This is a genomic window from Bradyrhizobium sp. HKCCYLS1011 (assembly GCF_051167795.1).
GTDB lineage: Bacteria > Pseudomonadota > Alphaproteobacteria > Rhizobiales > Xanthobacteraceae > Bradyrhizobium.
Genome location: NZ_JBNPTT010000006.1, coordinates 569,725 through 615,547, shown reverse-complemented (window position 1 = coordinate 615,547; position 45,823 = coordinate 569,725). Strand labels below are relative to the sequence as shown.

The 45,823-nt window shown below is 63.7% G+C and carries 43 protein-coding genes, 1 tRNA gene and 3 pseudogenes (1 of these 47 cut by a window edge); 13 read left to right on the top strand and 34 right to left on the bottom strand.

Annotation, left to right across the window (positions count from 1 at the left end; translation table 11 throughout):
* Positions 1–556: 556 nt before the first annotated feature.
* From ACQR1W_RS23310 to ACQR1W_RS23260, 11 genes are all read right to left on the bottom strand, one after another.
* On the bottom strand, positions 557–784 hold the full coding sequence (locus ACQR1W_RS23310; protein WP_434852966.1) for a hypothetical protein: 228 nt from the start codon (positions 782–784) through the stop codon (positions 557–559).
* A gap of 445 nt (positions 785–1,229) precedes the next feature.
* Positions 1,230–1,871, bottom strand: a complete 642-nt coding sequence (locus ACQR1W_RS23305) for an urea amidolyase associated protein UAAP2 (protein ID WP_434852965.1) — start codon at positions 1,869–1,871, stop codon at positions 1,230–1,232.
* A gap of 11 nt (positions 1,872–1,882) precedes the next feature.
* On the bottom strand, positions 1,883–2,692 hold the full coding sequence (locus tag ACQR1W_RS23300; protein WP_434852964.1) for an urea amidolyase associated protein UAAP1: 810 nt from the start codon (positions 2,690–2,692) through the stop codon (positions 1,883–1,885).
* The gene (locus ACQR1W_RS23295; RefSeq protein ID WP_434852963.1) at positions 2,689–3,291 is read right to left on the bottom strand and encodes a DUF1989 domain-containing protein; all 603 of its coding nucleotides are present in this window, start codon (positions 3,289–3,291) and stop codon (positions 2,689–2,691) included. The genes ACQR1W_RS23300 and ACQR1W_RS23295 overlap by 4 nt, the downstream gene beginning before the upstream one ends.
* An 11-nt stretch (positions 3,292–3,302) precedes the next feature.
* On the bottom strand, positions 3,303–3,695 hold the full coding sequence (locus ACQR1W_RS23290) for a RidA family protein (protein ID WP_434852962.1): 393 nt from the start codon (positions 3,693–3,695) through the stop codon (positions 3,303–3,305).
* Between the two features lie 25 nt (positions 3,696–3,720).
* Complete coding sequence (locus ACQR1W_RS23285; protein ID WP_434852961.1) at positions 3,721–4,488, bottom strand: amino acid ABC transporter ATP-binding protein; 768 nt, start codon at positions 4,486–4,488, stop codon at positions 3,721–3,723.
* 12 nt (positions 4,489–4,500) lie between these two features.
* The gene (locus tag ACQR1W_RS23280) at positions 4,501–5,157 is read right to left on the bottom strand and encodes an amino acid ABC transporter permease (protein WP_434852960.1); all 657 of its coding nucleotides are present in this window, start codon (positions 5,155–5,157) and stop codon (positions 4,501–4,503) included.
* Positions 5,154–5,798, bottom strand: coding sequence for an amino acid ABC transporter permease (locus ACQR1W_RS23275; RefSeq protein ID WP_434852959.1), 645 nt, complete (start codon positions 5,796–5,798; stop codon positions 5,154–5,156). Before ACQR1W_RS23275 ends, ACQR1W_RS23280 begins: the two co-directional genes overlap by 4 nt.
* 111 nt (positions 5,799–5,909) lie before the next feature.
* Positions 5,910–6,764 carry a transporter substrate-binding domain-containing protein gene (locus ACQR1W_RS23270; RefSeq protein WP_434852958.1) on the bottom strand — a complete coding sequence of 285 codons (855 nt, stop codon included), beginning with the start codon at positions 6,762–6,764 and terminating at the stop codon, positions 5,910–5,912.
* A 24-nt stretch (positions 6,765–6,788) separates the two neighbouring features.
* A complete protein-coding gene (locus ACQR1W_RS23265) occupies positions 6,789–7,622 on the bottom strand; it encodes a nitroreductase family protein (protein ID WP_434852957.1) in 834 nt (277 codons plus the stop codon).
* A 456-nt stretch (positions 7,623–8,078) separates the two neighbouring features.
* Positions 8,079–8,564 (bottom strand): MarR family winged helix-turn-helix transcriptional regulator, encoded by a 486-nt coding sequence (locus ACQR1W_RS23260; protein ID WP_434852956.1) that lies wholly within the window; start codon positions 8,562–8,564, stop codon positions 8,079–8,081.
* Positions 8,565–8,737: 173 nt separating this feature from the next.
* Between ACQR1W_RS23260 and ACQR1W_RS23255 the strand changes: the two are divergent.
* A pseudogene (locus tag ACQR1W_RS23255) lies at positions 8,738–9,186 on the top strand (amidohydrolase/deacetylase family metallohydrolase); the annotation flags it as partial.
* A 2-nt stretch (positions 9,187–9,188) separates the two neighbouring features.
* Here ACQR1W_RS23255 and ACQR1W_RS23250 read toward each other — a convergent pair.
* A pseudogene (locus ACQR1W_RS23250) lies at positions 9,189–9,464 on the bottom strand (TIGR00366 family protein); the annotation flags it as partial.
* Here ACQR1W_RS23250 and dinB point away from each other — a divergent pair.
* Positions 9,461–10,363, top strand: a pseudogene (dinB, locus tag ACQR1W_RS23245) (DNA polymerase IV); the annotation flags it as partial. The pseudogenes ACQR1W_RS23250 and dinB sit on opposite strands and share 4 nt — an antisense overlap.
* A gap of 44 nt (positions 10,364–10,407) precedes the next feature.
* On the opposite strand, the gene rnz reads toward dinB, so the two are convergent.
* Both rnz and ACQR1W_RS23235 read right to left on the bottom strand, forming a co-directional pair.
* Positions 10,408–11,313, bottom strand: coding sequence for a ribonuclease Z (rnz, locus tag ACQR1W_RS23240; RefSeq protein WP_434852955.1), 906 nt, complete (start codon positions 11,311–11,313; stop codon positions 10,408–10,410).
* Between the two features lie 16 nt (positions 11,314–11,329).
* Positions 11,330–11,608 (bottom strand): hypothetical protein, encoded by a 279-nt coding sequence (locus tag ACQR1W_RS23235; protein WP_434852954.1) that lies wholly within the window; start codon positions 11,606–11,608, stop codon positions 11,330–11,332.
* 173 nt (positions 11,609–11,781) lie between these two features.
* On the opposite strand from ACQR1W_RS23235, the gene ACQR1W_RS23230 reads away from it, so the two are divergent.
* Entirely contained in the window at positions 11,782–12,375 is a 594-nt protein-coding gene (locus ACQR1W_RS23230; protein WP_434852953.1) for a BadF/BadG/BcrA/BcrD ATPase family protein, read from the top strand.
* Between the two features lie 2 nt (positions 12,376–12,377).
* Positions 12,378–13,358 (top strand): N-acetylmuramic acid 6-phosphate etherase, encoded by a 981-nt coding sequence (locus ACQR1W_RS23225; RefSeq protein ID WP_434852952.1) that lies wholly within the window; start codon positions 12,378–12,380, stop codon positions 13,356–13,358.
* 518 nt (positions 13,359–13,876) lie between these two features.
* On the opposite strand, the gene ACQR1W_RS23220 is transcribed toward ACQR1W_RS23225, so the two are convergent.
* The 7 genes from ACQR1W_RS23220 to ACQR1W_RS23190 form a co-directional block, all read right to left on the bottom strand.
* Complete coding sequence (locus ACQR1W_RS23220; protein ID WP_434852951.1) at positions 13,877–14,296, bottom strand: hypothetical protein; 420 nt, start codon at positions 14,294–14,296, stop codon at positions 13,877–13,879.
* Positions 14,297–14,376: 80 nt separating this feature from the next.
* Positions 14,377–15,651 carry a Zn-dependent hydrolase gene (locus tag ACQR1W_RS23215; RefSeq protein WP_434852950.1) on the bottom strand — a complete coding sequence of 425 codons (1,275 nt, stop codon included), beginning with the start codon at positions 15,649–15,651 and terminating at the stop codon, positions 14,377–14,379.
* Positions 15,648–17,105, bottom strand: coding sequence for a dihydropyrimidinase (gene hydA, locus ACQR1W_RS23210; protein WP_434852949.1), 1,458 nt, complete (start codon positions 17,103–17,105; stop codon positions 15,648–15,650). Before hydA ends, ACQR1W_RS23215 begins: the two co-directional genes overlap by 4 nt.
* A gap of 109 nt (positions 17,106–17,214) precedes the next feature.
* Complete coding sequence (locus ACQR1W_RS23205) at positions 17,215–18,204, bottom strand: ABC transporter substrate-binding protein (RefSeq protein ID WP_434852948.1); 990 nt, start codon at positions 18,202–18,204, stop codon at positions 17,215–17,217.
* 44 nt (positions 18,205–18,248) lie between these two features.
* Positions 18,249–19,130 carry an ABC transporter permease gene (locus ACQR1W_RS23200; RefSeq protein ID WP_434852994.1) on the bottom strand — a complete coding sequence of 294 codons (882 nt, stop codon included), beginning with the start codon at positions 19,128–19,130 and terminating at the stop codon, positions 18,249–18,251.
* Positions 19,131–19,222: 92 nt separating this feature from the next.
* Positions 19,223–20,167 (bottom strand): ABC transporter permease, encoded by a 945-nt coding sequence (locus ACQR1W_RS23195; protein ID WP_434852947.1) that lies wholly within the window; start codon positions 20,165–20,167, stop codon positions 19,223–19,225.
* On the bottom strand, positions 20,160–20,945 hold the full coding sequence (locus ACQR1W_RS23190) for an ABC transporter ATP-binding protein (RefSeq protein ID WP_434852946.1): 786 nt from the start codon (positions 20,943–20,945) through the stop codon (positions 20,160–20,162). Before ACQR1W_RS23190 ends, ACQR1W_RS23195 begins: the two co-directional genes overlap by 8 nt.
* A gap of 197 nt (positions 20,946–21,142) precedes the next feature.
* Between ACQR1W_RS23190 and ACQR1W_RS23185 the strand changes: the two genes are divergently transcribed.
* Entirely contained in the window at positions 21,143–21,814 is a 672-nt protein-coding gene (locus ACQR1W_RS23185; protein WP_434852945.1) for a TetR family transcriptional regulator C-terminal domain-containing protein, read from the top strand.
* A gap of 6 nt (positions 21,815–21,820) precedes the next feature.
* Here ACQR1W_RS23185 and preA read toward each other — a convergent pair whose 3' ends face one another.
* The 9 genes from preA to ACQR1W_RS23140 all read right to left on the bottom strand — a co-directional run bounded on the left by preA (position 21,821) and on the right by ACQR1W_RS23140 (position 33,061).
* Positions 21,821–23,146 (bottom strand): NAD-dependent dihydropyrimidine dehydrogenase subunit PreA, encoded by a 1,326-nt coding sequence (gene preA / locus ACQR1W_RS23180; protein ID WP_434852944.1) that lies wholly within the window; start codon positions 23,144–23,146, stop codon positions 21,821–21,823.
* Positions 23,147–23,149: 3 nt separating this feature from the next.
* Positions 23,150–24,517: an NAD(P)-dependent oxidoreductase gene (locus tag ACQR1W_RS23175; RefSeq protein WP_434852943.1), complete on the bottom strand. Its 1,368-nt coding sequence runs from the start codon at positions 24,515–24,517 to the stop codon at positions 23,150–23,152.
* 1,463 nt (positions 24,518–25,980) lie between these two features.
* Entirely contained in the window at positions 25,981–26,637 is a 657-nt protein-coding gene (locus tag ACQR1W_RS23170; protein ID WP_434852942.1) for a L,D-transpeptidase, read from the bottom strand.
* Between the two features lie 502 nt (positions 26,638–27,139).
* Positions 27,140–27,215: transfer RNA gene (locus ACQR1W_RS23165), tRNA-Lys, on the bottom strand.
* 183 nt (positions 27,216–27,398) lie between these two features.
* Positions 27,399–28,040 carry a Spy/CpxP family protein refolding chaperone gene (locus ACQR1W_RS23160; RefSeq protein ID WP_434852941.1) on the bottom strand — a complete coding sequence of 214 codons (642 nt, stop codon included), beginning with the start codon at positions 28,038–28,040 and terminating at the stop codon, positions 27,399–27,401.
* A gap of 153 nt (positions 28,041–28,193) precedes the next feature.
* Complete coding sequence (locus tag ACQR1W_RS23155) at positions 28,194–29,477, bottom strand: TRAP transporter large permease (RefSeq protein WP_008970521.1); 1,284 nt, start codon at positions 29,475–29,477, stop codon at positions 28,194–28,196.
* The gene (locus ACQR1W_RS23150) at positions 29,477–30,049 is read right to left on the bottom strand and encodes a TRAP transporter small permease (protein WP_008970520.1); all 573 of its coding nucleotides are present in this window, start codon (positions 30,047–30,049) and stop codon (positions 29,477–29,479) included. Before ACQR1W_RS23150 ends, ACQR1W_RS23155 begins: the two co-directional genes overlap by 1 nt.
* A 113-nt stretch (positions 30,050–30,162) precedes the next feature.
* On the bottom strand, positions 30,163–31,155 hold the full coding sequence (locus ACQR1W_RS23145) for a TRAP transporter substrate-binding protein (RefSeq protein WP_434852993.1): 993 nt from the start codon (positions 31,153–31,155) through the stop codon (positions 30,163–30,165).
* 331 nt (positions 31,156–31,486) lie between these two features.
* Positions 31,487–33,061, bottom strand: coding sequence for a 2-isopropylmalate synthase (locus ACQR1W_RS23140; protein ID WP_008970518.1), 1,575 nt, complete (start codon positions 33,059–33,061; stop codon positions 31,487–31,489).
* A gap of 1,149 nt (positions 33,062–34,210) precedes the next feature.
* On the opposite strand from ACQR1W_RS23140, the gene ACQR1W_RS23135 reads away from it, so the two are divergent.
* Entirely contained in the window at positions 34,211–34,603 is a 393-nt protein-coding gene (locus ACQR1W_RS23135) for a hypothetical protein (protein ID WP_434852940.1), read from the top strand.
* Positions 34,604–34,712: 109 nt separating this feature from the next.
* Complete coding sequence (locus tag ACQR1W_RS23130) at positions 34,713–37,052, top strand: DUF4132 domain-containing protein (RefSeq protein WP_434852939.1); 2,340 nt, start codon at positions 34,713–34,715, stop codon at positions 37,050–37,052.
* 288 nt (positions 37,053–37,340) lie between these two features.
* Here ACQR1W_RS23130 and ACQR1W_RS23125 read toward each other — a convergent pair whose 3' ends face one another.
* Positions 37,341–38,942, bottom strand: a complete 1,602-nt coding sequence (locus ACQR1W_RS23125) for a serine hydrolase (RefSeq protein ID WP_434852938.1) — start codon at positions 38,940–38,942, stop codon at positions 37,341–37,343.
* Positions 38,943–39,325: 383 nt separating this feature from the next.
* Between ACQR1W_RS23125 and ACQR1W_RS23120 the strand changes: the two genes are divergently transcribed.
* A complete protein-coding gene (locus ACQR1W_RS23120; protein WP_434852937.1) occupies positions 39,326–40,804 on the top strand; it encodes a hypothetical protein in 1,479 nt (492 codons plus the stop codon).
* 3 nt (positions 40,805–40,807) lie between these two features.
* Here ACQR1W_RS23120 and ACQR1W_RS23115 read toward each other — a convergent pair whose 3' ends face one another.
* Positions 40,808–41,008, bottom strand: coding sequence for a DUF2905 domain-containing protein (locus tag ACQR1W_RS23115; protein WP_008970511.1), 201 nt, complete (start codon positions 41,006–41,008; stop codon positions 40,808–40,810).
* 280 nt (positions 41,009–41,288) lie between these two features.
* Here ACQR1W_RS23115 and ACQR1W_RS23110 point away from each other — a divergent pair, with 280 nt between their 5' ends.
* The 4 genes from ACQR1W_RS23110 (at position 41,289) to ACQR1W_RS23095 (ending at position 44,207) form a co-directional block, all read left to right on the top strand.
* Positions 41,289–42,851, top strand: a complete 1,563-nt coding sequence (locus tag ACQR1W_RS23110) for a serine hydrolase domain-containing protein (RefSeq protein WP_434852936.1) — start codon at positions 41,289–41,291, stop codon at positions 42,849–42,851.
* Between the two features lie 144 nt (positions 42,852–42,995).
* Positions 42,996–43,223, top strand: a complete 228-nt coding sequence (locus ACQR1W_RS23105) for a hypothetical protein (RefSeq protein WP_434852935.1) — start codon at positions 42,996–42,998, stop codon at positions 43,221–43,223.
* On the top strand, positions 43,220–43,813 hold the full coding sequence (locus ACQR1W_RS23100; protein WP_434852934.1) for a hypothetical protein: 594 nt from the start codon (positions 43,220–43,222) through the stop codon (positions 43,811–43,813). Before ACQR1W_RS23105 ends, ACQR1W_RS23100 begins: the two co-directional genes overlap by 4 nt.
* Before the next feature lie 79 nt (positions 43,814–43,892).
* Positions 43,893–44,207, top strand: a complete 315-nt coding sequence (locus ACQR1W_RS23095) for a hypothetical protein (RefSeq protein WP_434852933.1) — start codon at positions 43,893–43,895, stop codon at positions 44,205–44,207.
* Between the two features lie 169 nt (positions 44,208–44,376).
* On the opposite strand, the gene ACQR1W_RS23090 is transcribed toward ACQR1W_RS23095, so the two are convergent.
* Entirely contained in the window at positions 44,377–44,610 is a 234-nt protein-coding gene (locus ACQR1W_RS23090) for a hypothetical protein (protein ID WP_434852932.1), read from the bottom strand.
* A gap of 125 nt (positions 44,611–44,735) precedes the next feature.
* Between ACQR1W_RS23090 and ACQR1W_RS23085 the strand changes: the two genes are divergently transcribed.
* Positions 44,736–45,464, top strand: coding sequence for a Crp/Fnr family transcriptional regulator (locus ACQR1W_RS23085; protein ID WP_434852931.1), 729 nt, complete (start codon positions 44,736–44,738; stop codon positions 45,462–45,464).
* Positions 45,465–45,498: 34 nt separating this feature from the next.
* Here ACQR1W_RS23085 and ACQR1W_RS23080 read toward each other — a convergent pair whose 3' ends face one another.
* Positions 45,499–45,823 carry the 3' portion of a CAP domain-containing protein gene (locus ACQR1W_RS23080; RefSeq protein ID WP_434852992.1) on the bottom strand. It continues 308 nt past the right edge of the window, so the window shows 325 of its 633 coding nt (coding positions 309–633); its start codon lies beyond the right edge, outside the window; its stop codon occupies positions 45,499–45,501.

The following is a 45,823-nucleotide window of genomic DNA, read 5'->3' as shown; positions in this document are numbered from 1 at the left end:
CGCTTCCGCTTCATCTGTCCGTCCTTCGTCAGGGCGGACTCTAAATCCTTCTGGAGGAAATTCTTAGGGGCAGGTCAGCGTCAACCGCGAATCGGCAGTCGTTGTTGGGTGCCATGATGTTTGGAATGGTGCCGCAAGCAGGCTTGGACCGGCGGGGCCAATACTGTCCTGACCTCGCTGGTTAGAGCTGGCCGGCCATAACAGTCTGATTACAGGTTCCAGGCCTGCCGGGATCGCCAGCTGCAAAATCGACTGTGCGGACACTTTGAAAACGACTCGATTTGCGGTTTAAGAACGACTCGTTTTCGTTTTGAAAACGACTCGATCTCAAATCCCACTGACACTGCTAACGAATTTCGGCTCCATTTTTTCGTCGATTTTTGAGCTCGAAAGAACCGAGGGGGTCTTTCGCCCGCCAGCATCCGCCCGTGGCGTTTCCGGCAATCAGGCGATCGCGGAAGTCCGGGACATCCTGAATTCGATCGGCGACACCTGTCCGGAGCGCCCGCCGGAGGATTGAAGCCCTCGGGCGAGGCACCGGAGCGGTTGCCGTTTTTCACTTCTGCTTCGAAGTATCCTGCGCGTTCGCGTTGTTCGGATCCTTCTTATTCGCTTCGTTATGGCCGACAGCGCAGCCGGCCGCCGCGCCCAACTTGCCGTGTCCCGCCATGTGGCCGGCGACGCCGCCGACGATAGCACCCTTGATGCATCCTTTGGCGTCCGCCGCGGGCGCGAAAGCAAGCGAAATCGCGGCCGCGCAGGCCGCCGTCATCATCCATTTCATGTCCGTACCTCCGTTGCTGAAGATTGGGGACCAACGCGATCCGGACCAACTCCGTTCCGGCAGACGGGGAGCCTCCCCGCGCTACTCCCGCGAGCGCCGAAGCGCCGCGTGCAGACGCTCTCTTTCCTTTTCCCAGCGTTCGTCCTCGCCCGGGTGCGGTTCTCGAACCGCGAAGCCTTCGAGGAAGCCCGCACATCGCCACCCTTAAACTAGGCCAAAGGGGGAAGACTCATAGACCTTACCTCTTGGCGCGTGCCGGATCGGCTGTTCGACGAGGCCGACGAATTTCTCAACTGGGCACGTTTGGCTCTGGCTGCGGCCCAGAGGGTTGCCGTCAAGAGGAAGCCCTGAATGCATCGGACTTCGGACCTAGCAACGGCCGCGACGACTCCTGTTGGCTTGTAGCGGATATTGCGGCGGCGCTGGCTGATGTCTGAAGGCAGAATTAATGGCTCGCTGCCGCAAACATCTCCCTGATCTCCACGCGGATCGGAGTCGGATCGAAACCGTTGCAGGGGTTGTTGACCTGGGGACAATTCGAGATCACGAAGAGCACCTCCATCTCGGCGGTCACGTCGACGTAGTTGCCCGGCGCCGACGGGCCGTCCAGTACCGTGAAATTGCCGGTGGGCTGGATCGGCACGTTCATGAAGAAGTTCAAATTGGAGACGATGTCGCGTTTGGTCAGACCGTGGCGCGACAGCTCCAGGATGAAGTTCTCCCGGCAGGCATGCAGGTAGCGCGTGGCCTCGCCGAAGCGCACGGCATTGCTCTCGCAGGAGCAGCAACCTGCCGAGGTATCGTGGCGGCCACAGGTGTCGGCGGTGATCCGCGCCATCACCCGGCCGCGATTGGAGATCAGCCGCGTGCCGAGCTCGATATAGGCGGAGCCCTGGACGCGGAGCGTGTCCTGCGCGCTGTAGCGCTCGGCGGTGTCAGCGGCGACGTATATCAGCGCGTCCACCGCCTGCTCGCCTTCGCTGTCGATGATGCGCAGGGTCTGGCCCCTCTTCAGCACCCGCGACCAGGGCTGCTCGGCGGGAATGTCGAAGGCACAAACGATATGGCCCGGATCGCCTGATGACATGATCACGCTCCTCAGGCGAACAGCTCATCGGTGAATGTGTAGGCCCGCCTCGCTTCCGGGGACGCCGTGCGGCAGACGTCGCCGGCCGCGGGCGGCGGCAGCCGGTGCCGGATCAGCGTGATCGGCGAGGTCGCCGCGGGCCGCGCCGGATCGAGCGGATGGGCGCAGTTGGAGACCGCCACGATCAGGTTCATCTCGGCACGAAGATCGACGAAATCGCCGGGGCGCTTGCGCGCGGCGTGCCAGATGAAGCGCCCGCTCGCGTCCGTCGTGACGGGAGCAAAGAAGGTCACGCAGGGCGGGATGTCGCGCAGGCCCAGTCCGATCTTGGCGGCGGCCGAAATGAAGTTCGCCTGCGTGTTACGCGTCACCTCGCCATAGGCCTCCAGCGTCGAATCGGCAGTGGAGCCGCCGACCAGCAGATCATGCGCGCCGGAGGTATCCTCGATCACCGACAGCAGCACCCGCCCCATGTCCGAGAGGATCATTCGGCCCTTCGACAGTGCTGCGCTCCACTGCACCTTCACGGTGTCGGCGCAGTTGATGCGCTCGCTCGGATCCTCCGTGCGCCACGCCAGCAGCGACACGCTGGAGCGGCCAAGATCATCGCGGAGTCGCAGCGCCTCGCCGCGCGACAGCCGCACCGTCGCGTGCCAGCCGGGCGGCACCTGCTCCGTCTGGACGATCGCGTCCGTTGCTATCGGAGCGTCGTCGAGCGCCGTCGGCGGTGGCAGTTGCTTGAGCTCCTGCCCCGCTGCACGCAGCTCCTCATAGCGGCGGCGATTGGCGGCGGCCCGCTCCGCCTTGCTCTCTCCCATCATGCGTCGGTCACCGTGAAATGCGCCTCGACCGGCTTCCCGGACTTACCGTTGATCGGCAGGATGTCCTGCGGACAGGCGGAGAATGCGATCACCAGATCCATCTCCGCGCGCAATCGCACATGGCCGCCGGGAACCGGGCGCGGCGGCGCGGCGAAGCCGAGCGTACCGTCGCCGTCCCACGGAATATTCATGAACAGATTGAGCGGGCTCGGCACCTCCGGCGGAGTCAGGCCGAGCTCAGCCATGCCGGCAGACAGATTGTCGGTGCAATTGTCGTGATGGCCCTCGTGCCCGAGAAACGCGTAGCGATAGCGGTCGCAGGCGGCAATCAGAGTGTCGTGAATGCCACCCGAAGTATCCTCGACCATCGTCAGGATCGGACGGCGCATGTTGGTCCGGAGCACGTCGCCCGGCCGCGGAACCAGATGCAGCGAATGCGCTCGTGTGTGCTCGTTCGACATGAACTCGGACAGGTCGGCGCGATTGAAGGCCCAGGTGTCGACCACCTGCTCGCCATGGGTGTTGATGACGGTGACCACCTGGCCGGCCGTGACGAACGCCGCCTTGCCGCGCCGCGCCGGAATCTCGATCAGAGACATTGCACTCTCCCTCAGGGCTTGTAGGCAACCATGTCGATCTCGACGATGCCGCCGCGTGCCAGATCGCAGACTCCGATCGTGGTCCGGCCCGGCCGGCGCGCATCGTCGAAATGGCTGGAGAAGATCGCATTCACGGCCGCGTAGTCGCGCTTGAAATCGGTCAGGAAGATGCGGGCGAACACCACGTTCGCGAAGCTCATGCCGCAGCCCTTCAGCACGCGCGCGAGGTTGTCCATCACCTTTCGGGTCTGCGCCTCAATACCCTCGGGAAGCGGCAGCGCAACGTCATCGGGATCGGTTGCGAGCTGACCGGTGACGAACAGAAACGGACCGGCCTGCACCGCATGGCTGTAAGGCGTGACCGGCTTCGGCGCATCCGGGAGAAGATGATAAATCGGATCCATGGCCTATGCTCTCTGCTTTTTCTGGCTATCCGGCGGCGTAGCGCTGGATGAATTGGCGCGCGCGCTCGGTGTCCGGGCTGACGAAGAAGCGAGCCGGCGGCCCCGTCTCGACGACGCGACCGCGATCGAGAAACAGGATGCGGGTGGCGGCGTCGCGCGCAAAGCCCATCTCGTGGGTCACGATCACCATCGTGCGGCCCTCGCGGGCAAGCTCGCGCATCACCAGCAGTACCTCGCCGACCAGCTCCGGGTCGAGCGCGCTGGTCGGCTCGTCGAACAAGAGAACCTCCGGCTTCATCGCCAGCGCGCGCGCAATGCCGACGCGCTGCTTCTGCCCGCCGGACAGCCGCGCCGGAAACGCATCGGATTTGTCGGAAAGGCCGACCTTGGCGAGCAGCGCCATCGCCTCCTCGCGCACCTCGGCCACGGGGCGCTTCTGCACTTGCACTGGCGCCTCCATGAGATTCTGAAGTACCGTCAGATGTGGCCATAGCGCGAAGTGCTGGAACACCATGCCAATCCGGGTGCGGACCCGCGACAGCTCGCGGTCGGACATCACAACGCCGCCATTGTTGACGCCGATGCGGTCGCCGTTGAGATAGATCTTGCCGGCGTCGGGCTGCTCCAGCCAGTTGATGCAGCGAAGCAGTGTCGACTTGCCGGAGCCGGACGGGCCGAGCACGCAGACCGTCTCGCCGCGCGTCACTGTGAAGCTGATATCCGATAGCACCTCCAGGTCGCCGAAGCGCTTGGAGATGCCGGCGACGTCGAGCACGGCCATGTCGTCGGTCATCCCAGGCTCCTTTCAGCGCCGCGCCGCCGCCAGCCGGTCGATGCCGCTGACACCCGCCTCGATCACCAGGCAGAGTCCCCAATAGAGGACCACGGCGGTGATGAAGGCGGCGAACGGCACGTAGTGACGCGACTGGATCGAACTTGCGGCATGCGTCAGCTCGGGCAGCGCGATGATGGTGAGGAAGGCGCTGTCCTTGACGATCTGGATCATCTGGTTGCCGATGACGGGACCTGCGGCGAGCAGCAGCGGCGGCAGGATGATGCGACGGAACAATCGCGGCCTGGAGAAGCCGAAGGCCACACCAGCCTCGATCGGCTCGCGCGGCTGCGCCGCCCAGGCGCCGCGCAGGATCTCGGCGAGATAGGCGGCGTGATAGACGGTCAGCGCGACCAGCCCCGAGCTCCAATTGTCGAGCCTGATGCCGAACGAGGGCAAGCCGTAGTAGACGATGTAGGCAAACAGCAGGAACGGCACGCAGCGCATGCCGTCGACGAAAACTCGCACCGTGAGCGCAAGCCAGCGCCGCTTCGACATCAGGGCCGGCGTCAGTACGAAGGCGATCACGAGCCCGGCGATGGCCGACAGCACCGAGAGGATCGTGGTGTTGCCGAGCCCGCCCAGGAGCAGATCCCGCTCGCTCCAGACGATGGCGAAATCCCGGATCATGCGGCCTCGGCTGCAAGCTGGCGCCGCTCGATGAAGCGTTGCAGCGAGACCAGCGCGAACACGATCGGCGCGTACATCGCGATGGCCACCAAGAACGGCGGCAGCGGCTCATAGGTCTCGGCGCCGATCCGCACCGCCGCGCGGGTGATGTCGACGACGCCGACGACCGCCAGCACCGGCGTGACCTTGATCAGCAGCGACATCTCGTTGATGAGGCCGGGCAGACTGACCCGAAGAATCTGCGGCAGCACGATGCGGCGGAAGCGCAGGCTCGCATGCATGCCGACGGACTGCGCGGCCTCGTACTGCTCTTTCGGGAAGTTCATCAGCGCGGCGCGCCAGACCTCGCAGTTGAAGGCCGAGGTGTTCATGACCAGCGCCAGGATCGCCGCCGACACCGGGCCGATCGCGATCCCGACATTGGGCAACGCGAAGAACAACAGCAGCAGCAGGGTCACGAGCGGCGTCGCGCGCAACACCGAGACATACGCGGCGACCATGCGGGCGACGATGGGAACGTCGGCCCAGCGCAGCAGAGCAAGCCCAAGGCCGATCGGCAGGCCGATCAGGATGCCGACGAAGGACAGCGTCACCGTCACGACGGCGCCTTGCAGAATGGCGAGCACGTCGGCCGCACTCATCGGCATCCATCCGTGCCGGCCATCCCAGCGCCCTGACGGGTCACGTCACCGTCGAGCGCACCGGCACGCCGGGATCGGCACCCGCCCATGGGCTGCACCTCGATCGCGACCTCAGAATTCCGGCTCGAACGTGACCGGAAGATCCGGAAAGGCCTCGCCGAACCACTTCTTCTGCAACTCGGCGAATCGGCCGGTTTCCTTCTCCTTGGCGATGAAGCCGTTCAGGAACTCCACCAGCTCGGCATTACCCTTGGCGACCGCCCAGGCCGGATAGGATTTGCCGGAGACGGGCTCGCCGACCGCGAATACGTTCGGCTTCTCGGCGACCAGCGCCTTGATGTTGATGATTGTGTTCACGACGTAGTCGACGCGACCGAGCGCGAGATCCTGATAGGCTTCGGGATAGGAGGTGTATTCGACCACCTTGCCGAGCTTGCCGCCCTCCTTCTCCAGCATGGCCTGGAGCTCGGGCAGACGGCCGAGCAGCGCGCTGCCGGCCTGCACGCCGACGGTCTTGCCGCTGAGATCCTTGATGGCGGAGATGCTCTTGTCGTCCTTGCGCTTGACGTAATAGTGCGTCGCGTCGGCGATCGGGCTGGTGAAATCGAGCGACTTCTTGCGCTCCTTGGTGATGATCGCCGCAGTAATGGCGACATCGTACTTGCCGGTGGAGACGCCGGCCAGGATGCCGGTCCAGGGGAGGATTTGCTGCTTGATCTCGAACGGCGCATATTTGCGCAGATCCTCGATCAGCTCGTTGTCGAAGCCGGTCGGCTTGCCATCCTTGACGAACTCGAACGGACGGAAATCGTCCTCGGTGGCGACGATCAGCCCGCGCTTCTTGATCTCGTCGAGGCTGCCAGCCTTGGCGCTGAACGCGGCAGGCAGCGTCAGCGCGGCGGCCAGCAACGCGAGCGCGAGGCGCCGCGACGGGGCCGGTAGGCGGGGAAACGATGGTTTGGTCATCTCGGATCTCCTCATATGAACTGATCAGTCGAAGCTGAAGCCGTGCGCGCGCAGATAGGGCGGGAAGGCCGCCCCCTCGGCCTTGGCGGCCTGACGCGCCTTGTCCTCCGACCAGCCGTAGAATTCGACCTCGCCAAACTCGGCATTGCCGCGCTGCTGCTCTTTCGGAATCGCGTGCCGCGCATGACGCCGCCGGTCGTAGTCGTCGAGAGCAGCAGGCAACGCGTCGTCGCCGTAGCGGTCGACATGCGTGGTGATGCTGCGCGGCAGCCGCAGGCTGACATGTCCCTCCGCGGCGGGATAGCCGAGACACAGCCCAGCGACCGGAAACACCATGTCTGGCAGCTCCAACACCTTGGCGACCGTGTCGATCTCGTTGCGGATCACGCTGATTGGACAAGTGCCGAGCCCCGCGGATTCCGCGCACAGTATCATGGTCTGTAGCGCCAGCGCCGCATCGACCGAGGCATTGAAGAAGCCTTCCAAGGTACCGTTGTTGACCGGCTTGCCGCGCAGCACGCCGATCCGCTGCAGCCGCCGCGCGTCGCCGAGAAACACGAAGAAGACCGGTGACGCGCCGATCCATGGCATGCTCGGAAACAGCCTGCCGATCGCCGCCCGCTTCTCGGCATCGCGCACACGCATGACCGAGGCCTGCTGGAAATCCGACTTGGCCGAGGCGCTCAGCGCGCAGGCGACGAGCAGGTCGAGCAGCCCTTCCTCCGGTATCCGATCGCTATAGCGGCGGACCGTCTTGCGTGACAGCACGCTGCGTAAAAATGCATTCGCCTTTACGTCGCCGCCATCGGGTCCGCCGTCTCCGAAGCGCGTTGCGAGGACATCAGCATGCTCCGACATCACGGCGCCTCTCTTACGTCACGCGAGACGCACCACTTCCAACGAACGTCGTTGGCCAGAGCAATGATCGGCGGGTCCCGCCGCGGCAGACATCGCATCGCTCACCCCACGCGCTGCGACACGGGTGTCGCCGCCCCGGATTCATTTCGCCGCGACTTTGCGCAGCTGCCGCCACTTTGCGCAGCAATTATTGGAGATGTCAGCAAGGGACATGCCAGAACTCGTGGAGTCCCGCACGGCGCAGCGGCTGCGCACCCGCTCCCGCGACGACCTCCGCCGAAATTGAGTAGCCGAATGCGCCGTTTGCGGACAAAACGCCGCAGCGCCGAAATGCGGAGCATGCTTCGTATTTGGGGCAGCCGAAGACACGACCGGATACCGCGCTTCGACGATGCGCTGCTTTTCGGGCAGCACCATGCCCATTATGTAATCGTAACTCGTCGCGATGGCCTGCGGTCAGCCCAGCGATCTTGTCGCATCAAGGCGTTGCCCCTGCGCCTTGACGATTGCCTGCATCATGGCAATGAACCGCTTCTGATCGGCCTTCGTGAGATCCGCGACCGTCGCGAGATGCGCTGCCCGGGCCCGCCTCTCGATCTTGCGCAGCAATGCCGCGCCAGAACGGGTCAGGCGGCAGGTGCGCGACCGCCGGTCCTGCGGTCCGACATTGCGATCGACGAAGCCGCGCGCCTGCAGCCGCCTCAACGCGCCGGTCGTGGTGGTCCGGTCGAGGGCGATGTCCTTGGCCAGCGCTGTCTGATCCGCCGTCCCGCGTTTTGCCAGCGCCGTCAACAGGCTGTACTGCAACGGCGTGATCTCATAAGCGGCACATTTCTCCTGGAACAGCGCGACGTGGATCTGGTGCAGCCGCCTAATCAGATAGCCCGGACGCTCCTCGAGCGGCCACGGCACATCTGCTTTCGGCTTAGTCCTTCCGGACATTGAACGGCTCCCGCATAAGCGCTGATCACGCTGCATCAATTTGAAGGTGTCTATAGGACGGATCTTGATGTAATGCGAAGTGTGCTTTGTAAATCGGTCGGCGCATCATCCGTGCCGGTTGTCGAGGAAGGCTTTGACCGGGACGAACACACTGCCCGGAAAGGAGACCTTGCATGTCTGTGAGCGCCTCGATCGACCTGCTGCTGCGCGGAGGCCGCGTCGTTGACCCCGCTGAAGGATCTCGCCATCCGCGATGGCCGCATCGCCACCGTGTAGTCCGATATCCTGCCGACCAGCGCCAAGGACGTGGTCGACGTGACCGGCCAGCTCGTGCTTCCTGGACTGATCGACACCCATGCCCATGTCTATCAGTACATTACCGGCCGCTTCGGCATGAATGCGGACACGGTCGGGGTGTTTCGAGCCTGATCGACCAGGGCGGCCCATCCTGCATCACCCTGCCATGGTTCCGGCACTTCGTCGCCGAGCAAGCGCAATCGCGCGTCTATGCGTTCCTGTCGGCTTATCTGGTCGGCGGCCTCAAGGGTCACTTCTATCCCGATCTCTACCGGCCCGTCGCGTCGACATCGACGCGACGGTGATATCGGCGGTCGCCAACCGCGGCACCGGCGGCACATAAGTCAGTGTCCGAGCAAAAACCGAGACCAGTAAGAGGACGACCGGAAGGTGAATTACGAACTGCAAGAAAGTGAACCCAATAATGTCGCGCGCCCTTATCGCAAGGACTCTAACCAGTGGCAGCATCCAGAATGGATTGATGAGGTTCGGTAAGGCTTCTGCCGCGTTGTAGATTTGAACGGTCCATCCAAGATGAATATGCAGATCTTTAGCCGCCTGAATGACGTATCGAGCTTCAATAATCCATTTTCCACCCCGCGATGCCATCGGTGACCGCCAAGCGCAAATGCCCCGATCTGATCTTCGTCAGGCCGCGGTTCGAAGTCTATAAGGCCATCAGCCTGGAGATCCGCGACATCTTCGCCGAGCACACCGCAACCATCGAGCCTCTCTCTCACTCGACGAGGCCTACCTTGATGTGACCGACAACCTGCGAGACATTCCCGTTGCCACCGATATCGCCACCGCAATCAGGGCGAAGATCCTGCGCGAGACGCACCCTGACCGCCTCCGCCGGCATCTCCTATAACAAGTTCCTGGCAAAGCTCGCCTCGGATCACCGGAAGCCAAACGGCCAATTCGTGTTCACCCCAAAGATGGGACCAGCCTTCGTCGAACAGCTCCCGGTCGGGAAATTCCACGGAATCGGTCCGGCGACCAATGCGAGGATGAACAGGCTCGGTATCTTCACCGGCATGGACATGCGCAATCAGACCCTTGAGTTCATGAACGCCCATTTTGGCAAGGCCGGCGCCTTCTACTACTGGATCTCACGCCGTATCGACGACCGCCCCGTTCGCGCGAACCGTATTCGGAAGTCTGTCGGCGCCGAAAGCACCTTCTCCGGCGACCTCAACGAGTTCGCCGCCCTGGTCGCCGAGCTCGCCCCTTTGATTGACAAGGTCGGGCGTCACTGTGAAAGCACCGGCAATTTCGGCCGCACGGTGACATTGAAGGTGAAGTTTTCCGACTTCGAGATCATCACCCGTAGCCGGTCGGTCGCATCAGCAATCACCAGCCGCCAGGACCTGGGACGCTTGGCGGTTGGCCTTCTCGAAAGCGAGCTGCCGGTTCCGAAGCCGGTCAGACTATTGGGTATCTCGCTGTCGTTGTTGCAGACCGAGGCAGAGTGCGAACCTCAACTGGACTTTCCGATCTGAGCGATGCGCCGCTTGTTTTCGGCTCGGGTCCAGCCGCGGCCGCGCTAGACGGCGATGCGATCAAAATCTTTGGCAACCCGGCTGTTCGGGAAGATCGCCATGGCCTCCGCCAGAATCTCCTCGTCTGGGTAGCGACCGGAGATGTGGGTGAGGACGAGCTTCTTGACGTTGCTCACGGCCGCGAGCGTGGCTGCTTCCCTTGCGGTCAGATGTCCGTAATCACGCGCAATGGCTGCGTCGCGGTCCAGGAATGTCGCCTCGATCACCAGGACATCGGCATCGGAAACATGCTCCGCCAGACCATCAATGGTTTCGGTATCTCCAACGATCGCGAGCTTCTTGCGACCCTCCGGCGGGCCGAGCACCTCTTCAGGGTCGATCGTTGTGCCGTCTGGGAGCATCACTGGCTTGCCGTCGGCTAGTTCCTTGCGTACCGGGCCGTCCGGTACGCCGAGGGCCGCAAGGCGATCCGGCCGAAGGTGCCGGCGGGCGGGGCTTTCGAAGGAAAAGGCGAAGCTGTCAGTGTCGCGGTGGCGCACCGGAAAGCAGTTGATGGCGAATTCACCGTTCGCAATCGCCTCACCTGCAGTCAACTCAACGAGTTGCAGCGGAACGGGCGCCCTTCTCTCACCCCACAAGCCTGCGAGCATCCGGACAATGACTTCAAGGGTGCCCTGGCTCCCGTGAATTGTCATGACCTCGGCGCTCCGCCGCAGCCGCAGGGTCGAGAAGAGACCGGGAATACCGAGCACGTGATCGAAATGCCCGTGGGTCAACAGCAGGCGGTCAAGCCTTCGAAAACCGGCTCCGCTGCGCAACAGCTGGCGCTGCGTCCCCTCCCCGCAATCCACCAGAATGCGTTGATTTCCCGCCTCCACGAGAAGTGCGGGATGATTGCGTTCGGCGGACGGGACGCTTGCTGACGTCCCCAGAAAGGTGAGCGCAAACATTCGTTACCCGAAATCTCTACAATCCGTAAAAGTCGTCCGAGACGCTCGGCCGCTTGTCGGCACTGCGCAACGTCGGCACCTGGAAACGGCCGCGATTTTGCGGCGCCAACGGTTGCCAGCGCGCATCCACGGCGGACGGCTGACTGAGCGGATGCCCGTTGGTGAGAAAGCCGTCATCGAACAGCTTGTGTGTGATCTCATGGAATCTGGCGGCACTACCAGAGATGTGCCGCGCGGCAATCGTTACGGAGGAAGACGCGGTGCGGCCCATCAGTATCCCGAAAACGGCAGTCACGGGCCCGTGAGACGAGTCCCGTCCAAGACTTCATATATACACCAGGAGCCTTGTGAGGACCTGGAGCGAAATCCTGGCGTTAACTCATCATGGGAGCGAACGGTACCACGTATCTTAGCATCGACAGCGGCGGAACTCGTTGCCGCGCGCGGATCGAGGACGAAAACGGCAGGGTGCTCGGTGAAGCGAGCTCGGGGCCTGCCAGGGCCCGGATTGGCCTTGCCGGACTGCGCCGCCGGGGCGCGGAAGCGGCGTTCAACCAGGTCTCGCATCCCTTTGGGTCGGTCGCTTTCATCAGCGACGGCCTGGCGGCCTGTCTCGGCGCCGATGGCGGCCCGGACGGGGCGATCGTGGTCGCCGGCACGGGCTCGGTGAGTGTCGGCCTGATCGACGGCCGTGACATCCGTGTCACCGGTAACGGCTTTACCGTGTCGGACGAACGCAGCGGCGCCGATATCGGCCTGCAGGTCGTTGGACTTGCGGTGCGGACCGAGGGTCGCCGGGGCGAACTGACATCATTGCTTTCGGAGGCGCTGGGCGCGTTCGATCATGATCCTTATCAGGCGGTGGCCTGGTCCGAGGAAGCCAGGGGCAACAGATTACGCGGCATTCGCGCCGATCGTGATGCGACATGCCAATCAGCGCGATCTGCCGCCCGAGGGGTCCTGACGCCAACGCGGCCGCCGGCGCGTTACTGGTGGCACGAGGGCGGTTCGACTTGCCAAGCCCGACTCGCCCAAGCTCGACGGGCCCAAAAGAGAAACTGATCATGAACAGGATTCGAAATTCCGCGTTTGATCGCGCTCGGATGAACAATATGACAACCGAAGATGTCGATCTCCGTTTTGCCGATCTTGATGCATGGCCGCTGGGGTCGGCGATGGAAGCGATGTGGGAGGGCCAGCTTGCGGCCGTCGCCGCGATCGGCCATGCCCTTCCCGCAATCACTGCGGCGGCCGAAGCGGCCAAGACGGCGCTGGGCGATCACGGTCGCATTGTCTATGTCGGCGCCGGCACCTCGGGCCGTGTGGCAGTCCAGGACGGCGCCGAGCTGACGCCGACCTTCGCCTGGCCCGGCAAGCGCGTCCGCTTCATCGTCGCCGGTGGAGATAGCGCATTCGTCACCAGCATCGAGGGTGCGGAAGATGATGTCGACGATGCGGTCAGGCAGATCAACGCCGCGCGGCTGAAACCGCAGGACGTGGTGATCGCCGTTGCCGCCAGTGGGACAACACCATTCACGGTCGCGGGGCTACAGAAGGCAGGCTCTTTTGGAGCGGTCACGATCGGTCTCGCCAATAATCCCGGCACCGCCCTGCTGGCATCCGCAAAGTTTCCGATCTTGATCGAGACCGGCCGCGAGCTGATCGCCGGCTCCACGCGGATGAAGGCAGGCACAGCGCAGAAGATCGTGCTCAACCTGATCTCCTCCGGGATCATGCTGCGCCTTGGCCGGGTGTATCGCGGCATGATGGTGAACATGCTGCCAACCAATGCCAAACTGAAGCGGCGTGCCGAAGCCATGGTGGCGAAAATCGCGAGCTGTGATCCGCCGCACGCGGCTCGCTCGCTCGAGCAGGCCGGGGGCGACATCAAGACGGCAGTCCTGCTGGCCTTGGGCGTCGACAGGAGTGACGCCGAGGCCGTTCTGAAAGATTGTGACGGCAATCTCCGGCGCGTGTTTGCCGAGTTAGCCGCGGATGTTGACGACAATCGCGAGCGCAAGCAAAGCGTGGCGAACAAGCCGTGACGACATCCGCGATGGCGAGCGAAATCCGGGAAAGCGCTGACGTGCGTCTGGACAAGGGTCGAAGCCGAACTTTAAAGATATTGAGCTCTTGTCTCCTTTTGGCGCATTCTTGCCATCAATGTCGCAGCGGTAGCTTTCGGAACGGCCTACCGCGCTTGATCAATGTGCGAAGAAAACACCGCTTACTAAAAGCAAGCATTCCGAATGGAATCAAAATCGGCTGCCGTCTTGGTCGAGGAAGCCGGTTAGCCAAGCGTCAATGCCGCCGCTTCTCCGCGCTTAATACATTTGAACAATTCGCGAATTTCCGGAGATGGGACCGTACAGAGAGTTCGATACGAATCCAACAAGGCCTACCAGTAAGTCAACGACTTTGGTCGCCGCCCACGAGAATATGACGGTGGCCGGCCTCGCCCCGCTATCTGCAGGAACCGTCCGTCACCGCTTGCCACGACGGGCCGCTGACGCGTGCGGAAGCAGTTCTCAACAACGGCTCGCGACCGAGTGATGACCCACGCTCAGCCGATCAGGCGTTCCAACGCCTGGCCGCGGGCTTCTGGCGTCGACATCGTTCGGATCGCCGCAGCCCTATTGAGCAGGTCGTCGACATCGCGACGGGTCAAGTTGAGATTCCCGATCTCTCTGGCGCTGTCCGGCTGACCAGCCAGCACCAGTGTCACCACCGCGCAACGCGTGTGATGCTGTTCAGCTCCTGACCGAACGACCTGCGAAGCCAGCTCGATCGCGCGTTCACCGTGGCCGACCAGTGCCTCTGCCAACGCAAGATTGCTCAGGATATCGGGATTCCTTGGGTTCAGGCTGCTGGCTCGTGCGAGCGAGTCCCGTCCAGCCGCAAATCGTCCCGCCAGTGTCTGCGCCAAGCCGAGTTTGTCCAGGACGCCGGCTGTTTCACCATGCGATGCAGCCTTTTCGAGCACCGCAATCGCATCTGTCAGCGCCTTTTTGCGGACCAGCGCCGAGCCGCTGCCATTCGCTGATCGAGAGCTGGGACTCGTCCTCAACCGAAGCGCCGGTCATAGGCGAGCACGGCTTCAAGCAGCACCTGCGCGCCGCTGCCACACTCGTCAAACGAGGTGGATTCGGATTCGTTGTGGCTGACGCCGCCGGCGCAGGGGACGAAGATCATGGTGGTCGGTGCGACGCGCGCGATATAGGCGGCGTCGTGGCCCGCGCCGGACACCATGTCGCGGGTGGCATAGCCGGCTTTCTCGGCGCCGCCGCGCACGCAGCCAATCATCTCCGCATCGAAGCGCACCGCCGGACTGTCCCAGATGCGCTTCTCTTCATAGGTCAGCCCGAGCGGCTCGATCGTGGCATTCAGCGCAGCGCGGAACTCCTGCTCCATCGCCTCCAGCACAGCTTCATCGGGATGCCGGAAGTCGACGCAGAAGAACACCTCGCCCGGCACCACGTTGCGCGAGTTGGGCCGCACCTCCATCAGCCCCACGGTGCCGACGGCATCGGGTGAATGCTTGATCGCGATCGCGTGGATCTGCTCGACCATGCGCGACGCGCCGAGCAGTGCGTTCTTGCGCAGATGCATCGGCGTCGCGCCGGTGTGCGCAGCCTGACCAGCCACCGTGACCTCGTACCAGCGCATGCCCTGCACGCCGGTGACGACGCCGATGGTCTTGCCTTCCGCTTCCAGGATCGGCCCCTGCTCGATGTGCAGCTCGAACATCGCGCCGATCTTGCGCTGTCCCACCGGCTCGCTCCCCTTGTAGCCGATACGGGTCAGCTCGGCCTCGAACGCCTTGCCGTCGCGGTCGCGGCGCGAATAGGCGAACTCACGCGTGAAGGCGCCGGCGAACACGCCAGAGGCCAGCATCGCCGGCGCGAAGCGCGAGCCCTCCTCGTTGGTCCAGTTGACGATCTCGAGCGGCGCGTTGGTCTCGTAGCCTGTCGCATGCAAGGTGCGCAATACTTCCAACGCACCGAGCACGCCCAGCACGCCGTCGAACTTGCCGCCGGTGGGTTGCGTATCGAGGTGCGACCCCATGCAGATCGGCGGCAGGTCGGTGCGCTTGCCGGGACGGCGTGCGAACATGTTGCCGCAATCATCCACGGTGACCGTGCAGCCGATCGCCTCGCAGGCGCGCTTGAACCAGTCACGGACCTTGCGGTCGTCATCGGACAGCGTGAGCCGGCAGATGCCGCCTTTCGCCGTGCCGCCGAAGCGCGCCGTTTCCATCAGGCTGTCCCACAGCCGCTGCGGATCGATCGACAGATTGGTGCGGTCGGCCTTGGCCGGAGTTGTCGCGGTCTCGCTCATGGCACCACCGGCATGCTGCGCGACACCGGCCTGGGCGCCGAGAATTCCTTCCAGGTGCTGTTGGCGACATGCGACGCCGGGAATGGCGGCCGGGCAATGAACTGTCCGTCACCCTTCTCGGCGCGCAGCTCGCCGTCCTGCCAGGCGATGCGGCCGCCTGAGAGCGTGATGCGCGGCGCACCGGTGCAGGCGATGCCGTCGAACACGTTGTAGTCGATCCGGCTGGTCTGGGTTTTGGCCGAGATGGTCTTGCTCTTGGCCGGATCCCATATCACGAGATCGGCGTCCGAGCCCACCGCGACCGCACCCTTGCGCGGATAGATGTTGAGGATGCGCGCGATGTTAGCCGAGGTGACTGCTACGAACTCCTCTTTCGTCAGCCGTCCCGTGTTGACGCCCTTGGTCCACAGCACCGGCAGCCGGTCCTCGACGCCACCCGTGCCGTTCGGGATCATGCGGAAATCGTTCAGGCCGAGCCGCTTCTGCTCGCGCGTGAACGAGCAGTGGTCGGTCGCGACCACCTGCAGCGAGCCGGACTGCAGCCCGGCCCACAGCGAGTCCTGATGCTTCCGCGGCCGGAACGGCGGTGACATCACGCGCGCCGCCGCGTAGTCCCAATCGGGATTGCGGTATTCATCCTCGTCGAGCACGAGGTGCTGGATCAGCGGCTCGCCATAGACGCGCTTGCCGGCGGCGCGGGCGCGCGCGATCGCCTCATGCGCCTCGCGGCAGGAGGTGTGGACCACATAGAGCGGCGAGCCCGCCATGTCGGCGATCATGATGGCGCGGTTGGTGGCTTCGCCCTCGACCTCGGGCGGCCGCGAATAGGCGTGATTTTCGGGCCCGGTCGCGCCCTTGCCCATCAAGGTCTCCTGCAGGCGGAAGACGACGTCGCCGTTCTCGGCATGCACCAGCGGCAGGGCACCGAGCGCGGCGCAGCGCGAGAACGAGTTGAACAACTCGTCGTCGTTCACCATCAGCGCACCCTTATAGGCCATGAAATGCTTGAAAGTGTTGATGCCGTAGGTCTTCACCACGGCTTCCATGTCGTCATAGGTCTCCTTCGTCCACGACGTCACCGCCATGTGGAAGGAATAGTCGCAGGCCGCCTTCTCACTCTTGTGGCGCCAATCCTGATAGGCTTTGAGCATCGACTCGCCGGGAGCGGGGATGCAGAAGTCGACGATCATCGTCGTGCCGCCGCACAGCGCCGCCTTGGTGCCCCATTCGAAATCGTCCGCCGACACCGTGCCCATGAACATGAGCTCCATGTGGGTGTGCGGGTCGATGCCGCCTGGCAGAATGTCGCAGCCGCCGGCCTCGATCACCTCACAGTCCGTCGGCGCCGACAACTTCTCGGCCACTGCTGCGATCTTGCCGTCCTCGATCAGGACGTCGGCGCGGCGGGAATGATCATGGTTGATGACGGTTCCGCCGCGAATGAGAATGGTCATGAGCGCTCCTCCGGCTGGATGGCGTGGTCGTGTCGAGCTTGGTGATCAGGAGTGGATGGCTGCAGCACCGTGAGGCGCTGCAGCCGAGATTGCTGGTGATGGCGCGTGCTTACTTCAGAGCGGCGTCGATCACGGCGTGGGACCAGGCGCCCTCCGGCTTCTTGGTGATGACCGGCTGGTCGCCGCCCGCACCGAGCAGCGTCGTCACGGTGCGATCGAAATCGGCCGGATCGAGCTTGCCGTTGGAGCCTGCGGTGAGCTTGTTGATCTCGCTCATCATACGCTTCTGATGCGCCTCCGTCTGGGCACCGGTCGCATCGTTGTCGAGCACGATCTTGACCGCCTCGTCCGGATTGCTGCGCGCGAATTCCCAACCCTTCATCGTGGCCTTGACGAACTTCGCCATGTTGGCGGTGAAGGCCGGGTCCGACAGCTTGCTCTCGAGTACGTAGAGCCCGTCTTCCATGGTCGAGACGCCCTGGTCGGTGTAGTTGAACACCACGAGCTCGTCGGGCTTTAGCCCGGCGTCGATCACCTGCCAATATTCATTGTAGGTCATGGTCGAGACGCAGGCGGCCTGCTTCTGGATGAGGGGATCGACGTTGAAGCCCTGCTTGATCACCTTGACGCCGCCGGCCGAGCCGTCGGTCTTGTAGCCGAGCTTGGCCATCCAGGCCATGAACGGATACTCGTTGCCGAAGAACCAGACGCCGAGCGTCTTGTCCTTGAAATCGGCCGGGGTCGCGACGCCGGAGTCCTTGCGGCAGGTCAGCATCATGCCCGAGCGCTTGAAGGGCTGGGCGATGTTGACCAGCGGCACGCCCTTCTCGCGCGCGGCGAGCGCGGCCGGCATCCAGTCGATGATCACATCGGCGCCGCCGCCGGCGATCACCTGCGGCGGAGCGATGTCGGGACCGCCCGGCTTGATGGTGACGTCGAGGCCTTCCGCCTTGTAGAACCCCTTGTCCTTGGCGACGTAGTAGCCGGCGAACTGCGCCTGCGTCACCCATTTAAGCTGCAAGGTCACCTTGTCATCGGCCGACGCAGGAGCCGCAATTCCCACCAGCAGCGCCGCGCCGAGTATCAATCTCTTCAGCATCCGTCGTCTCCCCTGTTCAACACCACTAACCAACAAACCTCGTCTCAACCCCGGTTGGACGGGTGCCAGAAAGTCACCCGTTTCTCGAGCAGCACCAGCGCGCCGAAAAAGGCGGAGCCAGCGATGGCTGCGATCACGATCGTCGCCCACACCATGTCGAGCGACATGCGGCCGACCTCGGTCGAGATGCGAAATCCCATGCCGAGCGTCGGCGTGCCGAAGAACTCCGCCACGATCGCGCCGATCAGCGCGAGCGACGCGTTGATCTTCAGCGCATTGAACAGGAACGGCATCGCCGCGGGCAGCCGCAGCGCCAAGAGGGTCTGCAGCCAGGAGGCGCCGTAGCTGTACATGAGGTCACGCTCGAGCCGGCCGGCCGCGGCAAGGCCTGCGACCGCGTTCACCAGCATCGGGAAGAAGGTCATGACGACGACCATGGCGGCCTTCGACTGCCAGTCGAAGCCAAACCACATTACCAGGATCGGCGCGATGCCGATGATCGGCAGCGCCGAGACGAAGTTGCCGATCGGGATCAGGCCACGGCGCAGGAAGTCCGAGCGGTCGCAGGCGAGCGCGACCAGGAAGCCGGCGGCCGAGCCGATCAACCAGCCTGGCACGGCCGCGCGGACGAAAGTCTGTACGAAGTCGGCGCCGAGCGTCGGCATCGACGCGAACAGCCGCGCCAGAATCAGCGACGGCGCCGGCAGCAGCACGGTCGGCACCTTCAGGCCGACGCAGATCACTTCCCACAGGAACAATAGCGTCAGTCCGAACAGCAGCGGCACAGCGGCCGGGGCAAGCCGAGTCAGTAGCAAAGGCAGACCTTCCGAGCGGCTCCAGATGACGTTGGCAAACCAGGCGATGGCCCAGGACGCGAGTGCGAGTGTGATCACGACCGAGCCCGATGCGCCGCGATGGGCGAGCATCAGTGCGAGGGTGGCGAGCAGGCTTCCGGCCGCGAGCAATGCCATCAGTGACATCGCCGGCTTGCGATCGCTTGCGGCTGACGCGATGGCGCTCATGGCCGCGTCCCCATTGCCTTCAAGGTCAGCCTTTCGGCGAGCGTGATGAGCGCCACGAGGAGCGCAGCGAGGAGCGCGGCCATCACCAGCGCCGACCATATCTGTACGGTCTGGCCGTAATAGGAGCCCGAGAGCAGACGCGCGCCAATGCCAGCCTGCGCGCCGGTCGGCAGCTCGCCGACGATGGCGCCGACCAGGCTGATCGAGATCGACACTTTCAGGCTGGCGAACAGCAGCGGCACCGCGGCCGGCCAGCGCAGCTTGGCGAAGGTCTGCGTCGCGGACGCGTTGTAGGTGCGCATCAGGTCGAGCAGCATCGCGTCGGGCGAGGTCAGGCCCTTGACCATGCCGATGGTGACCGGAAAGAACGACAGATAGGCCGAGATCACGGCCTTCGGCAGCAGGCCGACGATGCCGATCGAGCCGAGCGCGACGATGATGATCGGCGCGATCGCCAGAATCGGAATGCTCTGGCTGGCCACAATCCACGGCATCAGGCTGCGGCGCAGCGCATTGACGTGCACGATCGCGACTGCCAGCGCGATGCCGAGCAGCACGCCGATGACGAAGCCTGCGAGAGTCGCAGAGATTGTCACCCAGGCGTGGGTGAGAAGATTGCGCGGATTGAGCACGAGGCCGCCGGCGGTCTCGCGCAGCAGCCGCGTCCCGATGGTCGAGGCATAGAGCTCGCCGATGATCTGGTGCGGCGCCGGCAGCACCGGCCGCTCCAGGCTCCAGGCCACCTCGTAGCGATTGGCGAACCCCTCGACACGCGCGAGCTGCGGCAGGTCGCGGTTCATCGGCAGACAGGCGAGATACCACACCGCCAATACGATCGCCGTCAGCGCCAACACCGGGACCAGTCTGCCGCGTCGCAGGGCGTCCCACGTCCGGTGGGACGCCGAAGCTTCGCGCGGTGACCCCAGGGCGACGCTAGTCATCGTAGCTGTGGCCGGCGCGCAGCCCCTCCCTGACACGGTGGGCGACTTTGAGAAACTCCGGGCTTTCGCGAATGTCGAGCGTGCGCTCGGCACCGAAGTCGCAATCGATCACGTCGATGATGCGGCCCGGGCGCGGCGACATCACCACGATGCGCGACGACAGGAACACAGCCTCGGGAATTGAGTGTGTGACGAAAACGACCGTCTTGCGGGTCTCGTTCCAGAGCTTGACGAGCTGCTCGTTGAGCCGGTCGCGCACGATCTCGTCCAGCGCGCCGAACGGCTCGTCCATTAGCAACAGCTCAGGTTCAAACGACAGCGCACGCGCGATCGAGACGCGCTGCTGCATGCCGCCGGACAGCTGCCACGGATATTTCTTGGCAAAGCCAGACAGCCTGACCATGTCGAGATGCTTGCGCGCCCGCACACGGCGCTCGGCTTTCGGCAGGCCGAACACTTCGAGCGGCAGCATCACATTGGCTTCGACCGTGCGCCACGGATACAGCGCCGGAGCCTGGAACACGTAGCCATATTGGCGCTTCAGACGCGCCTCACGTGGCGCAAGGCCATTGACGGCGATGCTGCCGGATGTCGGCTGCTCGAGATCGGCGATCACGCGCAAGAGCGTGGTCTTGCCGCAGCCTGACGGGCCGATGAAGGAGACGAACTCGCCCTTCGCGATTGTGAGATTGGCATCGGCGAGCGCGTAGACCGGACCGTCGCCGGTCTGGAAAGTCAGCGACAGATTGCGAATGTCGATGGCCGTCTGCGCGCTCACCGCTCACCCTTCCGTGGTGCCGCTCGATCGCGCGCATCGAAGCAAGCCGTATGCCATGCGCTGCTCCCTAACGTAAAAGGCATTACTTGCGAATGCGTCCAATCCGCCCGCGCAAGATTTGACCATCTGGTCAGATCTGATGCATGCTGCCTGCGGACCAATCTACACGATCTCATCGATTTGCAACGGACTGTCTGATGGCGGCGCGCACGATCCTGAAACGCAAGGCCCGGAAAACGGCGGCTCCTGATACGGAGACTCGGGCCAAGACGCGCGGCGGCGAGGCCAATGTGCAGCGCATCCTTGATGCCGCGCTCTCGGTATTCGCCATGGACGGCTTCGCCGGCGCCCGCATCGACGCCATCGCCGATCTGGCGGGCCTGTCGAAGCCGAACCTCTTGTATTACTTCCGCACCAAGCAGGATCTCTATCTCGCGGTGCTCAAGCGGACGCTTGACATGTGGCTGGTGCCGCTGGCGCGGATCGACGCGCAGAGCGACCCGCGAATCGCACTGACCGACTACATCACCGAGAAGCTGGAGTATGCCCGCGACCATCCCAAGGCATCGCGGCTGTTCGCCATCGAGGTGATGCGCGGCGCACCGGTGCTCGGCAAGGTGCTGCAGGACGACCTGAAGCAGCAGGTCGACAGCAAGGTGAGCTTGCTGCGGCGCTGGATGGCGCAGGGCAAACTGCCGCGACGTGATCCGCATCATCTCATTTTCATGATCTGGGCCACGACACAGCATTACGCCGATTTCTCCACACAGGTCGAGGCCATCACCGGCCGCACGCTTGATCATCCCGCCTTCTTCACCGCGGCACGGCAGTCGATCCTGCACGCCGTGCTCGGGCCGGATCAGGATTGAGCCGAACTACTCCGCGGCATGTTTGGCGGGCTTCGGGTTTGTCGCCATCGGGTTGTTGGGGTGTTCGAGCCAGGTGCGGTGGCCGCCGACCTTGAGGCCGGTGCGGCGATCGACCTCGCCTTCCCTCAGCGGCACCATGGTGATGCAGTTCTCGATCGGGCAGACAACAGCGCAGAGATTGCAGCCGACGCATTCCTCCTCGATCACCTCGAAATGGCGCTGGCCGTCCTCGAGGCTGGTGATCGCCTGGTGCGAGGTGTCCTCGCAGCCGATATGGCAGCGGCCGCATTTGATGCAGAGGTCCTGGTCGATATGGGCCTTGACGATATAGTCCAGGTTTAGATGCTGCCACTCGGTCTTGCGCGGCACGGCAAGGCCGACAAAATCCTCCGTTCGCGCGTAGCCCTTCTGGTCCATCCACTCCGACAGGCCGGCAATCATCTCCTCGACGATCTTGAAGCCGTAGACCATGGCCGCGGTGCAGACCTGCACGTTACCAGCGCCCAACGCCATGAACTCGGCCGCATCACGCCATTTCTCGATACCGCCGATGCCTGATATCGGCAGGCCCTGCGTCGCCGGGTGGCGCGCGATCGCCGAGACCATGTTGAGCGCGATCGGCTTGACGACCGAGCCGCACATGCCGCCATGCGTGCCGTAGCCGTCGATATGGGGCCACGGCGCCATCTGGTCGATGTCGACGCCCATCAGCGCGTTCACGGTGTTGATCAACGACACCGCGTCCGCACCGCCGCGTTTTGCCGCTTCCGCCGGCGGCAGGATGCTGGCGACGTTCGGCGTCAGCTTCACGATGACCGGCATCCGCGTCGCCGCCTTGCACCAGCGCGTGACCATTTCGATGTACTCGGGCACTTGGCCGACCGCAGCGCCCATGCCGCGCTCGCTCATGCCGTGCGGACAGCCGAAATTCAGCTCGATGCCATCAGCGCCGGTCTCTTCGACCCGCTTGATGATCGCGGTCCAATTCGGCTCCTCGCAGGGCACCATCAGTGAGACCACGACGGCGCGGTCCGGCCAGTCGCGCTTGACCTGCGTGATTTCCTGCAGGTTGACCTCGAGCGGACGGTCGGTGATCAGCTCGATGTTGTTGAAACCGATGACGCGGCGGTCGCTGCCGTGGATGGCGCCATAGCGCGGACCGCTGACATTGACGATCGGCGGATCCTCGCCGAGCGTCTTCCAGACCACGCCGCCCCAGCCCGCCTTGAAGGCGCGGATGACGTTGTAGGCCTTGTCGGTGGGCGGCGCCGAGGCGAGCCAGAACGGATTAGGCGAGGTGATGCCGGCGAAGCTGGTGCGGAGGTCGGCCACGACTCAAGCTCCTGCGTGCTCGGGCACTGCAGCGGACTGCAGCGCCGCGACGATGGACGCCGCGGCCGCCTTGCCGTCGGCGACCGCGGCCACGGTGAGATCGCTGCCACCGACAACGCAGTCGCCGCCGGCCCAGACGCCGGGAAGGCTGGTGCGGCGCGCAGCATCGACCGCGATGCGGCCGTTCTCGAAGCTGACACCGCTATCGGCGAGGTCGCTCGCGAGCAGAGTCTGGCCGATCGCGGTCAGCACCTGATCGGCCGCGAGCGTGACCCGCTCGCCGGTCGGGACCAGCCGGTCGCCCTCGCTACGCGTCCGCTCGAAGGTGACGCCGCTGACGGCACCATCGGCCCTCTCGAACGCAACCGGGACGAGGTTCTCGCGGATCAGCACGCCGCGCACCTGCGCCACGTCCTGCTCATAGCGCGAGGCCGGCATCTCGGCCTTGGAGCGGCGATAGGCGATGGTGACACATTCCGCGCCGAGCAGCTTGACCTGGGTCGCCGCATCGATCGCGGTCATGCCACCGCCGATCACGATGACGTTGCGCCCGATCGGCAGCACGGTCTTGTCCGGCGCCTGACGCAGCGCTGCGATGAACGCCACTGCATCGCTGACGCCCGCCGGCACGTCGCCGAAACCAAGCCCGTTGGTGCCGCCAAGGCCGAGGCCGAGAAACACCGCATCATGTTCCGCTCTCAGGTTGGCCAGGGTGATGTCGCGCCCTATCGCCTTGCCGTATTCGATCGTGATCCCGCCGACGGCAAGAACATAAGCAAGCTCCGCTTGCGCGATGGCGCCGGTGACCTTGTAGGCGGCGATGCCATATTCGTTGAGTCCGCCGCCCTTGGGACGCGCCTCGTAGATCGTCACCTGATGACCGGCCCGCGCCAGCGCGTGCGCGCAGGACAGCCCGGCGGGACCGGCGCCGACCACGGCGACGCGCTGTCCTGTTGGCGGACCGGCGCGATAGAGCTGGCGCCCGCTCCCGAGCAGCGCGTCAGTCGCATGGCGCTGCAACCGTCCGATCTCCACCGCCCGCGCCTCCGAGGACTCGCGCACGCAGGCGCCCTCGCAGAGATTTTCAGTGGGACAGACGCGGGCACACATCGCACCCAGGATGTTGGCATCGAGGATGGTCTTGGCAGCAGCAACCGGAAGACCATTCGCGATCTGCCGAATAAAGAGCGGAATGTCGATCTTGGTCGGGCACGCCGCGACGCAAGGCGGGTCGTAGCAGAACAGGCAGCGCTCGGCGGCGACCCTCGCCTCGTTGGGATGGAGCGGCGCGACCAGGTCCTTGAAATTCTCGCGGCATAGCTCGGCAGAGATTCTGTGGCCTGCAAGGCCGGCAGCCGGTTCGTTGCTCAACCTAGTCCTCCTGCAGTCCCGGTCGCTGTAGCGACCTGTCCGAGAACGATCTTGCTCCGGAAGATTTGACCAAGTGATCAAAATTGTCAAACGCCGACATGCGTTGCGGCCGCAAAAAAGATGTCGGCGCGCGCCTGAACACGGCCTCTGCCCGCGCGACCGGCGCACTGCCGATTCCCATGGCAATGATTGCCCTTGGTTTGAGCGATCCGGCGGAGCTTGCAGATCACAAGGCGACAACGACAGGCGCGTCTGCGTCCATACAGAGTCACGCGAGCGGCAGCGGAAGTCTCGCCAGGCTAGGCGCGCGGTCACTCGCCCGGGACAACGACCATGATCCAGACCCGATCAGGACCCGTGATAAGGACGCCACGCTCCTATTAGGTCCATCTCACCGAGATCAGCGGCGCGTCGATCGTGACGCCCCATGCGAATTTGATGAACTACAAAACATCAATCCGGGGCTCGGCCAGCTCACTCGCCCCCGCGGTCTGCGGAGCGGCGCGATGATTTTGTGTTGCGTTGTGTTTGGGCTCCTGTACGAGCCTCAACGTTATCCATGATCCACATCCTTTCCTCGATCGCCAGCATAATGATCCACAATCACACAGATTGCCGTGAATCGGATTTCCGAGCTAGCTAGTTCAGATGTGACCGGGTAGTCGGTCGGGCTACTCGTTCTGTGCAAGAGGAAGAAGCGGAGAAAGGCAGCACTTCTTGCTGTTCGTACTTTACGGCAGCCAACCGAAATTCGCAGGAGGAAAAATGCGCTCTCTGGCCGCGTCGCCGAGCCAACCGGATCGGTCCTTTTTTTTGGGCCATGGCTATTCAGGAGTCGCACCGTGCACGTAATCTCCCTTTTTTGAGCAGCCTACGATCTTATTCGGCTCAACTTATCCAGCTTAGGATGGAGGCCTGTGCGGCAGAGGCGAACGGCTCGGACCGAAGTATTTGGCTCGCCATCTTGGCATGCCACCGCTCGGGACGTCAGAGTGGCGAGCATACTCAAGCAACGAGACTAGCCATGAGCCCCCCTCGCGCGCATGCGCAAAGCTGAAACCGTGCCACGCGTACACTTGGTTCGAGACTCAGCAAGCGATTGCAAACAAAAAGCGCCGGATCGCAAATGCGGGCCAAAGGCGGGCCGGCGACAGAAAGCCTCTGGACCAATCAACTGATCGCCGGCCTGACCGGCATCGTTGCGGCCGTGCTGTCGCTGATGATCGCCCGGCGCCTGGCGCCCGGCGCAACGAGTGCTCGCCGCGGCGTAAGGCGCTTTCCGGATTCGAAGCGTCGCGTAGCCGGTCAGCGCAATAGTGCAGGTCCGTCGGTGCGAGTTCGCTCGGAAGAGAATGAATAACTTGTCCGCACGACTCCAACGGAACGGCCCCGGTCTTTGCGGTGCCATGCTCGCCGCGCCCGCACCGGCTGGCGACGCGTGGACCAGCGGCCGACGCCGTTGCCTATGCCGGCAGCACGATCACCTTCGTCTTGACGGGCGTTCGCGAATAGAGGTCGAGCATGTCCTGACTGAGAAGGCCGGTGCAGCCGCTCGTAATGCCGTTCCCGATCGTTTCGGGGTCGCTGGTGCTATAGATCGTGTAAAGCGTGTAAACCCCATTTTGATAGAGGTAGAGCACGCGGGCACCAAGTGGATTGTCGAGACCTCCCGGCATGCCGCGAGCATATTTGCCCGCCTCCGGCTGGCGCGCGATCATCTCCTTGGGTGGCGTCCAGGTAGGCCATTCGGCTTTGCGCCCGACATAACCCTCCCCGCTCCACCGAAACCTATCGCGGCCGACATTGGCGCCATAGCGGGTCGCGTTTCCCTCGCCTTCGATGCGGTAAACGTAGAATTTGCTGGGATCAATGATAATCGTACCGGGCGCCTCATTGCTGTCGTAGTGCACTGTCTTGCGAAAGTATTTCGGATTGATCTTGCTAACATCGACCGCAGGGATCGGGAATTTCTCGTCGGGCACAGGCCCGTAGACCTTCTCTGCTTCGGCCATACTCATGTAGTCGGATGCGCAGCCGGCGAGGCCCAGTGCGGCGAGACCGGCAGCGGAGCCGAACAGAAACGCTCGGCGGTTGAGAAAGCGGAACGGTGATGATGTCATGGAACCGAATTGTTTTCCGCTCCGACTGCTGATTTTCCAACGGTTGCAACCGACGCTCGGTTGCGCTCGCAATGTGGTGGTCCTGATTCACTCCCAACCGTTAGAGAGAACCTCGATAACGAAGGCAATGGGAGACGTGTTGCGAACCGGAGCGCCCAAACATTCAGCCGGCCTATGTATTGCGGACGGCTCTCGCCGTGCAGGGAGGGGCGTGAAATGCGGCCAAGCGCTGTTGCTAGCGCGGGCTATTCTAGCTTGTAATCAATTGAAAGCCTTAATGGCGTCCCGTAGGGATTCGAACGACCATACGCTTGTTGGGCGCAGACAACTGAGTGGCACTTTCGAAAGAACAACTAGCCGCTGTTCGAGCCCCGGCTTGGCCGAGCCCTGCCGATCACATTGTCGCGAATAGACGGCCCGCCGGCGTTCAAAAACACCGTTTGAAAAACCGTTTTAGTTTTGCCTTCTCAAACGGTGGATCCAGCTAAGCCCTTGGAATGCTTGGTGGGCGCACTAGGGCTCGAACCTAGGACCCGCTGATTAAGAGTCAGCTGCTCTACCAACTGAGCTATGCGCCCGGAGCTTGCGTCCGGAAAGACCTTCACAAGAGCCGGTCGTTTAGCAAAGCGATTCCCGGATGTCCAGCAAGAGAAAGGGATTTTTCGCATTCCCGGACCGGGAAAACCGGCCGTTTCCGGCGGTTTTCCCCAGCGTGCTGCAGAGCAGCCGATTCCGGACGAACCGCCGGCAAATTTCCGGCATCAGAGCCGACCGGAATCGTGCTCCTCGTCCGGCCCGCCCATATGATCCGGGGAAGGCCCCATGAGGCCCATCGGGCCCGTGCCAGACATTGGCCCCATACCGAAGTGGCGTCCGCCAAAGCCTCGTCCGTCGGGACCATTCTCGCCCCGCTCCATCCAACGGTGCCGCCAACCGTCCGGACCGAACCTCCCGGCGTGATGGGTCAGCACGGCCAGCCGGCGCTTCTGGGCATCGTCGAGGGTCTTGTAGAGCGGGTCGGCGGCATCCGCGATCTTCTTCATCGCCTCGGCGGTCGCCGCCATCGTGTCAGCGCGCTCCCGCAAGCGGGCCACCGGATCCTCCGGCGTCTGCCCCTCCTGATTGTCGTCCGCCGCCTTCATCCGGGCGTTGGCGCGATCAACGCGCAGCTTGACCAGGTCGCGCACGGCGCTCTCCACCGGCGGCCACAGTTTGTCCTGATCCTGCGTCAGCTTCAGCCCGGCATGGACGGCAGCGATCCGCGCATCGAGGAATGCGGCGCGGTCTTCGGGACTCATTCGCACGTGGTGCATATGATCGGAAAACCACGAGCGCTGAGCGTAAACCGCCGTCGAGCCCGCGATGGCGAGCGCCGCGACTGCGGCAACAGTGAACCTTTTCATGCGAACCTCCATCGGAAAGGCCGGACCAGCATGAGGGCCTTCGATCTCGCGATCAACTTACAGTTTGGATAGAGTCCTCCGTATCACGCCGATGTAACAGTCTGACAGCACAGCAAAATCTGGGCGATTTGTTTCAGATCATTGCAGACTGCTTCAAATCATGCCGAGCAGCTTCGGCAACCAGAGCGAGATCTCCGGCACGTAAGTGATCAGCCCCAGGAAGACCAGCATCGCGCAAAGCCACGGCAGCACTGCGATGGTGATCTCGCTGATGCCCATCTTGGCAATGCTCGATGCGATGTAGAGGTTGAGTCCGACCGGAGGATGGCACAGGCCGACCTCGGTATTGACGATCATCAGCACGCCGAGATGCACGGGATGCACGCCGAGCTTGGTCGCCAGCGGAAACAGGATCGGCGCCATTATCAGGAGGATCGACGACGGATCCATCACATTGCCGGCGAGCAGCAGGATGACGTTGACGACCAAAAGGAACATCCAGATCGAGAAATGCTTGTCGACGATCCACGCCGCCATCGCCTGCGGGATCTGCTCGTGCGTCATCAGGAACGAGAACAGCACCGCATTGGTGATGATGTAGAGCAGCATCGAGCTCATGCTCGCGGCCTGCAGCAGCACCTTGGGCACATCGACGAGCTTGAGCTCCTTGTAGACGAACACCGTGATGATGAAGGCGTAGACCGCGGCGACGGCGGCGGCTTCAGTGGGCGTGAAAATGCCGCCATAGATGCCGCCGAGCACGATGCCGATCAGAAGCAGGCCCCACAGGCTCTCACGGAAGGCGGTGAATTGCTCGGCGAGCGTCGCCCGCTTCAGCTTCGGGTAGCCGTTGCGGTAGGCAACGAACCAGGTCACCGCCGCCAGCATCAGCGCCAGCAGGATGCCCGGCACGATGCCGGCCATGAACAGCGCGCCGATCGAGGTGTTGGTGGAGACGCCGTAGAGCACCAGGATGATCGAGGGCGGCACCAGGATGCCGAGAGCCCCGGAGGTCGAGATCACGCCGACGCCGAAGCGGCGCGGATAGCCGTAATCGACCATCGCCGGCATCATGATCGAGCCGATCGCGACCACAGTGGCGACGCTGGAGCCGGAGATCGCCGCGAACATCGCGCAGGCCGCGACGCCGGCAAGGCCGAGCCCTCCCGGCAGATGTCCGACCAGCGAGGTCGTGAACGCGATCATGCGCCGCGCCACGCCGCCGCGGGTCAGGAACGTGCCGGCCAGGATGAAGAACGGGATCGCCATGATCCCGAAATTGTCCAGGCCGGAGAACAGCTTCAAGCCGACGCTCTCGATCGGCACTTCCGTCATCGTGAACAGGAAGGTGAGCACGGTGAGGCCGAGCGAAATTGAGATCGGCATGCCCGTCAGCATCAGGGCAAACAACAGTCCGAAGATCAGCGCCGCGCTCATCAGGCTTCTCCGAGCGCGATCGGCGCCTTGGGGCTGACCTCGATGTCATCGACATGGGAGGCGTCGTGATGCGGCAGGTTGCCGGTCCAGAAATAGGCCCACATCACCTGAATGAAGCGGAAGCACATCAAATAGGAGCCGAGCGGGATGCAGGCATAGACGATCCAGCTCGGGATCTCGAGATCCGGCGAGACCTGGTCGGTCTGCATCAGCTCGATGACGAACTTGGCGCCCATGGTGCCGACGATGAAGGTGAACACCACGCCGCCGAACAGGCCGAACAGGATCACCCATTTGCGCCAGCGGTCGTTGAGGCGATTGATCAGCACGTCCACGCCGACATGGATGCCGGTGCGCACGCCATAGGCGGCGCCGAACTTGGCCATCCAGATGAACATGTAGATGCAGAGTTCCTGCGACCAGGCCAGATTGATCTGGAACAGGTATGGATAGAGCACGGGCACATCGACCAGGAAGCGATGCGCCACGGCGATGAAGGTGATCAAGGTCGCAGCGCCCATCAGGCTCGCGATGATGATCTCCTCCAGCCGGTCGAGAATGCGTAGCAGCATGAAGGTCCCCAACAGGCGATCGGACGGCGCGCGACCGCCGTTCGATCATTCACCGGACCGCGGCGCAGAAGGCCGCGGCCCATCTTCGCTGTCTGCAGGCTGGATTTGCCGCCTCAGTTCATCGGGCTGCGGCCGGTCTCCTTGAGGAATTCGTCGATCAAGGGCTGACCGACCCGCGAGGCCACGTCCTTGTAGACCGGCATCATCGCCTTGCGCATCGCTTCGTCCTGCTCGGGCGTCAGCGTGACGATCTCGGTCTTGGCGGCCTTCTTGATCTCTTCCAGCGCGTCGTCGTTCTCCTTGGCCGACTGGCTGTTGCCGAAGTCGGTCGCTTCCTTCATCGCCTTCTCGCAGGCCGCGCGAATGTCCGGCGGCAGGCCGTCCCAGAACTTCTTGTTCACGACCACGACGTAACCGATATAGCCGTGATTGGTCACGGTCGCGTATTTCTGCACCTCGTGCATTTTTTGCGTGTAGATGTTCGACCAAGTGTTCTCCTGGCCGTCGACCACGCCGGTCTGCAGCGCCTGGTACACGTCGGAGAACGCCATGACCTGCGGGATCGCGCCGAGCGCGCGGAACTGCGCCTCCAACACCTTGGAGGACTGGATGCGGAATTTCAGGCCCTTGTAGTCGGCAGGTACCACCAGCTTCTTGTTGGCGGTCATCTGCTTGAAGCCGTTGTCCCAATAAGCAAGCCCGGTCATGCCCTTGGCATCGAGCAGCTTGAGCAGCCTGGCCCCGAGCGGGCCGTCGGTGACCTTGCGCAGGGTCTTCAGGTCGGGAAGGATGTAGGGCAGATCGAACACCTCGAACTCCCTGATTCCGATCGGGCCGAATTTCGAGTTCGAGGGTGCCAGCATCTGCACGGCGCCGAGCTGCAGCGCCTCCAGCTCTTCCTTGTCCTTGTAGAGCGTCGAGTTCGGATAGACTTCGACCTTGACCTTGCCGTCGGTGTATTTCTCGGCCAGTTCCTTGAACTTGTCGGCCGCCTTGCCCTTCGGCGTGTCGGACGCCACGACGTGGCTGAACTTGATCACGATCGGATTGTCGGCGGCCGCGGCCGGCCCGACCAGCGCGAGCGCGGCAAGCGAGGCCGCGAACATCACATGACGTTTAGTCAGCAAGACTTCCTCCCGAAGTTTCTTGGGGGGCGCTTGCGATGACGCCCCCGCTTGTATGCCAGAGCATCAATAGCGGTAAGGCGGACGGATTGCCATTCACCGTTAGCCGCAGAGGCGGAAATCCCGTGCTGCGATGCGAAAGCCTTGCATTCCCTTCCCTGTCATTCCGGGACGGTCCGTCAGGACCGACCCCGGAATCTCGATTTTGTTAGCACCTGTGCGGCCGAGCTCGGGATTCCGGGTTCAGCCGCTCCGGCGCAAAATCGCTTAGCGATCTTGTCGCCAGCGGCTGCCCCGGAATGACAACATCGGATCAGCTCGCAGCAACCGCCGCGGCGGACTGCTGGGCCACATCGCGCTGGCGCTTCATGACCAGCTTGTTGAGCGCGCCGAGATAGGCTTTCGCCGACGCCACCAGCGTGTCGGGATCGGCGGCGCGTGCGGTCATCGAACGGCCGTCCTGCGACAGCCGCACCGAAACCTCGGCCTGCGCGTCGGTGCCTTCGGTCACTGCATGCACCTGGTAGAGTTCCAGCTTGGCCTCGTGCGGAACCAGCGACTTGATGCAGTTGAACACGGCGTCAACCGGTCCGTTGCCCTCGGTCTCCTCGATCCGGGTCTCGCCGTCGACGTCGAGCTTCATGGTGGCGCGCTGCGGCCCGCGGGTGCCGGCGATCACGCTCAAGGACACCAGCTTGATGCGGTCATGGGCATGCACCATGCCCTCGTCGATCAGCGCTTCCAGATCCTCGTCGTAGATGTGCTTCTTGCGGTCGGCCAGCGCCTTGAAGCGGACGAAGGCGTCCTCCAGCTGGTTGCCGGAGAGCTTGTGGCCCATCTCCTCCAGCTTGTGGATGAAGGCATGGCGGCCGGAATGTTTGCCCATCACCAGCGAGGTCTGCTTCACGCCAACCGTCTCCGGCAGCATGATCTCGTAGGTCTGGGCGTTCTTCAGCATGCCGTCCTGATGGATGCCGCTTTCATGCGCGAACGCGTTGCGGCCGACGATCGCCTTGTTGTACTGCACCGGGAACGAGGTCGCCGCCGACACCACCTTCGAGGCATGGGTCAGCTGCGTGGTATCGATCTTGTTCCAGAACGGCAGCTTGTCGTTGCGCACGCGCATCGCCATCACGACCTCTTCCAGGGCCGCATTGCCGGCGCGCTCGCCGATGCCGTTGATGGTGCATTCGATCTGCCGCGCACCGGCGCGGATGCCGGCCATCGAGTTGGCCACCGCCATGCCGAGGTCGTTGTGGCAGTGCACCGAAAACACCGCCTTGTCGGAATTCGGCACGGTCTCGCGCACGCGCTTGAATAGGTCGAAATATTCCTCCGGCACGGCGTAGCCGACGGTGTCGGGAATGTTGATCGTGGTGGCGCCGGCCTTGATCGCGGCCTCGACGCAGCGGCACAGGAAGTCGAACTCGGTGCGGGTGCCATCCTCCGACGACCATTCGACGTCGTCGGTGTGGTTGCGCGCCCGGGTCACCGAGGAGACCACCAGCTCAAAGACCTGCTGCGCTTCCATCTGCAGCTTGTATTTCATGTGCACCGGCGAGGTAGACAGGAAGGTGTGGATGCGACCGCGCCTGGCGGGGCGGATCGCTTCCGCACAGCGATCGATATCCTTCGCACCGGCGCGCGACAGGCCGCAGACCACGGCGTTCTGGGTGCGCTTGGCGATCTCATTGACCGCCTCGAAATCGCCGTCGGAGGCGATCGGGAAGCCGGCCTCGATCACATCGACGCCCATCCCGTCCAGCATGGCGGCGATGTTGAGCTTCTCCTCGAAGGTCATGGTGGCGCCGGGGCATTGCTCGCCGTCGCGCAGGGTGGTGTCGAAAATGATGACGCGGTCCTTGTCGGACTTCGGTGCGGTGGACATCGCTTGAGTTCCTTGTTCGCTGGTGCGCTTATCTGGAAGGCGCTGAAGGGTTTTCGTGATCTCGCGCGAACCCCTGAGTGCCCAGGCGCATCGCGCCCAGCCGGCCCTCAGGGGCAGCTAAGAAGCAGCAGCCCGAGCGAAAGGGTCGGGGTAAGGGTGAGCAGCAGCGGCGCGGCAGCGATCGTCGGTGCGGAAACCGCTCCGTCGATTGCTCCAATCCTTGCGCCACGAATCAGCATTGCCAGACCCTTCGAGAACACCACTAGCGTGCGGCAAAACCATTGATGCTTGGTTGCCGGCGCGTTCTCTAGCCCCTTTTTAACCGAGAAAACCTAACCACCGCAACGCCGAATAAGGGTCAGGAGGGGTGACGTATTGCGGCCCATTCCCAGCCGTCACACCCGCGCAGGCGGGCAGTACACCGCACTGCCGGAGGTAAAGCACGAAGGCCTCTGGAATACTGGATCGCTTCCGGCTTCCGCGGACGATAGCCCTGAAAATTGTGGCTTCGACATCGCACCTCTCCTACGTCCAATCAGACACACCTTCGCCGTCCCGCGGCACGGCGTGCCCGGGTGATGCCGATACCGAAGCCCTCGAAGTCGGAGGGCGCAGGGATGGCCGGGAGCTCGCCGCCCCCATGGCCCCCGTGCGGAAGGAAATGCACGGGGCAGGAACCACAGGATCGGCCTAAGACATCCCGGCCTTCCCTGCGCGAGTGGTTTACGGCTTATACGCGCTCTCCCAGGGGACCGGCTTTCTTGCCCCCTCTGCGCAACGCGTAAACGCGTTGCGCGCGGCGTCAGCACCGGGACGCCGGGACCACACGACTTCACCGTCCGCAAAGGCGCCAGTCGTCTACAGGCGCCTTCACGTCCATCGCAGCCCACCTCCACGTATCGTGACGACGCGTACGTCCCTTGTCGACGAGGCGGGATGACGAGATAGAAGCACGATTTCGGAAAAAAAGAAAGAGAAATCTTGGCGCGAAGTCCTAACGCAGACTGCCGGCTCGATCAACTGGAGCAAATTCGTCTTTCCGCGCAGGCACGCGTCAGTCTCAACATCGCAGGCGACCGACAACTTCGGCTTGCGCAGTTTCCGTCCCTGCATCACACTCCAATTTTCGTCCCGTCAGACCAAACGAGCATGACCCTCGCCCTGAAGATCATCGACCAAACCCCCGGCGCTCATGCACCGGTGACGCGCCACTTGCGAGTGGCAAGCGAGCGCATCACCCTGCGCGAATTGATCACGCGGCGAATCGAAGACGAAGTCGCCGTGCTCAACGCCGCCGGCGACGCCCCACTGACGCCGCTGATCATGCCGACGGATTGGGAGCGGCGCCTCAACGACAAGCCGCCGAAGCCACGGACCGTCGACGCGGCGCGCCAACTGGCGGCAGCGTTGGAGGCATTCCAGCGGACCCGCATCCTCGTCGTGGTCGACCGCCGGCAAGTCATGGACCTCGACGAGCCGCTCACGGTCACGCCGGAGTCGGAAGTCCGATTCATCAAGCTGGTGCCGCTGGTGGGCGGCTGACACAATGGATTTCCTGAAAAGACTGGTATCGACCCTCGGAGGCGAGAGGTCGGCTCACGCTGATGTCCGCTCGCCCGCGGAGTTGGTAGCTGCCTTCGAGCAGGAAGCCGTGTCGTCGAAACTGTCCTTCACTTTTGGCTATCTGCCCGCCGCGAGGGCCATCCTGGCCAGGCCTCGCTCCGACTGGCCGGAATTCGCCGTTATCGCCATCCAACGGATCAAGCAGATACTGGACCAGAATCAAGAGCTGGCCGAACAGAATGAGCATCAGATCTCGCCGCGTCTGGATAGTCTCGGCTCTCTGATGCATCAGCTGCTTCGTGAGAGAATCCCTTGTACGGAATTGCAGCTTGCGACCGTGCTCCGCATCTGCGGTGAGAACGTCCCTCAATTGCGCTACAGGGTGCCGTTTGAGGGGCTGATCCGACAGATCAAGCCGCTGGCCAAGCGGGCAACTGCCGATGACGATCTTTCCGCCGCCATCACCGACTTTGCCGCTGCTGCGCGGTCGTCGGGACTGCTGGGCAAGACCCTTCTTGTCCACCTGGAAAGGCTTGTGCCGCGAGACACGCAGGGACCGACGCTGCTCTCGAGCGGCTGGGCCACAGCGGTGCTGGCACAGCCGCTGTCTCAAAGCCGATATCGGGTCATCGCCCATGCGATCGGCGCGGCGGACAAATCGAAGCCGAGCGCGAAATTCCTCAAGACCGCGCGCGAGTTGCTCACCGAGGACGGCGGCATGGCCGAACAAGTCATGAGCTGGATCGAGGCCTACACGCCCGATCCGCAAGCCGCAGACCCCAATGAGGACACCATCCGTGGCCTGATCTGGATGCTGTCGGCCGCCGGGCAGGACTTTGTCGCGGTCCGTCTTGGCCGCTATTGCGAGCTCTGCTTCAAGAAGGTTCCCAATGTCGGTGCGCGTTCCGTCAAGCTCGGCAATGCCGCGATCCAGGCACTTGCCACGCTCGCCACCCCGCATGCGATCGCGGAGCTGACCCGGCTGAAGAGCCGTCTGCGCTATCCGGTGGTGGTGCGCCGGATCGCGGCGATGCTGGACGATCTCGCGGCGCGACTGCACGTCAGCGCCGAGGAGCTCGAAGAGATGGCGCTGCCAACCTTCGATCTGGCACCAGATGGCGAACGCCGCCTGCCCATGGGCGAGGGCGCCGCCATTCTGCGCATCACCGGCAGCAGGGAGGTCTCGCTGTCCTTCGTCGGCAGCAGCGGCCGCGAAGTTGCTTCGCCGCCCGCCGCGCTCAAGGAAGCGGCACCGGAGGTGCTGGCAACAGTGCGCCGGCTACGCAAGGAGATCGAGGCCACACTGGCGGGACAGTCCGCCCGGATCGAACGGCTCTATCTTTCCGATCGCGCGCTTCCGCTCGCGACATGGCGCGAGCGCTATCTCGATCATCCTTTGATGGCCGGCCTGACGCGACGGCTGATCTGGCGCTTTGGCTCGCCGACCGGCGCGGTCGCCGGCTTGCCGCGCGCCGGAGGCGAGATCGAGGATGTCGAAGGCCATCGTCTCACGCTCGGCGCCGGCACCAATGTGTCGCTCTGGCATCCGATGACCAATGAGGCCGCGCATGTCCTGGCGTGGCGGCGCCGACTCGCAGCGCTCGGCATCAGCCAGCCTTTCAAGCAGGCCCATCGCGAGATCTATCTGCTCACGGATGCGGAGCTCGCGACGGAGATCTATTCCAACCGTTTCGCCGCCCACATCATCCGCCAGCACCAGTTCAAGGCACTATGTGACCAGCGCGGCTGGACGTACCATCTGATGGGCGACTGGGACTCGCACAACACGCCGACTCGGCCGTTACCGGACCGAGACCTGTTCGTCGAGTTCTGGGTGAATTGGATCCAGGACGCGGAGACCGGGCAGACCGGCGTGTATGAGCTGATCGCGACGGACCAGGTCCGCTTCGTCTCATCCGCCGGCGAAACCATTCGCCTAGTCGACGTGCCTCCGCTTCTGTTCTCCGAGCTGATGCGTGACGTCGATCTGTTTGTCGGCGTGTGCAGCGTCGGTAACGATCCTAACTGGGGCGATCGCGGCCCCGAGGATCGGTTCCGGACCTATTGGCAGTCCTACGCGTTCGGCGACCTCGGCCTGTCGGCCAAGACGCGCGCGGAGGTGCTCGCGAGCCTGCTGCCCGCACTCGTGATCGCGGACCGCTGCACGCTCGACGATCGCTTCCTGATCGTGCGTGGAAAGCTGCGCACCTACAAGATTCATCTTGGCAGCGCCAACATCCAGATGGAGCCGAATGGCCAGTATCTCTGCATCGTGCCCGGGCGCGGCAAGTCGGCCGGGCCACCCCCGGAGCGATTGGTCCTGCCGTTCGAGGGCGACTCCACCCTCTCGGTGATCCTGTCCAAGGCGTTCCTGCTCGCTAATGACAACAAGATCAGCGATCCCACCATCTTGCGTCAGATCAGATGAACCGATCGCACTCGCGCATTCTCGCCTGAGATGAATTTTCGCTGTCACCCGCCGAAGAGAGTCTCCGCGACCTGATGCGCACGGATACGCGGACTTCGAATGCCCTCCACGAGGCCGGAGTAATGGGCCTACAATTTGTCACGACCAGAATGGTCCGCCGCGTATCAAGCAGGCGGATCATGGTCGACCACGAGCAAGGCGGCGCCTGGATGCGGCGGCGTCATCATGTCGGCAAACACGGCATCTACCTGGTCGTCGAGACTGCTCATTGATCGGCTCCGTTGCGAATTACTGCGGTGTCCGAATCCGTGTCCCCCGCATGTCGCGGCCGCCCTGATGCAACACGACCGCGACCACGGCACCCTGCTCGCGCTCGAAATGCAGCTCAGCCTCGACGACCTTGTAGAAGAACGCGTCAGGCGCGCTGGCGAAGATCGGAAAGGCCGCCTGCCCCGTCAGCTGCGCTTTGAGGCCGTTTCCATCCAGCCTGACATCGAGCACCGCGCCGAAATCGAACCTGTATTGCCCGACATAGTTGGACAACACGGCGGCATCCGGCGTGATCTCCTGCGGCTCCGGCGGGATCTCGGACGGCGACAGCTTCGGCGCCCAATGGTCGCCGTGCTGATGCAGCACGAGCCCAGTGACCGCGCCCTGAGCATCGCGCGTGAAGGTGATGCCGGCGTCGACCGGCTTGGCGAAGAAGCTATCAGCCGCCGACGGGAAGATCGGGAGGACGGCTTGGCCCGTCGCCTGCGTGACGAGGCCGCCATCCTTGCGGAAGACCTTGAGCAAGAAGCCCTCACGCAGCCTGTAGGTGCCGACATAGTCGTCCAGTTCGGCATCGGGCAGCGTCACGGGCTTCAACCCGGTGCGCAGCGACGCTGCATCGTCAAGCGCAGCTCTCCCGAGGTCGTCGATGTCGATGGCGGCGTTGGTGAGAACTACGACGCCCCGCTTTCGATCGGCGGTCATCCCGAGAAAGCTGTGATAACCGCCGGTGCCGCCATTATGCCAGAGCACGCCATTCGCGCTGGTCATCCAGGCAAGGCCGATGCGCCCGAGGTTCGGGACGTCGCGGCGAGGCTGCTGAGCGGTTGCGATTGCATCGGCCAGAGCCGGCGGCGTGAGCCGCATATTGGCCTTCAGATAACGCAGCATGTCGTTGGCGGTGGAACGGAGAGCTCCGGCCCCGGCGAGCACGTCGAAATCCCAATCCTTGACGGGCTTTCCGTTCGCATCGTGACCGGGGGCGAGATGCGCCCGCATCTCGTCCGTCAATGCGACCCCGGTCATGGCCATGCCCAGCGGCTTCAGGAGCTTGCGGTCCACCAGGTCCGGGTATGTCGTCCGGTCGGCTTGCGCGAGCGCGTAGCCGAGCAGGCCATATCCAAGATTGGAGTATTCGTAGGACGCACCGGGATCACGCGGCAATTGATAGTCGGCGAGAAAGGCCTTCAACTTGGCAGCATCGTAATCGGCATAGGGATTGGCTGCATCGACCGGCAGCAGGTTGAGTGGAAGCCGTGGCAGCCCGGAATACTGCGTAGCGAGGTCGAGCAGCGTGATCTCCTTGCCGCCACGCGACGGGATCCTGACATCGGGCAGCAGCCCCGCCACCGGCGCATCGAAGGTAAAGCGCCCGGAGCGCACCGCATCAGCAAGCAAGGCCGCCGTGAAAGTCTTGGTGATCGAACCGATCTCATAGACGGTGTCACCATCTGCCGCCCTGCCATCGTCGAGCCGGCCGAACGCGGCGATCTCGCTGTCGTCGCCATCGACTACCGCGAATACCAGCGTTGGACAGAAGCCGGCGGCGATGCGCTCATTCGCGGCCGTCGCGACCCGTTCGGGCAATGCGCCAGCGCGCGCCGAAGCAACGGATGTCATCAGCAGCACTCCCGCCAAGGCTCTTCTAAATCTCACCCTCGCCTCCATCTCGATCGAGGCGCCCGAGACTGATGGCGCCGCGATATTACTGGCAGCATGGCTCGAATGCTTCTGAGGCAGCAGATCGTCACAGCCGTGCGCAGCAATCTAAGCCTTCCGTCGAGATCGTCACCGGCTTATACGCCTTCTCTGTTACGAATTGTAGCAATTCGCCATCTCCTCGATAACCCGTCATGACGCAGCGGCGTGGGCGAAACGTCCGGCTCAGCAAGCGCCGCTTGCAAGCCGTCGGCGTGCTATAATGGCGCCATGACCAACCGCATCCTCCTCCATGGCGTGCCGAACACGCCCGCGATATGGGGACCCAAGGAGGCGAACTGGCGATGTCCGATGGCATGCTGGCCCGTCGTGAACTGATGGCGCTGCTGTCGGCCGTCGGCATCGGCGGGTGGCTCGGCGGCGGCGCCGGACGCAGCGTGGCAGCTCCGGCAGCATCCGCGCCCTCGCCAGGCCCGGCCCGTGCCGATGTCAGCGTTCGCCTCGACCGCGACAGGCCCGGCGCAACGCTGACCAGCCGCTTCGCCGGCCTGAGCTATGAGAAGGACAAGCTGCCACAGCCGATGTTCACGGCAGGCAATGACGCCCTGCTCGGGCTTTATCGGTTGTTGGGACCGGGCGTGCTGCGCATCGGCGCCAATGCGGTGGATCGCTGCGCCTGGCTGGGCGCGACGCCGAAGCTCACGCCGATCCTGCCCGCGATGGTCGACGCGCTCGCCGGCTTTGCCAGACAGGTCGATTGGCAGGTGATCTATGGCATCAACCTCGCTAACAACACCACCGAGCTCGCCGCCGCCGAGGCCGCCTACGCGGTCCGGGCGCTGGGAGATAACTTGCTGGCAATCGAGATCGGCAACGAGCCGGACCTCTATCCTCACAACGGTCATCGCCCGCGCGGCTGGCGCTACGACGATTATCTGACGGAGTGGCGTGCCATGGCGAGAGCGATCGCCGCGGCTGCGCCCTCGGCCCGCCTTGCCGGCCCGGTCGCGGCCTCGTTCTCCAGCGGCTTCACCCTGCCCTTCGCGCGCGATGCCGCCGCGCAGATCAGCCTGCTGACGCAGCATTACTATCGTGCGGACGGCCGTGACCCGGAGTCCACGCTGGATCTGCTGCTGCAGGGCGACCCTAGCCTGGCCCAACAGCTGCAATCGGTCAGCCAGGCCGCGCACGACAGCGGGGTGCAACTGGGCTGGCGCATGGCCGAGTGCAATTCCTTCTTCAATGGCGGCGCGCCCAATATCTCGAACACCTATGGCACCGCGCTGTGGGTGATGGATTTCATGTTCCGCTGTGCGCTCAACGGCTGCAACGGCGTGAACCTGCACGGCGGCGGGCATGGTCCCGGCTACACGCCGATCGCCGACGACAAGGGCGAGGTCGTCGAGGTGAGGCCGGTCTATTATGGCCTGCTGCTGTTTGCGCTTGGCGCCCAGGGAAAGAACGGAGGACAGAACAGGGGAACGACCGTTCCCGCAACCGTCGAGGGCCCCGCCGGCCTGCGCTTCAGTGCCTACGGCGTACTGCGCGACGATGGCGGCGTGAACGTGCTGATGATCAACAAGGAGGCCGAGACCGTTGTTGATGCAGAGCTGTTGCTCGACCAGACAACCTCCACGCTGGAGCCGTTCTGGCTGAGCGGTGCCGACCTCGCCGCGACCAGCGGACACAAGCTCAATGACGCGCCCGTCTCTGCGCAGGGTACCTGGACGCCAATGGCACAGGCCGCCGTGCCCGTCGCCGCGCAAGCGGCGCGGATCCACATGCCGCCTGCGAGCGCGGTGCTGCTGCGCTCGCGACCGTGACCTCTAGCGATTGAACAGCCACAGCACCACGCTGACGAGGACGCTGAGGATCAGCGACGTCATCAGCGGGAGATAGAAGGCGAAGCCCGGGCGCTCGACAACGATATCGCCAGGCAGTCGGCCGAGGCCGAGCTTGCCGACATAGGGCCACAGCAGCCCGATCGCGACGAGGATGAAGCCGAAGATGATGAGTGCGCGTGACATTTGCATGTTTCCAGACCGCCGCGACGGACTGATCGCCGTGCTTCACCTGCGCATGCCGTCGCGAGCCTTCCCGCATCATCTATGAACTCGCGCGACTTTTTCCACCGCAACTGGCCTTTTCGCTGGCGGGCGATCGCATCTCACCGAAAACCGGCGCGTGCTCATGATTCTCCAACGATGCGAGCGGTTCGCCGAAGTCATTGAAACCGACACTCTCCGTGGTAGTATAGGCAGGGGCCCGCACTGTAGCCATCTCGTTCCCTTCAATCGGATATTGCAGATGTTCAAGAACAGGATCGGCTGCTTGCAGCTTGCGCTTGGTCTCGTGCTCGCCGGCCTCTTTGCTCAGAACGCATCCGCCGGGGACAGCAAGCCGACTGTCTGGCCCGTCCCCGACTGGCAGAGCGCCGCGCCGGAAGAGGAAGGCATGGATTCGGCGGCGCTGGCCAAGCTCGTCGCGTCCGGCAAGACGCTCAGGCTCGACAGCCTGCTGATCGCGCGCCACGGCCGCATCGTGCTCGACGCCGCTTACGCGCCCTACAAGGCCGACGAGCTGCACATCATCAATTCTTCGACCAAGGCGGTGGTCGCCACGTTGATCGCAATGCTGCAGAAGGATGGGGTGCTCGACAGCCTCGATCATCCGGCGCTTGATTTCTTCCATGATCGCAAGATCGCCAATGTCGACGAGCGCAAGCAGGCGATCACCGTCCAGCATCTGCTCAACATGAATTCGGGCCTGGACTGGGACGAAGGCTATAACGGCGGCCCCGAAAAATCCGTTTTCGAGCTGGGACGAAGCGCCGACTGGGTCCAGTACATTCTCGACCAGCCGATGGCGCACGCGCCCGGCGAGGCATTCTACTACAACAGCGGCAACTCGCATCTGCTCTCCGCCATCATTACCAAGCTCACCGGCCGGAGTGCGGAACAATTCGCCGCCGAAAGGCTGTTCGCGCCGCTCGGCATCACGGACCACGCCTGGTTCAAAGACCCCCAAGGGGTTTCGGGCGGCGGTTTCGGCCTGGCGCTGAAACCGCGCGACATGGCGAAGATCGGCTATCTCTATCTCCGTGGCGGGCGCTGGGGCGAGCAGCAGCTGCTGCCGCCCACCTGGATCGACGCCGTCAACCACGCCACCATCAGCATGAACGCGAAGTTCGAGCCTGGCCTGCGCTATGCCAACCAGTTCTGGGCCCTGCCGGACCGCAACGTCTTCATGGCGGTGGGCTATCACTGCCAGGTCATCATGGTGCTGCCCGATCCGAATATCGTGGCGGTGATGACCGCGCGCGACTTCTGTCCGTTCCGCAAGCTCGCGAACGACATTTCAGCAGCGGTCAAATCGGACGGGGCGCTGCCCGCCGCCCCCGAGGCCGCGGCGGACCTCGCTGCAGCCGTCCGCGATGCCGCGACGGAGACGCAGAGTGCGGTCGGTGCGGTGCCGGAGATCGCGGCGACCATCTCAGGCAAGACCTACACCTTCCCGCCCGGCCCGCTCGGCGTCAACGCCATCACGCTTGAGCTCACGGGCACCGATCCTCATGTTGCATGGGACATCCCAAGGCCGGGCCCTGGTAACAATATTCTGCACCTGCAGAATCCGATCGGCCTCGACGGCACCTACCGCAAGACCGCGCAAAGCCATCCCTGGCAACCTTACGCCTACCGGGCCATGAAAGGCAGCTGGATCGACGCCACGACATTCGCGATCGACGTGCAGTTCATTGGCCAAGGCGAAGAGCGCACATGGCGCCTCACCTTCGATGGCGACAGGGTGGTGTTCAAAACACGTGGCCGATACGGCAAGGAACTGGCGGTCGAAGGCGAAGTCCGCAACTGAACACGCGCGACGGTCCCGGCGCATTCTCGTCTGTCGCCGGCGGCATGATCAATCCCTGTTGTAAGTAGAACTCTGCTTCGAGGCTCGCGTTGGTGTTTCGCACAGCCGGTCCCACACGACCGGCAGGGAACGCGAGGAACCAGCATGTCGACCTCGAGCAAGACCAAAGCGAGCATTCGCCAGGGCGGCCCTGGCGCGTCGCATGAGAATGCCAAGGAACCTTTGCATATCGAGAAGCCGCCGGCGGACGACCCGATGCGGCGCCGCAGCCGCGTCTCCGGTGGTGGTGGCGAGCACGATTCTCATCACACCCACGAATCCGAAGCCAAGGGCGGGAACACGCATCCGGCGCATGGAGGGTTCAAGCGATGAGCAACAAACATCCCAAACTGCCAAAACCCACCAATGTCGATCTGGTGCGCAATCCGCTGATCGGCGCCTCCAAGGGCGTCACCATGGCGCAGGCGAACCTCGATGACCTCGAGCAGATCGAAGGGGCCAACACGATCGAAGGCGACGTCGAGAACGACACCAATGCGCTAGGCGGCATCGACAAGGCCGAGGTGATGGACCGGCGTCGCGCGCCACCGAAGCCCGAGCATGGCGGCCCGCCGCGGCACATGCAGCTACAGGGCCGCAAGACCCACGAGCAGCAGCTGCGCATGCTCGAACGCAAGCCGGATAATCCCGATTCCAACGAACTCGCCCGGGAGATCGAACGCGAGCTGGATCGTAAGACCGTCCCGCAGAGAACCAGCCGCGACTCAGCGGCCGGTCCGCACCTCAAAGGCAAGGGAGACGGCTCGGGCGGCATGACCAACCTGCAGGATGATCTGGTCGGTGAGAACATGGTGCTGTCGAACCGCGACAAGGCGGCAAGCTCGCGCGAGCGCGGCGAGGACGGACGATGGGTGCAGACTGAACAGTTGCAGGATCACGTCGACAACAAGGGACGTGGATAGCGACGTCTCCGGCCATGCTGTCGGGAACGGCGACCTCAGCGCGAGGTTGGTGTCGCCTCCCGAAACGAAAGGACATGACATGAAGTTCACCACGATCGGATTGGCGGCGGCGCTCGCACTGACCGGCTCGCTCGCACTGGCGCAAGGCACGGGCAGCACGGGAGGCGGCGCAGGCGGCAGCACGGGCATGTCGGGCACGACATCCGGAACGACGAGCGGTCGCACCGCCGGCACCAATCTCAACGGCTCTTCGAACGGCGCCGGCACCGTCGGACGCGGCACCGGCAGCAGCACCGCCACGGGCGGACGCACCGGCAGCAGCACGGGCATGGACGATGACGTCACCAACCAGAACGGCACGATGAGCCCGCATGCGGGAGCAAAGGGACGTTAGCGCATAATCGTCGCTGAACGCGAAGGACCAAACCGGCAAAGCCAGCCCCTCTTTCTCAGGCGAGAAAGAGGGGCTTCTTATTTGCTCTCCGTCAGCGCGCTCTGCCATGGCCGCGAGACCAACGACACGCGCTCGTGCTGCTGAGGTTAGCGGAACCAGCCGCCCGCGTTCAGGAGCCGGCTTTGTTGATGCCGTCCAAGCGCTCGCGGAGCCGCTTCAACGTCGCCTCCGACGGCGGGGCATTCTGAAATTCGCGGATGGCGCGGGCCAGTTCCTGATCAGTCATCGGTTGCGCAGGCTGCTTGAGCCGACCGTCGGCCAGCGCCTCGGCGAGAACGTCGACGTGGGGGCTGCTCGTACCGAACAGCTGACGAATGCGGTGCAGGAATGCGATGTGCGGCACGGTTCATCTCCCGGGCGCGACGCCTCCGCCTGCCCATCATTCCTCCCCCATTTGCGGAGCGTAGGCAGGAACCGATGTCCGTAGCATATCATTTGATACGGAGGCCAGCTGACGAAGGCGCTTTCATGCGGAACGTGGACCGGATCCTGTTGAGAAAGCTCAAGCGGCATTCGCGGCTGTCCAGCGACGACGTCGCGGAGGTGAACGGCTTGAGCTTCGCGGTGCGGGAGCTCGCCGCCAATGAAGACCTGATCCGGCAGGGCGACGATCCGGATGTCTCGGCCGTCGTCGTCTCCGGCTGGCTCGCGCGCTACCATCTGCTGTCGTCCGGCGCGCGGCAATACATCTCGTTCCACATGGCCGGTGATTGGCCCGACGCCCAGGCCCTGTTCCTCGACCAGATGGATCATGCCGTGTGCGCGACCGGTCCGGCGGCGGTCGCGACCATTCCGCACCAGGAGCTGGTGCGCGCGATCAGCCGCAGGCCAACGCTTGGGTTCGCGATCTGGCGCGAGACCCTGATCGATGCCGCGATCTTTCGCGAGGCGATCACCAACAACAGCGCGCGAGCCAAGCCCGCCCGCATGGCGCATCTGTTCTGCGAATTGTTCTATCGCGCACGCGCCTTGGACCTCGCCGACGACAACGCGCTCGATCTGCCGATCAGCCTGCCTCAGCTCGGCGAAGCACTCGGCATGGCGATCGCGACCGTCAACCGGACCTTGGCGGAATTGCGCGCGAGCCGCGCGGTCGATTTTCGCGGCGGCTTGCTCACCATCCACAGCTGGCCGAAGCTTGTCGCCATCGGCGAATTCGAGCCGGGCTACCTGCATTTGAAGAAGCCGGCGCTGTGAGGGGTATGACCCCGCTGGTTTCGCGCCGCTCACATCAGATGCATAGTCCGAGCACCTTGATGTTCAGGTGGCAATCCTTCGGCGGCGAAGCGCCCCATTTGTGCGCCGATTCGGACTTTGGCTCGGACTTGGCGGCAGATTTGGTCTCGGCCTTGGCCTGCGCCACGACAGGCGGCTTGCCTCTGGTCTTGTCTTTGCCCTTGTCGTTCTTGACCGGCGGCTTGGTCTCGTAATCGCCGGCGATCACCATCGCCCAATAGGTGCGCTTGCCGCTGGCGTTCTTGGCGCTGGCGATGCCGACCTTGGTTGCGTTGTGCAGCAGCAGGTTCTTGCGATGCGGCGGCGAATTGATCCACTGC

What these genes read in the sequence shown, in the direction of transcription:
- ACQR1W_RS23170 (WP_434852942.1), bottom strand. Translation starts at nt 26,637, where the DNA reads ATGACATCATCACCGTTCCGCTTTCTCAACCGCCGAGCGTTTCTGTTC.
- ACQR1W_RS23205 (WP_434852948.1), bottom strand. Translation starts at nt 18,204, where the DNA reads ATGCTGAAGAGATTGATACTCGGCGCGGCGCTGCTGGTGGGAATTGCG.
- ACQR1W_RS23140 (WP_008970518.1), bottom strand. Translation starts at nt 33,061, where the DNA reads ATGTCCACCGCACCGAAGTCCGACAAGGACCGCGTCATCATTTTCGAC.
- ACQR1W_RS23280 (WP_434852960.1), bottom strand. Translation starts at nt 5,157, where the DNA reads ATGATCCGGGATTTCGCCATCGTCTGGAGCGAGCGGGATCTGCTCCTG.
- ACQR1W_RS23195 (WP_434852947.1), bottom strand. Translation starts at nt 20,167, where the DNA reads ATGACTAGCGTCGCCCTGGGGTCACCGCGCGAAGCTTCGGCGTCCCAC.
- ACQR1W_RS23105 (WP_434852935.1), top strand. Translation starts at nt 42,996, where the DNA reads ATGTCGACCTCGAGCAAGACCAAAGCGAGCATTCGCCAGGGCGGCCCT.
- ACQR1W_RS23110 (WP_434852936.1), top strand. Translation starts at nt 41,289, where the DNA reads ATGTTCAAGAACAGGATCGGCTGCTTGCAGCTTGCGCTTGGTCTCGTG.
- ACQR1W_RS23295 (WP_434852963.1), bottom strand. Translation starts at nt 3,291, where the DNA reads ATGTCTCTGATCGAGATTCCGGCGCGGCGCGGCAAGGCGGCGTTCGTC.
- ACQR1W_RS23160 (WP_434852941.1), bottom strand. Translation starts at nt 28,040, where the DNA reads ATGAAAAGGTTCACTGTTGCCGCAGTCGCGGCGCTCGCCATCGCGGGC.
- ACQR1W_RS23100 (WP_434852934.1), top strand. Translation starts at nt 43,220, where the DNA reads ATGAGCAACAAACATCCCAAACTGCCAAAACCCACCAATGTCGATCTG.
- ACQR1W_RS23305 (WP_434852965.1), bottom strand. Translation starts at nt 1,871, where the DNA reads ATGTCATCAGGCGATCCGGGCCATATCGTTTGTGCCTTCGACATTCCC.
- ACQR1W_RS23285 (WP_434852961.1), bottom strand. Translation starts at nt 4,488, where the DNA reads ATGACCGACGACATGGCCGTGCTCGACGTCGCCGGCATCTCCAAGCGC.
- ACQR1W_RS23145 (WP_434852993.1), bottom strand. Translation starts at nt 31,155, where the DNA reads ATGTTCGCGGCCTCGCTTGCCGCGCTCGCGCTGGTCGGGCCGGCCGCG.
- ACQR1W_RS23260 (WP_434852956.1), bottom strand. Translation starts at nt 8,564, where the DNA reads ATGTCCGGAAGGACTAAGCCGAAAGCAGATGTGCCGTGGCCGCTCGAG.
- ACQR1W_RS23200 (WP_434852994.1), bottom strand. Translation starts at nt 19,130, where the DNA reads ATGCTCGCCCATCGCGGCGCATCGGGCTCGGTCGTGATCACACTCGCA.
- ACQR1W_RS23270 (WP_434852958.1), bottom strand. Translation starts at nt 6,764, where the DNA reads ATGACCAAACCATCGTTTCCCCGCCTACCGGCCCCGTCGCGGCGCCTC.
- ACQR1W_RS23085 (WP_434852931.1), top strand. Translation starts at nt 44,736, where the DNA reads ATGCGGAACGTGGACCGGATCCTGTTGAGAAAGCTCAAGCGGCATTCG.
- ACQR1W_RS23265 (WP_434852957.1), bottom strand. Translation starts at nt 7,622, where the DNA reads ATGTCGGAGCATGCTGATGTCCTCGCAACGCGCTTCGGAGACGGCGGA.
- ACQR1W_RS23275 (WP_434852959.1), bottom strand. Translation starts at nt 5,798, where the DNA reads ATGAGTGCGGCCGACGTGCTCGCCATTCTGCAAGGCGCCGTCGTGACG.
- ACQR1W_RS23215 (WP_434852950.1), bottom strand. Translation starts at nt 15,651, where the DNA reads ATGAGCGAGACCGCGACAACTCCGGCCAAGGCCGACCGCACCAATCTG.
- ACQR1W_RS23300 (WP_434852964.1), bottom strand. Translation starts at nt 2,692, where the DNA reads ATGATGGGAGAGAGCAAGGCGGAGCGGGCCGCCGCCAATCGCCGCCGC.
- ACQR1W_RS23185 (WP_434852945.1), top strand. Translation starts at nt 21,143, where the DNA reads ATGGCGGCGCGCACGATCCTGAAACGCAAGGCCCGGAAAACGGCGGCT.
- ACQR1W_RS23310 (WP_434852966.1), bottom strand. Translation starts at nt 784, where the DNA reads ATGAAATGGATGATGACGGCGGCCTGCGCGGCCGCGATTTCGCTTGCT.
- ACQR1W_RS23225 (WP_434852952.1), top strand. Translation starts at nt 12,378, where the DNA reads ATGAACAGGATTCGAAATTCCGCGTTTGATCGCGCTCGGATGAACAAT.
- ACQR1W_RS23125 (WP_434852938.1), bottom strand. Translation starts at nt 38,942, where the DNA reads ATGACATCCGTTGCTTCGGCGCGCGCTGGCGCATTGCCCGAACGGGTC.
- ACQR1W_RS23120 (WP_434852937.1), top strand. Translation starts at nt 39,326, where the DNA reads ATGTCCGATGGCATGCTGGCCCGTCGTGAACTGATGGCGCTGCTGTCG.
- ACQR1W_RS23150 (WP_008970520.1), bottom strand. Translation starts at nt 30,049, where the DNA reads ATGCTGCTACGCATTCTCGACCGGCTGGAGGAGATCATCATCGCGAGC.
- ACQR1W_RS23135 (WP_434852940.1), top strand. Translation starts at nt 34,211, where the DNA reads ATGACCCTCGCCCTGAAGATCATCGACCAAACCCCCGGCGCTCATGCA.
- hydA (WP_434852949.1), bottom strand. Translation starts at nt 17,105, where the DNA reads ATGACCATTCTCATTCGCGGCGGAACCGTCATCAACCATGATCATTCC.
- ACQR1W_RS23155 (WP_008970521.1), bottom strand. Translation starts at nt 29,477, where the DNA reads ATGAGCGCGGCGCTGATCTTCGGACTGTTGTTTGCCCTGATGCTGACG.
- ACQR1W_RS23115 (WP_008970511.1), bottom strand. Translation starts at nt 41,008, where the DNA reads ATGTCACGCGCACTCATCATCTTCGGCTTCATCCTCGTCGCGATCGGG.
- rnz (WP_434852955.1), bottom strand. Translation starts at nt 11,313, where the DNA reads ATGTTTGCGCTCACCTTTCTGGGGACGTCAGCAAGCGTCCCGTCCGCC.
- ACQR1W_RS23095 (WP_434852933.1), top strand. Translation starts at nt 43,893, where the DNA reads ATGAAGTTCACCACGATCGGATTGGCGGCGGCGCTCGCACTGACCGGC.
- ACQR1W_RS23290 (WP_434852962.1), bottom strand. Translation starts at nt 3,695, where the DNA reads ATGGATCCGATTTATCATCTTCTCCCGGATGCGCCGAAGCCGGTCACG.